General features: G+C 69.4%; 50 protein-coding genes (2 of these 50 cut by a window edge). 36 read left to right on the forward strand and 14 right to left on the reverse strand.

Features of this window, described 5'->3' with window-relative positions; translation table 11 throughout:
- A protein-coding gene (locus tag ACFOGJ_RS17740; protein WP_379902976.1) for a serine hydrolase domain-containing protein crosses the window boundary here: on the reverse strand, positions 1-150 show its start. 996 nt of this gene lie to the left of the window's left edge; the window shows 150 of its 1,146 coding nt (coding positions 1-150); it begins with the start codon at positions 148-150; the stop codon falls past the left edge of the window.
- A 205-nt stretch (positions 151-355) separates the two neighbouring features.
- Between ACFOGJ_RS17740 and ACFOGJ_RS17745 the strand changes: the two genes are divergently transcribed.
- The gene (locus ACFOGJ_RS17745) at positions 356-1,549 is read left to right on the forward strand and encodes a sensor histidine kinase (RefSeq protein ID WP_379902978.1); all 1,194 of its coding nucleotides are present in this window, start codon (positions 356-358) and stop codon (positions 1,547-1,549) included.
- A gap of 31 nt (positions 1,550-1,580) precedes the next feature.
- Here the strand turns inward: ACFOGJ_RS17745 and rnd are convergent, their stop codons facing one another.
- Positions 1,581-2,762: a ribonuclease D gene (gene rnd, locus ACFOGJ_RS17750; protein ID WP_379902980.1), complete on the reverse strand. Its 1,182-nt coding sequence runs from the start codon at positions 2,760-2,762 to the stop codon at positions 1,581-1,583.
- A gap of 167 nt (positions 2,763-2,929) precedes the next feature.
- On the opposite strand from rnd, the gene aspS reads away from it, so the two are divergent.
- The 8 genes from aspS (at position 2,930) to ACFOGJ_RS17790 (ending at position 15,779) form a co-directional block, all read left to right on the forward strand.
- A complete protein-coding gene (aspS, locus tag ACFOGJ_RS17755; protein WP_379903676.1) occupies positions 2,930-4,726 on the forward strand; it encodes an aspartate--tRNA ligase in 1,797 nt (598 codons plus the stop codon).
- A 97-nt stretch (positions 4,727-4,823) separates the two neighbouring features.
- Positions 4,824-5,318 carry a MarR family winged helix-turn-helix transcriptional regulator gene (locus ACFOGJ_RS17760; protein WP_379902982.1) on the forward strand — a complete coding sequence of 165 codons (495 nt, stop codon included), beginning with the start codon at positions 4,824-4,826 and terminating at the stop codon, positions 5,316-5,318.
- A gap of 79 nt (positions 5,319-5,397) precedes the next feature.
- A complete protein-coding gene (locus ACFOGJ_RS17765; protein WP_379902984.1) occupies positions 5,398-7,947 on the forward strand; it encodes a xanthine dehydrogenase family protein molybdopterin-binding subunit in 2,550 nt (849 codons plus the stop codon).
- 71 nt (positions 7,948-8,018) lie between these two features.
- Positions 8,019-8,975 (forward strand): alpha/beta hydrolase, encoded by a 957-nt coding sequence (locus tag ACFOGJ_RS17770; RefSeq protein ID WP_379902986.1) that lies wholly within the window; start codon positions 8,019-8,021, stop codon positions 8,973-8,975.
- 37 nt (positions 8,976-9,012) lie between these two features.
- A complete protein-coding gene (locus ACFOGJ_RS17775; RefSeq protein WP_379902988.1) occupies positions 9,013-11,535 on the forward strand; it encodes a beta strand repeat-containing protein in 2,523 nt (840 codons plus the stop codon).
- Positions 11,536-11,680: 145 nt separating this feature from the next.
- The gene (locus ACFOGJ_RS17780) at positions 11,681-14,767 is read left to right on the forward strand and encodes a beta strand repeat-containing protein (protein ID WP_379902989.1); all 3,087 of its coding nucleotides are present in this window, start codon (positions 11,681-11,683) and stop codon (positions 14,765-14,767) included.
- A gap of 119 nt (positions 14,768-14,886) precedes the next feature.
- The gene (locus ACFOGJ_RS17785; RefSeq protein WP_379902991.1) at positions 14,887-15,327 is read left to right on the forward strand and encodes a nuclear transport factor 2 family protein; all 441 of its coding nucleotides are present in this window, start codon (positions 14,887-14,889) and stop codon (positions 15,325-15,327) included.
- Positions 15,328-15,368: 41 nt separating this feature from the next.
- Complete coding sequence (locus ACFOGJ_RS17790) at positions 15,369-15,779, forward strand: RidA family protein (protein WP_379902993.1); 411 nt, start codon at positions 15,369-15,371, stop codon at positions 15,777-15,779.
- A 247-nt stretch (positions 15,780-16,026) separates the two neighbouring features.
- Here ACFOGJ_RS17790 and ACFOGJ_RS17795 read toward each other — a convergent pair whose 3' ends face one another.
- Together ACFOGJ_RS17795 and ACFOGJ_RS17800 are read right to left on the reverse strand one after the other, a co-directional pair.
- On the reverse strand, positions 16,027-17,049 hold the full coding sequence (locus ACFOGJ_RS17795; protein WP_379902995.1) for a 2-oxoacid:ferredoxin oxidoreductase subunit beta: 1,023 nt from the start codon (positions 17,047-17,049) through the stop codon (positions 16,027-16,029).
- 35 nt (positions 17,050-17,084) lie between these two features.
- Positions 17,085-18,968, reverse strand: coding sequence for a 2-oxoacid:acceptor oxidoreductase subunit alpha (locus ACFOGJ_RS17800; protein ID WP_379902997.1), 1,884 nt, complete (start codon positions 18,966-18,968; stop codon positions 17,085-17,087).
- A gap of 662 nt (positions 18,969-19,630) precedes the next feature.
- Between ACFOGJ_RS17800 and pncA the strand changes: the two genes are divergently transcribed.
- The 9 genes from pncA (at position 19,631) to ACFOGJ_RS17845 (ending at position 30,908) form a co-directional block, all read left to right on the forward strand.
- Positions 19,631-20,263 (forward strand): bifunctional nicotinamidase/pyrazinamidase, encoded by a 633-nt coding sequence (gene pncA, locus ACFOGJ_RS17805; protein ID WP_379902999.1) that lies wholly within the window; start codon positions 19,631-19,633, stop codon positions 20,261-20,263.
- Positions 20,264-20,424: 161 nt separating this feature from the next.
- Positions 20,425-21,468, forward strand: a complete 1,044-nt coding sequence (locus tag ACFOGJ_RS17810) for a PstS family phosphate ABC transporter substrate-binding protein (RefSeq protein ID WP_379903001.1) — start codon at positions 20,425-20,427, stop codon at positions 21,466-21,468.
- A 286-nt stretch (positions 21,469-21,754) separates the two neighbouring features.
- Entirely contained in the window at positions 21,755-23,134 is a 1,380-nt protein-coding gene (gene pstC, locus ACFOGJ_RS17815) for a phosphate ABC transporter permease subunit PstC (RefSeq protein ID WP_379903003.1), read from the forward strand.
- The gene (gene pstA / locus ACFOGJ_RS17820; protein ID WP_379903005.1) at positions 23,127-24,440 is read left to right on the forward strand and encodes a phosphate ABC transporter permease PstA; all 1,314 of its coding nucleotides are present in this window, start codon (positions 23,127-23,129) and stop codon (positions 24,438-24,440) included. Before pstC ends, pstA begins: the two co-directional genes overlap by 8 nt.
- Before the next feature lie 131 nt (positions 24,441-24,571).
- A complete protein-coding gene (pstB, locus tag ACFOGJ_RS17825) occupies positions 24,572-25,318 on the forward strand; it encodes a phosphate ABC transporter ATP-binding protein PstB (protein WP_379903678.1) in 747 nt (248 codons plus the stop codon).
- A gap of 65 nt (positions 25,319-25,383) precedes the next feature.
- Entirely contained in the window at positions 25,384-26,127 is a 744-nt protein-coding gene (gene phoU, locus ACFOGJ_RS17830; RefSeq protein ID WP_379903007.1) for a phosphate signaling complex protein PhoU, read from the forward strand.
- 37 nt (positions 26,128-26,164) lie between these two features.
- The gene (phoB, locus tag ACFOGJ_RS17835) at positions 26,165-26,854 is read left to right on the forward strand and encodes a phosphate regulon transcriptional regulator PhoB (RefSeq protein WP_379903009.1); all 690 of its coding nucleotides are present in this window, start codon (positions 26,165-26,167) and stop codon (positions 26,852-26,854) included.
- A gap of 137 nt (positions 26,855-26,991) precedes the next feature.
- Complete coding sequence (gene fumC / locus ACFOGJ_RS17840; RefSeq protein WP_379903011.1) at positions 26,992-28,389, forward strand: class II fumarate hydratase; 1,398 nt, start codon at positions 26,992-26,994, stop codon at positions 28,387-28,389.
- 50 nt (positions 28,390-28,439) lie between these two features.
- Positions 28,440-30,908 (forward strand): penicillin acylase family protein, encoded by a 2,469-nt coding sequence (locus tag ACFOGJ_RS17845; RefSeq protein ID WP_379903013.1) that lies wholly within the window; start codon positions 28,440-28,442, stop codon positions 30,906-30,908.
- A gap of 461 nt (positions 30,909-31,369) precedes the next feature.
- Here the strand turns inward: ACFOGJ_RS17845 and ACFOGJ_RS17850 are convergent, their stop codons facing one another.
- The 6 genes from ACFOGJ_RS17850 to ACFOGJ_RS17875 all read right to left on the reverse strand — a co-directional run bounded on the left by ACFOGJ_RS17850 (position 31,370) and on the right by ACFOGJ_RS17875 (position 38,049).
- Positions 31,370-32,110, reverse strand: coding sequence for an aldolase (locus ACFOGJ_RS17850; RefSeq protein WP_379903015.1), 741 nt, complete (start codon positions 32,108-32,110; stop codon positions 31,370-31,372).
- A gap of 59 nt (positions 32,111-32,169) precedes the next feature.
- Positions 32,170-33,063 (reverse strand): nuclear transport factor 2 family protein, encoded by an 894-nt coding sequence (locus tag ACFOGJ_RS17855; protein ID WP_379903017.1) that lies wholly within the window; start codon positions 33,061-33,063, stop codon positions 32,170-32,172.
- Between the two features lie 113 nt (positions 33,064-33,176).
- The gene (locus ACFOGJ_RS17860) at positions 33,177-34,196 is read right to left on the reverse strand and encodes a threonine ammonia-lyase (RefSeq protein ID WP_379903019.1); all 1,020 of its coding nucleotides are present in this window, start codon (positions 34,194-34,196) and stop codon (positions 33,177-33,179) included.
- Entirely contained in the window at positions 34,193-35,098 is a 906-nt protein-coding gene (locus ACFOGJ_RS17865) for an alpha/beta fold hydrolase (RefSeq protein WP_379903021.1), read from the reverse strand. Before ACFOGJ_RS17865 ends, ACFOGJ_RS17860 begins: the two co-directional genes overlap by 4 nt.
- Before the next feature lie 7 nt (positions 35,099-35,105).
- Positions 35,106-35,837, reverse strand: coding sequence for a haloacid dehalogenase type II (locus tag ACFOGJ_RS17870; protein ID WP_379903023.1), 732 nt, complete (start codon positions 35,835-35,837; stop codon positions 35,106-35,108).
- 55 nt (positions 35,838-35,892) lie between these two features.
- Positions 35,893-38,049, reverse strand: coding sequence for a lytic transglycosylase domain-containing protein (locus ACFOGJ_RS17875; protein ID WP_379903025.1), 2,157 nt, complete (start codon positions 38,047-38,049; stop codon positions 35,893-35,895).
- Positions 38,050-38,388: 339 nt separating this feature from the next.
- On the opposite strand from ACFOGJ_RS17875, the gene dapA reads away from it, so the two are divergent.
- Together dapA and smpB are read left to right on the forward strand one after the other, a co-directional pair.
- Positions 38,389-39,297 (forward strand): 4-hydroxy-tetrahydrodipicolinate synthase, encoded by a 909-nt coding sequence (gene dapA / locus ACFOGJ_RS17880; protein ID WP_379903027.1) that lies wholly within the window; start codon positions 38,389-38,391, stop codon positions 39,295-39,297.
- 67 nt (positions 39,298-39,364) lie between these two features.
- Positions 39,365-39,823 carry an SsrA-binding protein SmpB gene (gene smpB / locus ACFOGJ_RS17885; RefSeq protein ID WP_379903029.1) on the forward strand — a complete coding sequence of 153 codons (459 nt, stop codon included), beginning with the start codon at positions 39,365-39,367 and terminating at the stop codon, positions 39,821-39,823.
- Between the two features lie 6 nt (positions 39,824-39,829).
- Here the strand turns inward: smpB and ACFOGJ_RS17890 are convergent, their stop codons facing one another.
- Complete coding sequence (locus ACFOGJ_RS17890) at positions 39,830-40,303, reverse strand: PaaI family thioesterase (RefSeq protein ID WP_379903031.1); 474 nt, start codon at positions 40,301-40,303, stop codon at positions 39,830-39,832.
- Between the two features lie 125 nt (positions 40,304-40,428).
- Here ACFOGJ_RS17890 and ACFOGJ_RS17895 point away from each other — a divergent pair, with 125 nt between their 5' ends.
- Positions 40,429-41,058, forward strand: coding sequence for a TetR/AcrR family transcriptional regulator (locus tag ACFOGJ_RS17895; RefSeq protein ID WP_379903033.1), 630 nt, complete (start codon positions 40,429-40,431; stop codon positions 41,056-41,058).
- Positions 41,059-41,076: 18 nt separating this feature from the next.
- On the opposite strand, the gene ACFOGJ_RS17900 is transcribed toward ACFOGJ_RS17895, so the two are convergent.
- Entirely contained in the window at positions 41,077-41,751 is a 675-nt protein-coding gene (locus ACFOGJ_RS17900) for a uracil-DNA glycosylase (RefSeq protein WP_379903035.1), read from the reverse strand.
- Positions 41,752-41,782: 31 nt separating this feature from the next.
- On the reverse strand, positions 41,783-42,439 hold the full coding sequence (locus ACFOGJ_RS17905; protein ID WP_379903037.1) for a LabA-like NYN domain-containing protein: 657 nt from the start codon (positions 42,437-42,439) through the stop codon (positions 41,783-41,785).
- A gap of 304 nt (positions 42,440-42,743) precedes the next feature.
- Here ACFOGJ_RS17905 and rpoZ point away from each other — a divergent pair, with 304 nt between their 5' ends.
- The 11 genes from rpoZ to ACFOGJ_RS17960 all read left to right on the forward strand — a co-directional run bounded on the left by rpoZ (position 42,744) and on the right by ACFOGJ_RS17960 (position 52,449).
- Positions 42,744-43,130 carry a DNA-directed RNA polymerase subunit omega gene (rpoZ, locus tag ACFOGJ_RS17910; protein WP_379903039.1) on the forward strand — a complete coding sequence of 129 codons (387 nt, stop codon included), beginning with the start codon at positions 42,744-42,746 and terminating at the stop codon, positions 43,128-43,130.
- Positions 43,131-43,433: 303 nt separating this feature from the next.
- Complete coding sequence (locus tag ACFOGJ_RS17915) at positions 43,434-45,590, forward strand: RelA/SpoT family protein (protein ID WP_379903041.1); 2,157 nt, start codon at positions 43,434-43,436, stop codon at positions 45,588-45,590.
- Positions 45,591-45,644: 54 nt separating this feature from the next.
- A complete protein-coding gene (gene pyrE / locus ACFOGJ_RS17920) occupies positions 45,645-46,238 on the forward strand; it encodes an orotate phosphoribosyltransferase (RefSeq protein WP_379903043.1) in 594 nt (197 codons plus the stop codon).
- A 100-nt stretch (positions 46,239-46,338) separates the two neighbouring features.
- A complete protein-coding gene (locus ACFOGJ_RS17925; protein ID WP_379903045.1) occupies positions 46,339-47,097 on the forward strand; it encodes a pyridoxine 5'-phosphate synthase in 759 nt (252 codons plus the stop codon).
- Between the two features lie 13 nt (positions 47,098-47,110).
- Positions 47,111-47,533 carry a holo-ACP synthase gene (gene acpS / locus ACFOGJ_RS17930; protein WP_379903047.1) on the forward strand — a complete coding sequence of 141 codons (423 nt, stop codon included), beginning with the start codon at positions 47,111-47,113 and terminating at the stop codon, positions 47,531-47,533.
- 255 nt (positions 47,534-47,788) lie between these two features.
- Positions 47,789-48,592 carry a signal peptidase I gene (gene lepB / locus ACFOGJ_RS17935; protein ID WP_379903049.1) on the forward strand — a complete coding sequence of 268 codons (804 nt, stop codon included), beginning with the start codon at positions 47,789-47,791 and terminating at the stop codon, positions 48,590-48,592.
- Between the two features lie 46 nt (positions 48,593-48,638).
- Complete coding sequence (gene rnc, locus ACFOGJ_RS17940; RefSeq protein ID WP_379903051.1) at positions 48,639-49,388, forward strand: ribonuclease III; 750 nt, start codon at positions 48,639-48,641, stop codon at positions 49,386-49,388.
- On the forward strand, positions 49,385-50,389 hold the full coding sequence (gene era, locus ACFOGJ_RS17945; RefSeq protein WP_449288593.1) for a GTPase Era: 1,005 nt from the start codon (positions 49,385-49,387) through the stop codon (positions 50,387-50,389). The genes rnc and era overlap by 4 nt, the downstream gene beginning before the upstream one ends.
- Positions 50,390-50,534: 145 nt before the next feature.
- On the forward strand, positions 50,535-51,026 hold the full coding sequence (locus ACFOGJ_RS17950; RefSeq protein WP_379903053.1) for a PAS domain-containing protein: 492 nt from the start codon (positions 50,535-50,537) through the stop codon (positions 51,024-51,026).
- 12 nt (positions 51,027-51,038) lie between these two features.
- Positions 51,039-51,524: a PAS domain-containing protein gene (locus ACFOGJ_RS17955; RefSeq protein ID WP_379903055.1), complete on the forward strand. Its 486-nt coding sequence runs from the start codon at positions 51,039-51,041 to the stop codon at positions 51,522-51,524.
- 145 nt (positions 51,525-51,669) lie between these two features.
- Positions 51,670-52,449 (forward strand): MOSC domain-containing protein, encoded by a 780-nt coding sequence (locus ACFOGJ_RS17960; protein ID WP_379903057.1) that lies wholly within the window; start codon positions 51,670-51,672, stop codon positions 52,447-52,449.
- A 13-nt stretch (positions 52,450-52,462) separates the two neighbouring features.
- Here ACFOGJ_RS17960 and ruvX read toward each other — a convergent pair whose 3' ends face one another.
- Entirely contained in the window at positions 52,463-52,978 is a 516-nt protein-coding gene (gene ruvX, locus ACFOGJ_RS17965) for a Holliday junction resolvase RuvX (protein WP_379903059.1), read from the reverse strand.
- 198 nt (positions 52,979-53,176) lie between these two features.
- On the opposite strand from ruvX, the gene gatC reads away from it, so the two are divergent.
- The 4 genes in view from gatC to ACFOGJ_RS17985 are tightly spaced (at most 32 nt apart) and all read left to right on the forward strand, a layout consistent with a single transcriptional unit that may run on beyond the window.
- Positions 53,177-53,464, forward strand: coding sequence for an Asp-tRNA(Asn)/Glu-tRNA(Gln) amidotransferase subunit GatC (gene gatC, locus ACFOGJ_RS17970; RefSeq protein ID WP_379903060.1), 288 nt, complete (start codon positions 53,177-53,179; stop codon positions 53,462-53,464).
- Entirely contained in the window at positions 53,464-54,945 is a 1,482-nt protein-coding gene (gene gatA, locus ACFOGJ_RS17975) for an Asp-tRNA(Asn)/Glu-tRNA(Gln) amidotransferase subunit GatA (RefSeq protein WP_379903062.1), read from the forward strand. The genes gatC and gatA overlap by 1 nt, the downstream gene beginning before the upstream one ends.
- Before the next feature lie 16 nt (positions 54,946-54,961).
- Positions 54,962-56,431 (forward strand): Asp-tRNA(Asn)/Glu-tRNA(Gln) amidotransferase subunit GatB, encoded by a 1,470-nt coding sequence (gene gatB / locus ACFOGJ_RS17980; RefSeq protein WP_379903064.1) that lies wholly within the window; start codon positions 54,962-54,964, stop codon positions 56,429-56,431.
- A 32-nt stretch (positions 56,432-56,463) separates the two neighbouring features.
- On the forward strand, positions 56,464-56,825 hold the start of the coding sequence (locus tag ACFOGJ_RS17985) for a hypothetical protein (protein ID WP_379903066.1). It continues 1,225 nt past the right edge of the window; 362 of the gene's 1,587 nt are visible here — the first part of the coding sequence; it begins with the start codon at positions 56,464-56,466; its stop codon lies off the right edge, out of view.

Below are 56,825 nucleotides of genomic sequence, written 5' to 3' on the forward strand. Positions count from 1 at the left end.
TACCGTGTCCTCGGCCGCGGGGCGGCGGGGCGCGGCCTCGCCGGCGGCGCCGGAGAAGGTGGTGCCGGCGGCATTGCCGGTCATCGCGACAAGGAACGGCGCATCGCCGCGCGCCACGCAGCGTTCCAGCACCGACTGCAGTTCGGTCATGATGGTTCCTCCCCTTCGCACGGCCATCACTGCCGGCCGCTTGGGCCCCATCCTAGCCGGCTTCTGCAGCGATGGCACAACCGGAACGACAGGTCTGACCCGCACGCGCATCTGACTGGACGTGCACGCCGCAGCCATTTGCCATAGAGTGGTATCCGCTGCGCCAGTCGGGCGGCGTGCCGCCGGACAACGGAGAGGGTCTGACATGCAGATGGAAAGATTGAGGACCCGCGACGTCTTCGTGACCGAGGCGCTGGCGCGCCGGGAACCCAGCGATCCCGATTTCGTTCTCGACAACCTGGCCCTGCAGGACCTGGCTGCCCGCATGGTGGCGGACCCGGAAGCTGTCCTTTCGCACCTGGTGGACCTGGCCCTGGAGGCTACCGGCAGTGTGTCGGGCGGCATCAGCGTGTTCGAATCCGAACCGGCGCCCGGCCTCTTCCGCTGGCATAACCTGCGCGGCGAACTGGAGCGGTTCAGCGGATGCACCACGCCGCGCCACTACAGCCCTTGTGGCGTTTGCCTGGATGAAAGCCGGCCGGTGCTGGTCGAAAAGCCCGAGCGGGCCTATTCCTGGCTGGTCGAGGCCGGCGTCGGGCTGCCGGAGTGCCTTCTTGTGCCGCTGTTCGTGGGCGGAACGGAGCCGCTGGGCACATTGTGGGTGGTGTCGGAGGAGGTCGGCCATTTCGACCGGGGGCACACCAAGATCCTCAGCGATCTTGCCAGTTTCACCGGCATGGCGCTTCACATGCGCTGGTCGAGGGAACGGCTGGAGGCGGCGCTGGAAGAGCAGCGGTTGCTGATGCAGGAACTGTCGCATCGCGTGAAGAACAGCCTGCAGGTGGTCGGCGGGATATTGCGTCTCGATGCCAGGAACGCCGGCGCGGAGGCGGGCGAGCTGCTGCTGCGGGCGGCCGGGCGCGTGCAGTCGATTGCGACGATCCATGATCTGGCCTGCCGGTCGGACAGTTGCCAGAGCATCGAGCTTTCCGACTATTTCACCGCCCTGGCCGAGGCCCTGGAGGAATCCACTGCCGCGCAGGAAAGGGCGGTCCGGGTGAAGGTCCGGATGCCGCGGCTGATGCTGCCCTCCGACACGGCCATCGTTCTCGCCCTCATCGTGAACGAGACAGTGACCAACGCAGTCAAGCATGCGTTCGAGGGTCGGGACGGCGGCACCGTGCGGATTCTTGGGGAAGCGGCCGGCGGACGGTTGAAGCTGACGATCGCCGACAATGGCCGTGGCAAGGGAACAGCGGCACCGTCAGGTGGCCTGGGGTCGGGCCTCATCCAGCGGTTGGCGCTGCAGCTCGGTGCCGAGTTGAGCGAAGCGGACGGGCCGGAAGGGCATGCCGTGGTCCTGGATATGCCGGTTGCGGATCTGACATCGCTCGCTTGACCGGCATGCAGGGTCGGGCAGCCCGGCAGCTTCAATCCTCCAGCGGGATCACCCGCGGCCGGGCGCCGCCGACGGCGAGCGCCAGCTTGCCGGCCTTCAGCGCCAGCGCATCCTCGCCGAAGATCTCGCGGCGCCAGCCTGCCAGGGCGGCGACCTCCGCCGCGTCGTCGGCGGCGATCGCCTCCAGGTCGTCGGAGGTGGCGATCAGGCGCTGCGCCACGTCGTGCTCTTCCGCCTTCACGCGCAGCAGGACCCGCAGCAGTTCCACGATCGAGGCCGGCGGCTTCGCCTTGCGGGGCTGCCGGTCCTGCATCGGCCATTCGGATTTCGGCGTGTCGATGCCGCGCTTGATCGCGGCCATCAGCGCCTTGCCCATCGGGCCCTGGGCGAAGCCCCTGGGCATGCCGCGGATCCGCGACAGGCCGGCCTCGTCGGTCGGCGGGTGGCCGGCGATGTCCAGCAGCGCCTCGTCGCGCAGCAGCCGGTTGCGCGGGATGTCGCGCTCCTGCGCGGCGCGCTCCCGCCAGGCGGCGACCTCGCGCAGCACCGCCAGCGCGCGGGGCTTGGCGCCGCGGGTCTTCACCCGCAGCCAGGCATCCTCCGGCTGCATCGCATAGGTGCGCGGGTCGGTCAGGCGCCCCATCTCCTCCGCCAGCCAGGGGGTGCGGCCGTTCTCTTCCAGCTGCGCCTTCAGCGCCAGAAAGACCTGCCGCAGATGGGTGACGTCGCTCAGCGCATAGTGGATCTGCCGGTCGGTCAGCGGCCGTCGCGACCAGTCGGTGAAACGCGAGGACTTGTCGATCTCCGCCCCCGCCAGCTGAGCGACCAGCTTGTCGTAGGCGACCTGGTCGCCGAAGCCGCAGACCATGGCCGCGACCTGGCTGTCGAAAATCGGCGCCGGCAGCCGGCCGGACCGCTTGTAGAAGATCTCCAGGTCCTGCCGGGCGGCATGCAGCACCTTCACCATGCTGTCGTCGTGCAGCAGCTCGTCCAGCGGCGCCAGGTCGATGCCTTCCGCCAGCGGGTCGATCACGGCGCCGCTGCCCTCCGGCGCCTTGCCATCGTCATCGACCGGTCCGGCGACCTGCACCAGGCAGAGCTGCGGCCAGTAGGTGGACTCCCGCATGAACTCGGTGTCCAGGGTGATGTAGTCGGCGCCCTTCAGGCCCTCGCAGAAGGCGGCGAGCGTATCGGTGTCTGTGATCAATGGCATGCCGGCTCTTTAGCATGGGGCCGCGGATATTGCATGGGGGAGGGCGCGGGGCGGGCTGCTTGACTTCCGCCGGTCAAGGCTGGCATGTCAGCCGCGCTTTTCCCCCCACGATTGCCGGAGCCCCGGGCCCCAGCGGCCGGGCGATTGTCATGACCGAAACCAGCACCATGCACCCCTTCCGCTCCCATACCTGCGGCGCGCTGCGCAGCTCGGATGTCGGCACCTCCGTCCGCATCTCCGGCTGGGTGCATCGCAAGCGCGACCACGGCAACCTGCTGTTCGTCGACCTGCGGGACCATTACGGCATCACCCAGTGCGTGATCGAATCCGAGGCGGAGATCTTCCGCCAGCTGGAGACGATCCGGTCGGAGAGCGTGCTGCGCATCGACGGGCGGGTGGTGGCGCGCGAGCCGGAAACCGTGAACCCCAACCTGCCGACCGGCGAGGTGGAGATCCGGATCGAGGATATGGAGGTGCTGTCGGCGGCCGCCGAGCTGCCGATGCCGGTGTTCGGCGAGCATGACTATCCGGAAGATATCCGGCTGCGCTACCGCTTCCTGGATCTGCGGCGGGAGCAGCTGCACCGCAACATCGTGATGCGGTCGAAGATCATCTCCTCGTTGCGGAGGCGGATGGTCGACCAGGGCTTCGTGGAGTTCCAGACGCCGATCCTGACCGCCTCCAGCCCGGAAGGCGCGCGCGACTTCCTGGTGCCCAGCCGGATGCATCCGGGCAAGTTCTACGCCCTGCCGCAGGCGCCGCAGCAGTTCAAGCAGCTGATCATGGTGGCGGGCTTCGACCGCTACTTCCAGATCGCGCCCTGCTTCCGCGACGAGGATGCCCGCGCCGACCGCAGTCCGGGCGAGTTCTACCAGCTCGACATCGAGATGAGCTTCGTGGAGCAGGAGGACGTGTTCCGGGCCGTGGAGCCGGTGCTGCGCGGCGTGTTCGAGGAATTCGGACCGGCGGAGGGCCGCGAGGTCGCCCCGGGGCCGTTCCCCCGCATTCCCTTTGCCGAGGCGATGCTGAAATACGGCTCCGACAAGCCGGACCTGCGCAACCCGATCGAGATCGCCGACGTGACCGAGGCGTTCCGCGGTTCCGGCTTCGGCATCTTCGCCAAGGCGATCGAGGCCGGCTCGGTGGTGCGCGCGATCCCGGCGCCGGGCGCGGCGGCGAGCCATGCCCGCAGCTTCTTCGACAAGATGAACGATTGGGCGCGCCAGGAAGGCTGGCCGGGCCTGGGCTATATCCAGATGGTCGATGGCGGCGGCAAGGGGCCGATCGCGAAGAACCTGGACGATGCCCGGATCGCGCAGATCCGCGAGGCGGCGGGCCTGAAGGACGGCGACGGCGTGTTCTTCGCCTGCGACAAGCCGCTGAAGGCGGCGAAGCTGGCCGGCCTGGCCCGCACCCGGGTGGGCGAGGATCTGGACCTGATCGAGCAGGGCATCTACCGCTTCTGCTGGATCGTCGACTTTCCGATGTACGAATATGACGAGATCGAGAAGCAGGTGGTGTTCAGCCACAACCCCTTCTCGATGCCGCAGGGCGGCCTGGAGGCGCTGCAGAGCAAGGATCCGCTCGACATCCTGGCCTACCAGTACGACATCGTCTGCAATGGCGTGGAACTGTCCTCCGGCGCGATCCGGAACCACCGCCCCGACATCATGCTGGAGGCGTTCCGCATCGCCGGCTACGGCGCGGAGGAGGTCGAGGCCCGCTTCGGCGGCATGCTCAACGCCTTCCGCTACGGCGCCCCGCCGCATGGCGGCATCGCGCCCGGCGTCGACCGCATCGTCATGCTGATCCTGGACCAGCCGAACATCCGCGAAGTGATCCTGTTCCCGATGAACCAGCAGGCGCAGGACCTGATGATGCAGGCCCCCAGCGAGGTGCATGCCAAGCAGCTGCGCGAGCTGCACATCCGCACCGTGATGCCGGAAGCGAAGAAGCCCGGCTGACCTTCTGGCGAAACGCCCGGCCCAAAAAAGGCACGGCGGGGCCTGCCGGTCGCAGGCCCCGCCTTGTTTTCCGGCTCATATAGTGTATATGCACGATATGAGCGATGAAAAACGAACGGCCGGGAGCGGGGAGAATGCTGGCGATGTCGCACGGGAGGCGGCCGATGCCTGCTTCTGCCTGCGTGCGCGGCAGGCCGCCCGCCTGGTGACGCGGCGCTATGACGACGCCCTGCGGCCGGTCGGCCTGCGGATCACCCAGTTCACCATGCTGGCGGCGGTGACCGCAGCCGGGGGCAGTCTGTCCTTCAGCGCCCTGGCGGAGCGGCTGGGTATGGATCGCACCACCTTCAGCCGAAACGTGGCCCCGCTGCGGCGCCGCGGTCTGGTGGTGCTCCGCGACGACCTGCCGGGACGCGCCCGCAGCGTCGCCCTGACGGCGGAGGGCGCGGCGCTGTTCGCCCGGGCAGCGCCACTCTGGCGCCAGGCGCAGACCGAGCTGCGCGACCTCCTTGGCGATACCGACTGGCAGGCGCTGGGGCAGGGACTCGCCCGTGCAGGGGCCCGCATGTCAGAGGCGATGGATCCGGCCTGACCGAAGCCGGCCTGCCGGCTGTCCCCCTCTGTCTGTGCGCTATGACGTGTATATACACTTCATGAAGGAGGATGTCCGGATGAGACATGAGCGCGACTTGATGAAGCCGCTGGCGCCCCTGCCTGCCGGCCGTCCGGGCGATGAGTGGGCCATGGCGGCCGGGATCGGCGCACCGCTGCGGCGCCTCGAGGATGAGCGGCTGCTGCGCGGCAGGGGCAGCTTCACGGCCGACCTTGCCGCCGGCAGCGGCGCGCTCGCCATGGCGGTGGTGCGGTCGCCGCATGCCCATGCGGCGATCGAAGGCATCGACCCGGCGGCGGCCCTTCGCCTGCCCGGCATGGTCGGCGTGCTGACCGCAGCGGATCTCGACCGGCAGGGGATTGCCGACCTGCCCTGCGACTGGGTCCCGCCTGGCATGACCGCCGCCCCCCTGCACCCGGTGCTGGCGCGCGACCGGGTGCTCTATGCCGGGCAGCCGGTGGCGGCGGTGTTTGCCCGCTCTGCCGCCGCCGCGCTGGACGGCGCGGAAGCAATGGCGGTGCGCTACCGACCCTATCCCGTGCTGGCCGACCAGGAGGCGGCGCTGGCACCCGGTGCCGCGGCGCTGCACAGGGAGGCGCCGGGCAACCTGGCCTACCGTTTCTGGCGGGAGGGCGGCCGGCCCGCTGCGGCGATCGCTGCCGCGCCGGTGCAATTGCGCCGGCGCTATCGCAACAATCGCCTGGCGCCCGCGCCGATGGAGGGGCGGGCGGTGTTGTCGACCTACGATCCGGCGGCGCGGCGCCTGACCCATGTCACGGGCAGTCAGCTGCCGCATGTCCACGCCCGTGCCCTGGCAGACTGCCTCGGCCTGCCGATGCATCGGCTGGACCTCCGCGCGCCGGATGTCGGCGGCGGCTTCGGTGCCAAGCTCTGCTTCTATCCGGAGGATGTGCTGGCTGCCGTCGCAGCGATGCGCTTCGGCACGGCGATCCGCTGGGAGGAAAGTCGCAGCGAAGGCTTCCTCGCCACCACCCATGGCCGCGACCATCTGCAGGAGGTGGTGCTGGCCGCCGACCGCGACGGCCGCATCCGCGGCCTGCAGGCGCGGCTGACCGCGGACCTTGGCGCCTATGCGATCGGCATGGGGCCCGGGGTGCCGGCGATCAATGCCGGCCTCTCCGTCAGCGGCCCCTATCGCATCGACGACCTGTCGGTGGAGGTGGTCGGCGTCTACAGCAACCGGACGCCGACCGGACCCTATCGCGGCGCCGGCCATCCGGAGGCGACCTACCTGATCGAACGAGCGGTCGACGATCTGGCCGCGGAGCTCGGTCTCGATCCGGTCGAACTGCGGCGGCGCAACATGTTCCCGCCCCGGGCACTGCCGCGGCGTCTGCCGATCGGATTCGCCCTGGATGGCGGCGATTTCGCCGCCACAATGGACAGGGTCCTGGCGATGGGGCGGGACGCCGGCCTGGCGGCGCGCCGTGCCGCGGCCCCGGTCGGTCATGCCCGCGGCATCGGCCTGGCGGTCTATTCGGAACTGAGCGGTGCCGCGCCGTCGATGGGGAAGGGCGCCGTCGGCTTCCGCCGCGCCGGGCATGAGAGCGCCCGGCTGGTGATGCATCCGGACGGGCGGGTCACCCTGTTCTCGGGCACCCACAGCCAGGGCCAGGGACATGCCACCGCGCTGGCGCAGATCGCGGCTCAGGTGCTGCAGGTGCCGGAAGCCGACATCGCCGTGGTCCAGGGGGAGGCAGGGCGGATCCCGTTCGGCACCGGAACCTACAATTCGCGCAGCATGGCGGTCGGCGGAGCGGCGGTGCATCGCGCCGCGCGGCTGGTGCTGGCACGGGCCCGGCGGATCGCCGCAGGGCGTCTGGGCTGCCGGCCGCGCGACCTGGCATACCGGGACGGCCGCTTCATTGCTCCGTCGGGGCCGGCCGCCGTCCTGCGGCGCGGCGCGGCGGCACTGGGCCGGCGGGTCAAAGGGCAGGTGTTCCGCCGGCTGACCGGATTGGCCCTGCCGCCGGCCACCATGCCAGGGCCGGGCGCGGAGATTGCGATGGCAGAGGTGGCGCGGCTGGCGCATCTGGGGCACGACCTGCCGCTCGGCATGGCGCCGGGACTCGAAGCGGTGGCGAGCTTCGATCCGCGTGGCATGCCGGCGGCGAACGGCGCCCATCTGGCCCTGGTCGACGTGGACCTGGAGAGCGGGCAGGTGCGGCTGCTGGAGCATCTGGCCGCGGAGGATTGCGGCACCGTGATCAACCCGCTGCTGGCTGCCGGCCAGGTGCATGGCGGCATCGCGCAGGGCGCCGGGCAGGCGCTGATGGAGGCGATGGTCCATGATCCGGAGGGGCAGCCCTTGAGCGGGTCGTTCGGCGATTATGCAGTGCCGCGTGCCGCGGACCTGCCGGCCTTCGGGACCGGCCATGTCGTGACGCCCAGCCGGCTGAACCCGCTGGGGGCGCGCGGCATCGGCGAGGGCGGCGCGATCGGCGCCCCGCCGGCGATCGTCAACGCCGTGCTGGATGCGTTGCGGGCGCATGGCGTGACGGCGCTGGACATGCCGCTGTCCCCCGAACGCATCTGGCGCGCGCTGCAGGCCGCAGCGGACGGGGAGGCCGGCGCCGACGGCGAGTGATCCATGGCCTCCGGCGGTGCCTCCCGCGTAGAATGAGGGATCTCAACCCCGTTCGTTTCAGGGAGGACATCATGGGGGCGTTGGATCCGGGCGCGAAGCTTGTGCTGGACCTGGTGGAGAAGGCGCAGGCCGAGGGCGCGAAGCCGATCGACCAGCAGACGCCGGCGGAGGCACGGCAGACCTACGAGAACCAGCGCGGCCCCCTGACCCCGGAGCCGCCGGAGGTCGCCGCGGTCCGGGACTTCACCGTGCCCGGTCCGCGGGGCGAGATTCCGGTGCGGCTGTACCGGCCGGCCGGCAGCAGCGACGGCACCGCGTTGCCGGTGATCGTCTTCTACCATGGCGGCGGCTGGGTGATCGGCAGCCTCAACACCCATGACGTGGTCTGCCGCGGCCTGGCCAACCATTCCGGCTGCGCCGTGCTGTCGGTCGACTACAGGATGGGGCCGGAGGATCCCTTCCCGGCAGCGGGCGAGGACAGCTATGCGGTGCTGGAATGGCTCACCGTGGCGGGGGAGGGCCAGGGCCTGGATTCCACCCGGATCGGCGTTGCCGGCGACAGTGCCGGCGGCAATCTCTCCGCCGTGATGACCCTGATGGTGCGGGAGAAGAACGGCCCGCCGATCGCCTGGCAGGGTCTGATCTATCCGGCCACCGACATGCGCGGCGGCTACGAGTCGCGCAAGGCGTTCGGCGAGGGCTATCTGCTGACCCAGGCGGCGATGGACTATTTCGAGGGGCACTACCTGCAGGGGCCCGGACCGCGGACCGACTGGCGCGCCTCTCCCATCCTGGCAGACGACCTAGCCGGCCTGCCGCCGGCCACCATCGTCACCGCCGGCTTCGACCCGTTGCGCGACGAGGGCAGGGCCTATGCCGACCGGCTGCGCGATGCCGGCGTGCCGGTCACTTACAAGTGCTTCGACGGCCAGATCCACGGCTTCTTCACCATGGGCCGGGTGATCCCGGAGGCGGAAGCGGGGATCCGGCTTATCGCGGAAGGAGCCCGGGCCGTCCTGAAGCCGTGACAGCGGCCGGGCCCAGGCAGCCCCGCGGGGTGGCTCGATGACCACGGTCACCGTCACCGGCACGGCGGGCGCCGATGCCCTGGCCCTCACCGCCGGTCAGACGCAGGTCGTCTTCGACTGGCAGGGCGGGGCGGACAGCATCAGCTTCTCCTCCGGGGCCACCGATCTGCTGCACCTGGGGACGCCGACAGCCAATACCGTGATCGGCGGGGCGGGCGCCGACCTGGTCGCATTCACTGCCAATGCCACGGCCATGCTGGCGGCGCTGGAAAGCGTGATCGGCACCGCTTCCGCCGAGGCGATAACCCTGTCGGGCGACACCACCCTAATGGTGGCGTCGCTGGACAGCCTGATCGGCTCGGCCTCGGTCGAACGGATCACGGTCAGCGGCGATGCCAGCATCCTGGTTGGCGCCATCGACAGCATCACCGGCGCGGTGACATCAGACAACCTGACCGTCGCCCTGTCCGGCGCCGGCAGCACGACCATGGCCTGGATCGACCTGGTCATCGGCTCCGCCTCGGCGGAGCAGGTGACCCTGTCCGCCGCGACCTCGGTCACCGCGTCCGCGCTGGAGACGGTGCTCGGCTCTGCCTCGGCAGAGCGGCTGACCCTCAGCGGTGCCGCGACGACCATGGTGGCGGCGCTGGAGACCCTGCTGGGATCCGCCTCGGCCGAGCAGGTCACCCTGTCGGGCGCCGCGACCGCCACGGTGGCCTTGCTGGACACCCTGCTGGGCAGCGCCTCGGCCGAGGTCGTGACCGTCAGCGCCGGCGGCGCTCTGCGGGCGCAGGCGATCGACACCCTGGTCGGCAGCGCGTCCGCCGATGCCGTGACCCTGGGCGACGACCAGTCCGGCGGCCTGGTCAACCTGCTGACCGGCGCGGACAGCCTGGCGCTGAACAGCGCCTCCCTGGCGGGCTTCGACATCTCCGCCTTCAATGTGGAGACCCTGGTGGGCAGCGCCACCGGCGACCGGGTCACCCTGGGCGGCGCGGCGGGCGCGACGACCACCGTGGCCCTGGTCGAGACCCTGATCGGCAGCGGTACCGCCGATCTGGTGACCCTGAGCGCCGCCGCCACGATGACCGCGGCCAACATGGAGTCCCTGGTCGGCTCCGCCTCTGCCGAGCAGGTCACCCTCAGTGCGGCGCAGACGCTGGGGGTGGGCGGCATCGACACCCTGGTCGGCAGCGCCTCCCTGGAATGGGTGACGATGGCGTCCGGTGGCGGCACCCTGCGGGCATCCGCCCTGGACACCCTGGTCGGCACGGCCGGCGCGGCGGAGCATGTCACCCTGGGCGCCGCCCAGACCGCCGGCATCGTCAACCTGCTGGGCGGCAATGACCGGCTGCAGCTGGCCGATGCCGACACCACCCTCAGTGCCTACAACGTGGAGACGGTGACCGGCGGCACCGGCAGCGACTATGTCACCCTGGGCGGCGCGGTGGGCCAGACCGGCACCGCGTCAGCGCTGGAGACGCTGGTCGGCACGGCGAACGCCGATATCGTCACGGTCGGCAGTGCGCAGACCACGGGCCTGTTCAACCTGCTGGGCGGGGCCGATATCCTGAACCTGTCGGACGGCGTCAACATCGTCACCGCCTACAATGCGGAGACCGTCACCGGCGGCGCCAGTATCGACACCGTCAGCCTGGGCGGCGCCGGCAATACGACGGTTCAGGTCTCCGCGGTGGAAACCCTGATCGGGGTGGACGGGGCAGGGCGCTGGGTGGCCCTGTCGGGCGCCGCCACGGCGACCGCGTCCGCCATCGACACCCTGGTGGGCACCAGCGCCGACGACAGGCTGACCCTGGGCGCCGCCGCGACCGGCAGCATCGTCAACGCGCTTTCGGGCAGCGACAGCCTGACCCTGGCCGACGGCAGCAACGCGATTTCCGCCTACAATGTCGAGACGGTGACCGGCGGCAGCGGCGCGGACAATGTGATGCTGGGCGGCAATGCGGCGCAGACCGTCAGCGCCTCGGGCGTGGAGACCCTGGCCGGCTCCGCCCATGACGACACCCTCACCGTCACCGCGGGCAGCACCCGGGTGGTGGGCAATGCCGGCGCCGACACGGTCTCGCTGCAGAACGGCGCGGGCACGGAGGCGGTCGGCTATGCCGCCCAGACCGATGGCAGCGCCTTCGGCACCGCCAGCGGGGCGGACACCATCCTGAACTTCCAGTCCGGCACCGACAGCCTCACCGTGCCGTCGGGCAGCATCCTGGAAAGCGCGGTAGATGCCAGCGGCAACGGCAGCCTGTCCCTGGTGACCCGCGGCCAGGGCGCGGTGGTGCTGGGCAGCGACGAGATGGTCTATCTCAGCGCGACGGCGTCGACCGGCAGCCTCGCCTCCAGCAGCCTGACCGGCTTCCTGTCGGCGCTCGGAACCGTCAGCGGCACGGGCCGTGCGCTGGTGCTCGCCAATGACGGGGTCAATTCCGGCCTCTACTACCTGAACGACTTCGGCGGCGGCGGCATCGAGGCCGCCAATGTCCGCATGCTCGGCCTGTTCCAGAGCACCGTCCTGCAGAGCAGCGATGTCAGCCTGCCGTGAGGCCTTCCCGACCCTGAGCAGTGCCCGACCCGGAGATGCACCCGGCCCCGGGGATCTGCCCGCTCCGCCGGCACGACCGCTTGGCTTGGCATGCCGCATGACGCAATAGTTGCGCCCTGCAATCGGCAGGCATGACGGGGCGGCAATGACGACGGTTACCATTACCGATACCAGCGACGGCGACCTGATCGCGCTGACGGCGACGCAGACCCAGGCGATCTTCGACTACCAGGGCGGCGCCGACATCATCACCTTCCGCAATGTGCCGACGGAGATGCTGCACCTGGGCATGCCGACCGCGAACACGGTGGTCGGCGGCGCCTGCGCCGACACCCTGCTGCTGTCCAATGCCGCCGCCGTCACGGTCGGCCTGGTCGAGACGGTGATCGGCAGCTCCGCCAGCGACACGGTTTCGTTCTACCTGCCGGTCACCCATGCGGTGGTGAACCTGATGGGCAACGGCGACACCCTGCTCCTGACCGGCAGCGACAACAGCCTGACCGTCTACAACGTAGAGCGGATCTTCGGCGGGACAGGGGCCGATTCCGTCACCCTGGGAAGTTCGGAGGGCGGCGCGACGACGACGGTCGCCGGCATCGAGACGCTGCTCGGCAGCAGCGCCGCGGAGCATGTCACCCTCAGCGGGGCGCAGACCCTGACTGTCGCGGCCATCGACAGCCTGGTGGGCGGCATCGCCGGCGAGCGGATCGACCTCAGTGGCGATGGCGCCGTAACGGTGGCGGGCATCGACACGGTGGTGGGCGCGGCTTCCGCTACCCAGGCCCTGTCGCTTTCCGGTGGCGGCCGGGTGACGGTTGCCGCCGTCGACACGGTTCTGGGCTCGTCGGCGGGCGACCGGGTCGACCTGTCCGGCGGCGGCCTCGTCACCGTGGCGGGGCTGGAGACCGTGACCGGCACCGGCAGCGGCGTGCAGGTCGCCCTGTCCGGTGCGGGCAGCGTGACGGTGGCCGGGCTCGACAGCCTGGCCGGCAGTGGCGGCGGCGACTTCGTCACGGTCAGCGGCGCACCGACGATGACGGTCTCCGGCATCGAGACCCTGGTCGGCGGGAGTACCGGGCAGCACGATGCATCCGCATTCGAGCGGATCATGGTCAGCGGCGATGCGAGCATGACGGTCGCCCATATCGAGAGCCTGTTCGGCGCCGTCTCCGACAGCGTGACCGTGACCCTGTCGGCCGCCAGCACGCTGACCGTATCGGGCGTGGAGTCCGTGCTCGGTTCCGCCTCCACCGATCGCCTGATCATCACCGGCGCGGGCAACACGACGGCGGCGGGGATCGACATCCTCACCGGCGCCGGCACCGTCGACCAGGTCGCCCTGTCCGGCGACAACACCATGTCGGTCGCCAATGTCGAGACCTTGATCGGCTCGACCGCGACCGACCATGTGACGGTCAGCGGCGACGTGACGATGACGGTCAGCCAGATCGATTCCATTGTGGGCAGCTTCCGCTACGAATGGATCAACGCCACCGGTCCCGGCACCATGATCGCCCGCGACATCGACACCCTGGTCGCCGGCGGCGATCAGGCGGAGAACGTGACCCTGGCGGTCGCCCAGAACGGAGCGATCATCAACCTGCTGGCCGGCGCCGACCGGCTGCAGCTGGCAGACGGCAGCAACGCGGTCAGCGCCTTCAACATCGAGACGGTGACCGGCGGGACCGGCGCGGACGCCGTCAGCCTGGGCGGCGCCGGCGGCAATACCGTCCAGGTCGCCGCAGTGGAGACGCTCAGCGGCAATGCCGACCTGCAGTCCGTCACCCTCGGCGCCGCCGGAACCGTGACGGTCTCCGGGGTGGAGACGGTGACCGGCGCGGGGGGCGGGGACTGGGTGGCGCTCAGCGGCGGCGGCAGCCTGACGGCCAGTTCGGTGGCGACCCTGGTCGGCACCGCGGCCGCGGCCGACGCGGTCACCCTGGCCGCCGCGCAGAGCGGCAACATCGTGAACCTGCTCGGCGGCGGCGACAGCCTGGCCCTCGCCGCCGGTGGCAACAGCCTCAGCGCCTACAACGTGGCAAGCCTGAACGGCGGCGCCGGGGCGGACTGGGTCTGGATCGGCGGGGCGTCCGGGCAGAGCCTGACCGCGGCGGCAACGGAAACCCTGGTGGCGGGCGCGCAGGGCGATGCCGTGACCCTGGCGGCGGCCCAGACCGGCGCCATCGTGAACCTTCTGGGCGGCAGCGACAGCCTCGCCCTGGCGGATGGCGGCAACAGCCTCAGCGCCTTCAACGTGGAGAGCATCGCCGGCGGCGGCGCCGCCGATGCGGTATCGCTGGGTGGTGCCGGCGCGACGACCGCCACGGTGCAGGCTGTCGAGACCCTGCTCGGCATCGGCGGTGCCGGGCGCTGGGTGACCATCTCCGGCCCCTCGACGGTGACCGCCGGCGGCATCGACACCCTGGTGGGCAGCGGCGGCGACGACAGCTTCGAGATGGCTGCCGCTGCCAGCGGCGTCATCGTCAACGGCCTGGACGGTGCCGACAGCCTGACCCTGTCCAGCGGCTCCAACCTGCTCACCGTCTACAACATCGAAACCCTCTACGCCGGCGCCGGATCCGATAGAATCCAGCTGGCGGGCGCGACCGGCCAGACCGTGGCGCTGGAGGCCGTGGAGACCACCATCGGGACTGCGGCGGCGGACCAAGTGACGGTGCTGCACGGCCTGGCGCTCATCGAAGGTGCCGGCGGCGCCGACACCTTGGTCCTGACGGGCAATGGCGGCTTCGCCATTGCGGCCTATGGCGCGCAGTCCGATGGCGGCGGTTTCGGCAGCCCCACCGGCCATGACATGGTCACCGGCTTCGACACCGGTACCGTCTACAACGGCACCTACTATGCCGATGGCGACCGGCTGTGGGTCACTGCGGGCAGCAGCCTGGAGGCCGATCTCGACGCTGACGGCAACGGCACCCTGTCGATGACCAGCCGCGGGCAGGGCGCCGTCAACCTCAGCGCCGACGAAATGGTCTACCTGACCCAGGCCGTCGCCTCGGGGGGGCTGGAGAGCGCGGGCTTTGCCGACCTGCTGTCCGCCCTGGGCAGCATTGCCGGCACCGGAACCGCGCTGGTCCTTGCCAATGACGGCACCAGTTCCGGCCTCTACTACCTCGACGATTTCGGGACCGGCAGCGTCAGTGCCGGCAATATCCGGATGCTGGCGCTGTTCCAGAACGCCGTGCTGCAGGCCGCCGACATCTGGCCGGGCTGACCGGCCGTCGGCCCGCAAGCGGCTGCGCATTGCGGACGGGGCCCGGTCGCGGGCAGGCTGTCGGGTGACAGGCGGCATCCGAAGAAGATGCCGGCCGGTGATGCCTGAGGGAGGGCCCGATGTCCGTACAGCAGCTTGAGAATACCGAAGCCGTGAACCCGCGCACCATGGAGGAGGCGCGGGCCCTGGTGAAGCATGTGGAATCCCTGTTCATGCCCTGGAACGTGGAGGCGCTGGTCGCCGGCTTCACGCCGGACTGCGTGATCCGCTTCGGCGACCTGCCGGAATTCGGCGGCCACGACGCGCTGCGCCGCTTCTTCACCGCGCGCAGCGAACGCCAGCGCAACTACCGCCTGACCAAGACCCTGCGCGGCCTGATGGGCGATACCATCTGCAACAGCTGGGAAGGGGCGTGGGAGGATGCCGCCAGCGGCCAGGCGATGACCGGCTTCGGCTGCGAGATCTGGCAGATGCGGGGCGGCAGGATCGCGGTCTGGGAGGGGGCGTTCAACGCCGGGCCGGTCGGCGGTCAGGGCAGCATGCAGTCGCTTCTGACCTGATTTTCCGGCAGCCTGCTGCCGCTCAACGTGATGGAGGGGAAATGTCAGACATCGGATACGAAGCGATCCTGCCCGAGGGCTGGGAGCGGCCGCGCGGCTATTCCCATGCCGTCGTCGCCGGCGGCACCCGGGTGGTGAAGATCGCCGGGCAGATCGGCCGCGCGCCGGACCAGCGGCGGGTGGAGAGCGACGATTTCGGCACCCAGTGGCGGATCGCGATGGAGAATCTGGTCGCGGTGCTGCGCGCCGCGGGCGGCGAACCGCAGCAGCTGGTGATGCTGCGCGCCTATGTCACCGAGATGGCGGAGTTCAACGCCGCCGGCGCGGCGATCGGCGCGGCCTGGGGGGCGACCCTGGGGCGGCATTTCCCGGCGATGACCCTGGTGCAGGTGCAGGCCCTGATCGATCCGGCCGCCAAGGTCGAGATCGAGGGCGAGGCCGTGCTGCCGTAGCGCACTCCCGGAGCCGGCGGAAACCTCGTCGTTCTCGCGCTTGACCCGAGAACCCATTCCGCTGGCCGTACGGCAGCTTGAAGGCTGGCGGAATGGATCCCCGGCTCAAGGCCGGGGACGACGATCGTGAATATGTCGCCGCTTCCATCGTCTGCGGGGCGCTCCAGCCTGCGGCGAACGCTGGCGAAAGCGAAAGGGCGGCACCGCAGGTGCCGCCCTTTCATGTCTTCGGCCTCCGGCCGGGCCGTCAGACGGTCCAGGTATGGCCGGAATGCAGCAACTCGTTCAGGGTGGCGTTCGGCTTCTTCTCCATCGCCGAGGTCACCTGGCTGGTGACGGCCACCTCGTAGGTCGGTGCCGGGTCGTCGTAGAGGACGCCCATTGCGACCGGCATGTTCGGCGGCTCCATCTGCGCCAGCAGGGTGGCCAGCACCGGGTTGGTCTGGTCGTGGACCAGGATGTCATCCTCGGTGATGCCATCCTCGCCGATCACCACCGCCTCCAGGGTCAGGGTCTTGGGGTTCAGGCGGATACCCTTGTTCTTGTCCTTGCCGTAGATCAGCGGCTCGCCATGGGTGACCAGAAGCTGAGTCTCGTCGGCGGAGCCCTTCTCGGTGATCTGCCCGAACACGCCGTTATTGTAGACGATGCAGTTCTGCAGGATCTCCACGAAGCCGGTGCCCGGATGGGCATGGGCGCGCTTGAGCACCTCAGGCAGGTGCTTGGCGCCGACATCGTAGGAACGGCCGACGAAGCGTGCGCCCGTGCCCAGCGCGAAGGAGCAGGGATTGGTCGGCCGGTCCACCGAGCCCAGCGGCGTGGAAGGGGAGCGGGTGCCGAGCCGCGAGGTCGGCGAGTACTGCCCCTTGGTCAGGCCGTAGATCTCGTTGTTGAACAGCAGGAACTGCAGGTTCACGTTGCGGCGCAGGACATGCAGCAGGTGGTTGCCGCCGATCGACAGCGCGTCGCCGTCGCCAGACACCACCCAGACGTCGAGCTCGGGATTGGACAGCTTCAGCCCGGTCGCGAAGGCCGGCGCGCGGCCATGGATCGTGTGGAAGCCGTAGGTGTCCATGTAGTAGGGGAAGCGCGCCGCGCAGCCGATGCCGGAGATGAAGACCATGTTCTCCTTCGGCACGCCGAGTTCCGGCATGGTGCGCTGCACCGCCTTCAGGATCGCATAATCGCCGCAGCCCGGGCACCAGCGCACGTCCTGGTCGGTTGCGAAATCCTTCGCGGTCAGCTTGGTGTCGATCTTGGGAACGTTCATCTCGTTTCTCCCAGCTGATCTTTCGACGGTCGCCGTCAGGCGCCGGCGCCGAGCCGGGCGCGGATCGCGTCCTTCAGCTCGGAAATGGTGAACGGCTGGCCGGTCACCTTCGACAGGCTCTCGGCCGGAACCAGGTACTGCGACCGCAGCAGGGTGGCGAACTGCCCGGTATTCATCTCCGGCACAAGCACCTTGCCGGTGCCTTCCAGGATGCTGCCCAGGTTGCGCGGCAGCGGCCACAGGTAGCGGACATGGACATGGGCCACGTCCAGCCCCTCGTTGCGCAGCGCGACGACGGCCTGGCGGATCGGCCCGTAGGTGGAGCCCCAGCCGACGACGGTGAGCGCCGCACCGGGACCGCCCTCGGTGAACGCCTGCTCCGGCACGTCCTGGGCGATCCCGTTGATCTTGTCCGCCCGGACGTTCGTCATCTTCTGGTGGTTCGCCGGGTCGTAGGAGATATGGCCGGTCTCGTAGTCGCGCTCGATGCCACCGATGCGATGCTCCAGGCCCGGCGTACCGGGGATCGCCCAGTTGCGGGCCAGGGTCTCCGCGTCGCGGTGGAACGGGCTGAACCCTTCCGGGTCGGTCCGGAAGCTGACCGGGAACGGTTCGCGGTCGTTCATGTCCGGAATCAGCCATGGCTCGGCGGCATTGGCGATATAGCCGTCGGACAGCAGCATCACCGGGGTCATGTACTTGGTGGCGATGCGCACCGCCTCGATCGCGGCATCGAAGCAGTCGCCGGGGCCGTGCGCGGCGATCGCCGGCATCGGCGCATCGGCATTGCGGCCCCAGACGGCGAGGTAGAGGTCGGACTGCTCGGTCTTGGTCGGCAGGCCGGTGGAGGGGCCGCCGCGCTGGGTGTCGACCACCACCAGCGGCAGCTCCGCGCCGATCGCCAGGCCGATCGCCTCCGTCTTCAGGGCGATGCCGGGGCCGGAGGAGGCGGTGATGCCCATCGACCCGGCATAGGAGGCGCCGATCGCGGCGCAGGCGGCGGCGATCTCGTCCTCTGCCTGGAAGGTCACAACGCCGAACTGCTTCAACCCCGACAGGATGTGCAGCAGGGGCGAGGACGGCGTGATCGGGTAGGAGCAGAAGGTCATCTTCAGATGCGCCAGCTCGCAGCCCGCCACCAGGCCCCAGGCCAGTGCCTGGGCGCCGGTGATCAGCCGGTAGGTGCCGGGCTCAACCTCGCGCTTGGGCACGCGGTAGCCGCGCATCTCGCCCGACAGCTCCATCGTCTCGCCATAGGCATGGCCTGCCTTCAGCGCGGCGATGTTCGCCTCCGCCACCTCCGGCAGCTTGGCGAACTTCGCGGCCAGCCAGTCCAGGGTGGCCTGCGGGTCGCGGTCGTACATCCAGTAGACCAGCCCCAGCACCCACATGTTCTTGCAGCGCAGGGCGTCCTTCTGGCTCAGCCCCATCGGCCGCGCCACGTCGAGGACCCGCTGCGAGATGTCGATCTCCAGCACCTGGTAGCCGCCAAGGGTGCCATCGGCCCGCGGATCGCCGTCGAAGCCGGCCTGCCGCAGGTTGCGGTCGGTGAAGCTGCCGGAATCCAGCAGCACCAGCCCGCCCTTGCGCAGGCGCTTGATGTTGACCGCCAGCGCCGCCGGGTTCAGGGCGACCAGCACGTCGGGCGCATCGCCCGAGGTCTCGATGCTGGTGGCGCCGAAATTGATCTGGAAGGCGGAGACGCCGTAGGTGGTCCCGACCGGTGCCCGGATCTCTGCCGGGAAGTCGGGGAAGGTCGCCAGGTCGTTGCCGGCCAGGGCGGTCGCCTGGGAGAACTGGCTGCCGGTGAGCTGCATGCCGTCGCCGGAATCCCCGGCGAACCGCACCACGACGCTGTCGCGCTCCTCACGGGGCGCCGACGGGCGCTTCTGGTCTTCCTGAAGTAGCGGTGTGCTCATACCAAAATCCGTTTCTGGCCCCATCCTCGTCGCGCCCGGCATCCCCGGGGACGACCGGTTCGGCGCTCTGCCGGCGTGCACGCAGCAGGCCGTGTGTCCATCATCGCGGCCGGCGGCGGCAGGGCATTCTCGTTTTCGTCCGAAACCCGGGGCGGCTGGCCCCTCTGCCCGCTCCACCGCGCCGCAACCATACTGCCCTGCGCGCCCATCCTGCCGGCGCCGGAAAGGCGGGGCGAGGCGATGGACCGCGTAGGCGGCGCAGGGCATCGAGGCGCGGAGGGTAAGGTCAGGCAGACTTCGAACGGATGGCATTCCCCCTTGGATATCGGCCGAAACCAACCGGCCGACATCGTCCCGTCATACTACCACGCCGCGGGTGACGGCGAGGCACCAATCCTAGCGCCCCGTAGCCCTTGGACGCCGATCCTTGCGCCCTGTTCCAGGGCAATCCCTAATGGCGGGTCCAATATGGGGCACGACCCGGCCGGCGGAAATCCCACCCCGCGCAGGGCGGCCGAACGCAGGGTGCATGGCCGTTGGGGTGACCAGCGGCGCGCCCCCGGTTCCGCAATGCGGCCCAGACTGCGGACAGCACGGAATTTCATTAGCATACAAATGAAATCCACCAGTTGCAATGAGGATGGGGGAATGAGGCGATGGCAATGACGACACTCTCGAATCCGGGCGACACCGACATCCTGCTGGTGATCGACGTCCAGAACGACTTCTGCCCGGGCGGCAGCCTGGCGGTGCCGGACGGCGACTCCATCGTGCCGGGGATCAACGCGCTGGCGGCCCGCTTCGCCCATGTGGTGCTGACGCAGGACTGGCACCCGGCGGGACATTCCTCCTTCGCCAGCGCGCATGCAGGCGCCGCGCCCTTCTCCACCACCGCGATGCCCTATGGCGAGCAGATCCTCTGGCCGGACCATTGCGTCATCGGGACCCGCGGCGCGGCCTTCCATGCCGGGCTGGAGATCCCGCATGCCGAAATGGTGCTGCGCAAGGGATTCCGCCCCGCCATCGATTCCTACTCCGCCTTCTACGAGAACGACCGCACGACCCCCACCGGGCTTGCCGGATACCTGCGGGAGCGCGGCTTCACGCGGGTCTTCGGCACCGGCCTCGCGCTCGATGTCTGCGTCCGCTACTCGCTGGAGGATGCCCGCCGGCTGGGCTTCGACGCGGTCCTGGTGGAGGACCTGGCCCGGCCGATCGACACGCATGGCTCGCTGGCTGCGGCGATGCAGGCGTTCGCGGCCAGCGGCGTGACGCTCGTGCGCGCCGCCGCATGACGCGGCGATGGCTGGTTTCTGCGGCTTCCTGCGGGGTCGCGCGGGCTGTCATGAAAACGTCACATAATTGAAATCAACGAGTCATTCGCCCTCGGTAAGACAGGCCCGGTCCGGGCAGGCGACAGGCCTTCCCGTGGTGCCTCAAGGCCCAGTCAAGGAGGGTGACAGTGAGCAAAAGGTTTCTTACGGCGGCGCTGGCAGGCGCGGCCCTGACCGTCGTTGCGGCCGCCGGTGCGGCGCAGGCGGCCGACCAGATCAAGATCGTCGGTTCCTCGACGGTCTATCCGTTCTCCACCTCCGTGGCCGAGCGCTTCGCGGCCGCCACGAAGTTCCCGGCGCCGATCGTGGAATCGACTGGCACCGGCGGCGGCATGAAGCTGTTCTGCGCCGGCGTCTCCAGCGACACCCCGGACTTCACCAACGCCTCGCGGGCGATCAAGAAGTCCGAGTACGACAACTGCATGGCGAACGGCGTCGACAGCATCACCGAGATCAAGATCGGTTATGACGGCATCGTCTTCGCCAATTCCCGCGAAGCCGACCCGATGCCGGTGACCAAGGAGCAGATCTTCCTGGCCCTGGCGAAGACCGTGCCGGTCGACGGCAAGCTGCAGGATAATCCCTACAAGACCTGGAAGCAGATCGACGCCTCCCTGCCGGACGCGGAGATCCAGGTGCTCGGCCCGCCGCCGACCTCCGGCACCCGCGACGCCTTCGTCGAGCTGGTGATGGAAGAGGCCTGCGACGAGATCGCCGCCTACAAGGCGCTGGAAGGTGACAAGAAAGCGCACAAGGCCGCCTGCACCGCAATCCGCGAGGATGGCGCCTATATCGACGCCGGCGAGAACGACAACCTGATCGTCTCCAAGCTGGTTGCCAACCCGACGGCCTTCGGCATCTTCGGCTTCAGCTTCCTGGACCAGAACGCCTCCAAGATCCGCGGCGAGACGGTCGAGGGTGTCGAGCCGACCTTCGACAACATCGCCGACGGCAAGTACGGCGTGTCCCGCTCGCTGTTCGTCTACGTCAAGGACGCCCATGTCGGCCAGAAGCCGGGCATGAAGGAGTTCATCGACGAGTTCACCTCCGAGAAGGCCTGGGGCCCGGACGGCTATCTGGCGGAGAAGGGCCTGATCCCGCTGCCGGACGACGAGCGCAAGAAGCAGCGCGAGAACGCCATGTCGCTCGGCAAGCTGACCATGTGATCGACCCTTCGGGGTCGGGGCCGGATCCCTGTCGGGTCCGGCCCCTCAGTTCGGGAGGGGCCGCAGCCAACGGGTTGCGGCCCTTTCCAGCCGGTGCCCACGCATCCCCAGCGCCTGAAACAGGGTCGCGTCGGGATGAGGTCGGTGCCGGGCAGTCCGGTCGGGGGGGCCGGGCATTGGGTGACCGCAAGGCCGCCTGAAAGCGGTGGTCGCCTTCGCCAGGCCGGGCCCGATCTGCTACCAGGGCCCGGGTAACGTTGCGCGACACCATCACTCGGGGGAGACGATGGTCCTCGTCATCCTGATCGCCATTCTCGGTCTCGCCTACCTGGCCTTTCACTATGGCCGGCGCCGGGCGCTGGTCCGTCCCGAAGGCCTGCCGGCGAATTTCCATTCGCTGCCCAGCTATTACGGCTACTACACCATGCTCTGGGCGGCGGTGCCGCCGATCCTCGTGCTCTGCGGCTGGCTGATCATCGAGCCCGGCCTGCTGCGCGGGATGATCGAGCAGCAGCTGGCCGGCCAGCTCGACGAGAGTTCCGCCAGCATCGTCCTGGTGATGGAGGATGTCCGGCGCATGGCCTCCGGCGAGCGTGTGCTGCGCGAATACGGCCCGGGCATCCAGCAGGTCGTCGCCGATTATCGCGAGCTGCGCTACATCGCCTATGCCTGCGTGGTGGCGGTGATGGCGGCGGTCGCGGCGGCCGGCTTCCTGTTCGCGCGCACCCGGCTGGTGCCGCAGTTCCGCGCCCGCAACACCGTCGAGAAGGTGGTGATGGCGGCGATGATGTTCTCCGCCTGCGTCGCCATCCTGACCACCGTCGGCATCGTGCTGTCGCTGCTGTTCGAGGCGGTGCTGTTCTTCAACAAATATCCCTTCTTCGACTTCCTGTTCGGCCTGACCTGGAGCCCGCAGGCGGCGCTCCGCGCCGACCAGGTGGGGTCGGGCGAGGGGACCTTCGGCGCCATCCCGCTGCTGGCCGGCACGGCGATGATCAGCCTGATCGCGATGATCGTGGCAGTGCCGATCGGCCTGATGGCTGCGATCTACCTGGCGGAATATGCCAGCCCCCGGATGCGGGCGACCGCCAAGCCGATCCTGGAGATCCTGGCCGGCATCCCGACCGTGGTGTACGGCTTCTTCGCCGCGATCACGGTGGCGCCCCTGTTTTCCGATATCGGCTCCTGGGCCAGCATCCCGACCAGCCCGGACAGCGCCCTCGCCGCCGGCGTGGTGATGGGGATCATGATCATTCCCTTCATCTCCTCGCTGTCGGACGACGTGATCAACGCCGTGCCGCAGTCGATGCGCGACGGCTCCTACGCCTTGGGCGCCACCCAGTCGGAAACCATCCGCAAGGTGCTGATGCCGGCCGCCCTGCCGGGGATCATGGGCGCCGTCCTGCTGGCCGCCAGCCGCGCCATCGGCGAGACGATGATCGTGGTTATGGCCGCCGGCCTGGTCGCGAACCTGACCGCGAACCCGTTCGAGGCGGTGACCACGGTCACCGTGCAGATCGCGACCCTGCTGGTCGGCGACCAGGAGTTCGACAGCGCCAAGACCCTGTCGGTGTTCGCGCTGGGCCTGCTGCTGTTCATCGTGACCCTGATCCTGAACCTGATCGCGCTCCGGATCGTCCGCAAATATCGAGAGCAATATGAGTGAAGCAGCCCTGCACCTGCCGACGATCGCCGAGGTCGCGAAATCGGAAGCGGGACAGCGTCGCCTCCGCCGCCGCTATGCCGCGGAGCGTCGCTTCAAGTATTACGGCCTGGCCGGGATCGGCCTGGGGGTGCTGTTCCTGGCGGTGATGCTGGTGAACATCGTCTCCACCGGCTGGACTGCCTTCCTGCAGACCTACATCCAGATCGAGGTGACCTTCACCCCCGAGTTGGTGGACCCGTCCGGGGCCCGGACGGAAGACGCGCTGCGGCAGGGCGACTACTACACGCTGGCCCGCGACGCGCTGAAGCAGACCTTCCCGGAGGTGACGGGACGCAGCGAGCGCCGGCAGCTCAACGCCCTGATCTCCGTCGGGGCGGAACACCAGCTGCGGAACATGGTGATCGCCGACCCGTCGCTGATCGGTACCACCCAGCAGGTCTGGGTGCTGGCCTCCGACGATGTCGACATGTTCTGGAAGGGCTATATCGACCGCGACCTGCCGGAAGAGCAGCGCCGCGTGCCCGATGTCCAGATCGCGATGATCGACACCCTGGAATCCCGGGACGCGATCAAGCAGGAATTCAACTGGGCCTTCTTCACCAACGCCGACAGCCGCGAGCCGGAAATGGCGGGCATCGCCGCCGGCGTGGTCGGCTCCTTCCTGACCCTGCTGGTCACGCTGATCCTGTCCCTGCCGATCGGCGTCGCGACCGCGATCTACCTGGAGGAGTTCGCGCCGAAGAACTGGATCACCGACGCGATCGAGGTGAACATCAACAACCTCGCCGCGGTGCCGTCGATCATATTCGGCCTGCTGGGCCTGGCGGTGTTCCTGAACTTCTTCGGCCTGCCGCGCTCCGCGCCCCTGGTCGGCGGCATGGTGCTGGCACTGATGACCCTGCCGACGATCATCATCGCCTCCCGCGCGGCGCTGAAGTCGGTGCCGCCGTCGATCCGCGAGGCGGCTTTGGGCCTGGGCGCCTCGCGCCAGCAGGCGATGCTGCATCATGTCATGCCGCTGGCCCTGCCGGGCATCCTGACCGGCACCATCATCGGCATGGCGCAGGCGCTGGGCGAGACGGCGCCGCTCCTGATGATCGGCATGGTGGCCTTCGTGGCAGAGGTTCCGGGCGGCATCACCGATCCCTCCACCGCATTGCCTGTCCAGGTCTTCATGTGGGCCGGCAGCGCCGAGGCCGCCTATCAGGAGAAGACCTCGGCGGCGATCATGGTGCTGCTGATCTTCCTGATCATGATGAACGCGTTCGCCATCTGGCTGCGCAAGAAATTCGAACGGAGATGGTGACCATGGCCGAGCAGGCAGTCGAGAGCACCCCCCGGGTGCCGCGCAGCGAACTGAATGGCCGGGACCCGCATGCCCGGATCGAGGGACCGCATAACGCCGGCGGGCTGCTGACCGACGGCCGGGTGCCGCGGATGACCGCGCGGGAGCTGAACTTCTTCTATGGCGCAAAGCAGGCGCTGTACGACATCAACATCGACATTGCCGAGAAGGAGGTCACTGCCTTCATCGGCCCGTCGGGCTGTGGCAAGTCGACCTTCCTGCGCTGCCTCAACCGAATGAACGACTATATCGACATCGCCCGGGTCGACGGCACGATCAAGCTGGGCGACCAGGACATCTACGATCCCAGCCTGGACGTGGTGCAGCTGCGCGCGCTGGTCGGCATGGTGTTCCAGAAGCCGAACCCGTTCCCGAAGTCGATCTACGAGAACGTCGCCTACGGCCCGAAGATCCACGGCATGTGCCGCAACAAGGACGAGATGGACCAGGTGGTCCAGTCCAGCCTGGAGCGCGCCGGCCTTTGGAACGAGGTGAAGGACCGGCTGGATCAGCCGGGCACCGGCCTGTCCGGCGGCCAGCAGCAGCGCCTCTGCATCGCCCGCGCCATTGCGGTCAGCCCGGACGTGGTGCTGATGGACGAGCCCTGCAGCGCGCTGGACCCGATCGCGACCGCGAAGATCGAGGAGCTGATCGACGAGCTCCGCCAGAACTTCACCATCGTGATCGTCACCCATTCCATGCAGCAGGCCGCCCGCGTCTCGCAGCGCACCGCCTTCTTCCATCTGGGCGTGCTGGTGGAGTGCGGCGAGACCGAGCAGGTCTTCACCAACCCGCGGGAAGAGAAGACCCAGGCCTATATCACCGGCCGCTTCGGCTGAGCCGCGGCGCGATAGACCGCGCACCGCCGCCGCAGCACCGCCGCAGCCCGAGAACGGAGGCACCCATGGCGCCCGCCGCTGAACATACGGTCAAGTCCTACGACGCCGAATTGACCGCCCTGTCGACCACCATCGCGCAGATGGGCGGCCTGGCGGAGGCCCAGCTCTCTTCCGCGATCACCGCCATCGCCCGCCGCGACGTGGGGCTGGCCGGCAAGACGATCGAGGCCGATACCCGGGTCGACGCGCTGGAGCGCCAGGTGGAGGAGCAGTGCGTGCGCATGCTGGCACTGCGCCAGCCGATGGCCTCCGACCTGCGCCGCATCGTCTCCAGCTTGCGGATCTCCAACGACCTGGAGCGGGTGGCGGACTATGCCGCCAATATCGCCAAGCGCTCCATCGCGCTGAGCCAGGCGCCGGTGGCACGGCCCTCCTTTGCGATCCCGCGCATGGGCCATCTGGTGCAGGCGCAGATCAAGGACTGCCTGGACGCCTTCCTGCGGGAGGACGAGGAACTGGCGAGGCAGGTCATCGAGCGCGATGCGGAAGTCGACGAGATGTACAACTCGCTGTTCCGCGAACTGCTCACCTACATGATGGAGGATCCGCGCTGGATCACCCTGGGGGCGCATCTTCTGTTCATCGCCAAGAACATCGAGCGGATCGGCGATCATGCGACCAACATTGCCGAGCAGGTCTTCTATTCGGTGACCGGAGAGACCCTGGCGGACGATCGCGCGAAGGGCGACGAAACCCCCTATCTGACGCAGGAAGCGGTCGAGGAAGACAGCGCCGCGCAGACCCGCTAAGGCACCGCCCGTGAACATCGCAGCCCATGGAAGAGAGATGAAGCCCCGGGTACTGATCGTCGAGGACGAGGCGGCCCTGGTCGCCATGATCCGCTACAACCTGGAGAAGGAAGGCTATCGCTGCGACGAGGCCACCGACGGCAACGAGGCGATGATGAAGGTCGCCGAGGAGCGCCCCGATCTGGTGCTTCTGGACTGGATGCTGCCGCAGCTCTCCGGCCTCGAGGTCTGCCGCCAGCTGCGCCGCAACCCGGCGACCCGCAACGTGCCGATCATCATGCTGACCGCCCGCGGCGAGGAGAGCGACCGGGTGCGCGGCCTCGATGCCGGCGCCGACGACTATATCTCCAAGCCGTTCAGCCCCAGCGAGCTGACCGCCCGGATCCGCGCCGTGCTGCGCCGGATCCGCCCGGCCCTGACCGAGGAACTGCTGGTGTCCGGTGACATCACCATGGACCTGGCTGCCCATCGGGTGACCCGGAGCGGCCGCGAGGTGCGGCTGGGGCCCACGGAGTTCCGCCTGCTGCGCTATTTCATGGAACATCCGGGCCGGGTGCTGTCGCGCGACCAGCTGCTGGATGCCGTCTGGGGGCGGGACGTCTATGTCGAGCAGCGCACCGTCGACGTGCATATCCGCCGCCTGCGCAAGGCGCTGAACAGCCGCGAGGACAAGGACCTGATCCGCACCGTGCGCTCCGCCGGCTACGCACTGGAAAGCGCCGCCTGACCCTGCCGACCCAAGCATCTCTGGCGGTCCCCCTGCACCTGCACGCCCGCCTCGGCTAGACTGCGCCGCGCGCGGGATCGTGACCGCGCGAAGGGCGCCTGCGCAGGCAGCGCCCGGCACCACGGGGGAAGGTCCGGATGGCCGACAATATGCGCATCGAATCCGACAGCATGGGCGAGATCGAGGTGCCCGCCGACCGCTATTGGGGCGCGCAGACGCAACGGTCGCTGCACCATTTCTCGATCGGCAACGACATCATGCCGAAGGAGGTGATCACCGCCTTCGGCATCCTGAAGAAGGCCGCCGCCCTGACCAATGCGGAGCTGGGCAAGCTGCCGCAGGACAAGGCCGACCTGATCGTGAAGGCGGCCGAGGACGTGGTCGCCGGCAAGCTGGACGGCAATTTCCCGCTGCATGTCTGGATGACCGGCAGCGGCACCCAGTCGAACATGAACGTCAACGAGGTGATCGCCAACCGCGCCATCGAACTGGCCGGCGGCGTGCGCGGATCGAAGGACCCGGTGCACCCGAACGACCATGTGAACATGTCGCAGAGTTCCAACGACACCTTCCCGACGGCGATGCATATCGCCGCCGCGGTGGCGCTGGAGACCCGGCTGAAGCCGAAGCTGATCGTGCTGCGCGACGCGCTGCGGCGGAAGGAGGCGGAGTTCGCCCCGATCGTGAAGATCGGCCGCACCCATCTGCAGGACGCGGTGCCGCTGACCCTGGGGCAGGAATTCTCCGGCTATGTCGCGCAGCTTGAGGCGGACCTGCGCCGCATCGATGCGGTGATGCCCGACCTGCTGGAACTGGCGATCGGCGGCACCGCCGTCGGCACCGGACTGAACACCCACCCGAAGTTCGCGGCGACGGCATCCGCCCATATCGCCACCCTGACCGGGCTGCCCTTCGTGCCGGCGCCGAACAAGTTCGCTGCCCTGGCCGCGCACGACGCCATCGTCATGGCGTCGGGTGCCCTGCGCACCCTGGCCTGCTCCCTGATGAAGATCGCCAACGACATCCGCTGGCTCGCTTCCGGCCCGCGCTGCGGCATCGGCGAGCTGATCCTGCCGGAGAACGAGCCCGGCTCCTCGATCATGCCGGGCAAAGTCAATCCGACCCAGTCGGAGGCGATGACCATGGTCTGCGCCCAGGTGATGGGCTACGACGCCGCGATCGGCTTCGCCGGCAGCCAGGGCAATTTCGAGCTGAACGTCTTCAAGCCGCAGATGATCTTCAACCTGCTGCAGTCGGTGGCGATGCTGAGCGATTCCATGCAGAACTTCGCCGAATTCGCGGTCGAGGGGATGCGCGCCGACACCGACCGGATCGCCGACCTGCTGAGCCGTTCGCTGATGCTGGTCACCGCGCTGGCGCCGTCGATCGGCTACGACAATGCGGCGAAGGCGGCGCATCACGCCCATGTCCACGGCAGCACGTTGAAGGAGGCCTGCCTGGAACTGGGCCTGCTCTCGGCGGAGGAATTCGACCGCGCCGTGGTGCCGGAGAAGATGGCTCATCCGAACGCCTGATACCGGAGCGGCGCCCCCGCCGGGACCTGCACAGCAGTCGGAACCTCACCATGCGGCGAATGCGCAAGATCCTGTACTGGACCCTGGGGGGCATAGGCGCCCTGGCCGGCCTGCTTGTCGTCGTGGCGGTGGCCTACATTCTGTGGCTCAGCCAGTCGGTCCCGGTTCGCGGCGGCGGGGTCCAGGTCGGCGGCATCGCCCGGCCGGTCACCGTGCAGCGGGACATGCAGGACGTGCCCTATATCCGGGCCGGCGGCCAGGCGGATGCCTATTTCGCGCTGGGCTTCGTTCATGCGCAGGAACGGCTGTGGCAGATGGACATCTACCGGCGGATCGCCGCCGGCCGGATGGCGGAGGTGGTCGGCCCGCTTGCGGCCGATGCCGATGCCTTCATCCGCACCCTCGGGATCTATCGCCTGGCCAAGGCCGATGCGGCACAGATGCCCGAACAGCTGCGCATGCCGTTCGACTCCTATGCCGCCGGCGTGAATGCCTACCTGCAGCACCACAAGGGGCCCTGGCCGCCGGAATTCGGCCTGCTGTTCTACGAGCCGGAAACCTGGACCGCCGCCGACAGCCTGGCGATCGGCAAGCTGCTTGGCCTGATGCTGACCGGCAACTGGCAGCGCGAACTGACCCGCGCCGCGCTGATGAAGCGCCTGCCGCAGGAGGATGTCGACTTCCTGCTGCGGGAGCGCCATGACGACCCGCAGGAACGGCAGTCCGCCGCCCCCGGGGCCGACCGGCGCAGCGATGCGGGCGGTGCGATGCCGGGGCTGCCCGACCTGGCGCGGGCGGTGGCGGCACTGCCGGAGGCGATGCCGGGCTGGTTCCGGCTGCAGGGCGCCTCCGCCTCCTGGGTGGTCGACGGCAAGCATACCGAAAGCGGCCTGCCGATCCTGGCCAGCGACCCGCACCTGGCCTTCACCGCGCCGGGGATCTGGTACCTGGCCCGGCTGGCGGCGGACGGCGATCCCGCTGCCGCGGACCTGAACCGGCGCCCCCTGGCGCTGACCGGTGCCACCGCGCCCGGGCTTCCGTTCCATCTGCTGGGCCACAATGCGCATGTCGCCTGGGGTGCGACCACCGCCTATACCGATGCCGCCGACCTCTATTTCGAACGGCTGGATCCGGAGCAGGAGGGCCGCTACCTGACCCCGGACGGGGCGGAACGCTTCCAGAGCCGCGACGAGGTGGTGAAGGTCCGCTTCGGCGATGACCGCAGCCTGAAGGTGCGGCAGAGCCGCCACGGGCCGGTCATTTCCGACGTGCAGGCGAAGGCGCGGGCGCTGGCCGGCGACAGCCATGCCGTGGCCCTGCGCCATCCGACCCTGTTCCCGGCGGACAGCTCCCCGCTGGCGCTCTACCGGATGCAGTTCGCGACCAACGTGGCGGAGTTTCGCGATGCGCTCCGACTGCTGGTCTCGCCGATGCAGAACTTCCTGTTCGCCGATACCGAAGGCGGCATCGGCCATGTCAGCGCCGGCTGGCTGCCGGCGCGCGACGCCGGAACGGGCAAGCTGCCGCAGTCGGGCGCGGAGGCGGCAGCACCGCCGGGCCAGGTGCCGTTCGAGGCCCTGCCGCAGTCGATGAACCCGGCTGGGGGGCGGATTGTCAATGCGAACAACAGCATGGAGACGCCGGGCGACGCCTACGATTTCGGCGACGATTACGACCTGCGCTACCGTGCCGACCGGGTTGCGCAGATGCTGGAGGCGGACCCACTGCACGACGTCGCGGACAGCACCGCGATGCAGACCGACACCCTGTCGCTGATGGCGCGCGAGCTGCGGCCGCTGCTGCTGCAGAAGCTGGCGGAGGCGAAGCCCGACGACCCGGACGCCGCCAGGGCGCTGGACCTGCTGCATGGCTGGGACGACCGGATGAGCGCGAACTCCGCCGCGCCGCTGATCTTCACCGCCTGGCTGCGGGAGTTGAACCGGCACCTGTTCGCCGACGAACTCGGCCCGGACTTCGACAGCTGGTGGGACCTGCACCCGGTGCAGGCGGCCCGCGTGCTGTCGCGCGAGATGCACTGGTGCGACGACAAGACGACGGAGCAGCAGGAGGCCTGCGCCGAGCAATGCGCGGAATCCTTCGACGCCGCGCTGGAAAGCCTGCGGGCGGAATATGGCGACGACATTTCCGACTGGCGCTGGAGCCGGGCGCACCGGGTGAAGTTCCAGCACCCGCTGTTCGGCTTCGTCCCCTTCCTGGACGAGGTCCTGCACACCAGTGCGCCGGCCGAGGGCGGCAGCTACACGCTGGACCGGGGCGGCATGAACATCTCCGGCAGCGACCCCTTCGCCAAGATCCACGGCGCCGCCTATCGCGCCGTCTACGACATGGCCGACCTGGACAGGTCGCTGTACAGCGTCGTGCCGGGCCAGTCGGGCAATCCCTTCGACGCCGATTTCTCCGACAAGGTCGACGGCTGGATCGACGACCGCTACTTCCCGATCCCGGCGGAGATTCCAGTGGGCGAGGTCCAGCACGACATGACCCTGGAGCCACGCTGAGGGGGCCTTGGTCTCAGGGGCCTTTCCTGACGCGCCCCACCACGGCACGCAGTCTTTCTCGGTGACGTGCCTTGCCGTCGTCGTCCTTGGGCTCGACCCAAGGACCGTGACGATACCGCGAAGCTGCGCGGCCGCACGGTCCCGTCGCGGTCCTCGGGTCAGGCCCTACGCGATTCACATATCTCTTCTCTTCGACGCGCCTCCCTGCTGCCGTCGCCCTCGGGCTCGACCCGAGGGGCATGACGGGACAGGGACGCTGCGCAGCTTCGCCGTCTTGCCATGATCCTCGGCTCAGTGGCCGAGGATGACGGCAAAAAGGTAGGACCGCAGGGCTGATCTGGCTCCGCTGACGAGATGTGTGAATCGCGTAGGGTCAGGCCCGAGGACGACGGCAACCGGGGAGGACGGCAGGGCCTGCCAAGTGCGCCGGTGGGCGAGTGAATGCCGTCGGGCTGTCGCCGCTACTCCAGCGCCCGCCAGCCGGCCGAATCCCGGTCCAGCAGCCGCTTGAGCGCGGCGAAGTGCAGGTCGGACTGTTCCCGCACCGCGGCGATGTCGGCGGCGGTGCGGGCCGCGACCGCCTCGTCGACCTGCCGCAGCCGGCCGCCGGTGGAGCGCGCCAGGACCTGGTGCATGCAGGCGCGCTCCAGGTAGTAGAGGTCGTCGAAGGCATGCGCCATGGTCGGTCCGCAGACGATCACCCCGTGGCTGGCGAGGAACAGCACGTCGCCATCGCCCAGCGCAGCCGCCATGCGGTCGCCCTCCGCGCCGTCGAAGGCGACGCCCTGATAATCGTCGTCATAGGCGGTGCGGCCATAGAAGCGCAGGCTGTTCTGGTCCGACCAGGCCAGCCGGCCGCCCTCCAGCAGGGTCAGGGCGGTGCCGTAGGGCATGTGGGTGTGCAGCACGCAGGTCGCGTCGGCCCGCGCCCGGTGGATGCCGGAATGGATGCAGGCGGCGGTGATCTCCACCGGGTGGCGGCCTTCCAGCCGCTTGCCCTGCATGTCGGCCACCACCATGTCGCCGGCGGTGACCTCGTCCCAGTGCAGCCCCTGCGGGTTGATCAGGATGCGGTCGTCCGGCAGGGCGATGGAGAAATGGTTGCAGACGCCTTCGTGCAGGCCCAGGCGCGCGGCGGCGCGCAGGCCCGCGGCAAGATCCTCCCGCGCGAGGTCGAGATCGGCATAGGGATGGTTTCGCATACTCCGAGCTTCGGTCTTCCCGCGGCGGAACGCAAGGCGGAAGGGGCCACCGACGGGCGCTATCCCTTGATCACCGCCGCCCGGATCGCCGCGACCTCCGGCTTCGCCCGCTCCACCAGGCCCAGGGTGTCCATGTAGCTGCGGCTGTCCGTGATCCGGCCCCCGGCATCCAGCAGGTAGCGGTCGATCCGGTCCAGCGGCACGGCTTCGCCCATGAAGCGGCCGGTGCCGTGGAATTCGACGAACAGGACCCGGCCGTCCCCTGCGGGGGCCGACGCCCAGTCGACGGCCTGCACGGGCCCCGGCGACAGCAGCGCCCGCAGCCAGTCCCGGTAGGCGGGCAGGGCGCCGCGCGGCAGGGGCGCTGCCAGGCCGGGGCCCAGATGCCGGCCTTCGGGGGCGTAAAGCGCGGCCAGGGCGGCGGGTGCGCCGTTCCAGGCTTGGGCGAGGCGGTCGACCATGGCCGCATCGTCCGCTGGCGCTGCGGCCGCTCTCACCGGTATGTCGGCGGTGCCGGGAAAGGCGGGCAGGGCGGCGCCGTCCGGCAGGACTGGCCGGAACAGCTCCACCTGGTCGTAGAAACGCCGGCCGCGATGCACCAGCCCGTCCTTCAGGTGGACCCGGTAGAGCGCGCCCCAGTCCAGCGCCGCGCCGCCCAGGCTGCCGGTATTGCGCGCTTCGACGAAAACATGGGATCCCCGCACGGCATGCCGCAACGGGCGGATCAGCAGGTCGGGCACCTTCGCCAGCACCATGGCGATGGCGGCGCCGGTCTGCGCGGCGGGCAGGGGCTCGGCCATGCCGGAATCCTGCAGGCTGCCCTCCGGGTGAAACAGCGGCGCATAGCTCTCGGGCGAAGGCGCGGCGAAGAAGTGGAAGAACATCTGCAGCCAGCTCTCGGCCTGGGCTGCGGCCTCGTCTCGCTCGTCTGTCCGGTCGATCTGCTCGGCCATTGCGGGTCCCCTTGCTGGCGATGCCTGTCCGTGTTGCGGTGACCGCGATATCGCCCGGCCGCCGCTGCAGGCCAATTACCGGCCGGGTAATCGGCAGGCGGCGCGGCCCGCTCTCACCAGGGGGCGTTGGCGGTCAGCACCTCGGCGAACAGGGTGGGGTCCACATTGCCGCCGGAGATCACCGCGACGACGGTGTCGCCGCTGTCGCGATGCGCGGCGATGGCGGCCGCCACCGCGACCGCGCCGCCTGGCTCCGCCACCAGCTTCCAGGACTCGAAGGCGGTGGCCATGGCCTGCGCCACGGCCTCGTCCGTGACCAGGGAGACGCCGGCCAGGAGCCGTCGGTTCAGGGTGAAGGTCAATCTGCCGGGCTGTGGCGACAGCAGCGCGTCGCAGAAGGAGGGGCCGGCGTCGGGATGGCCGACCGGCTCGCCGGCTTCCATCGACAGGGCGGTATCGTCGAAGGCCGCCGGCTCCACCGCATGGATCGCCAGCTCCGGCAGCCAGTCGTGCAGCGCCAGGGCGCAGCCGGCAGTGAGCCCGCCGCCGCCGCAGGGGATGTAGACCGCATCGGGCGGGTCTTCTGCCAGGTCGGCGGCGATCTCCAGCCCCACGGTGCCCTGGCCGGCGATGGTGCCGGGATGATCGTAGGGCGGCACCACGGTCATGCCGCGGTCCTTGGCGATCGCCATGCCCAGCGCCTCGCGGTTGCCGGTGGCCCGGTCATATTCGACCACCTCGGCGCCCCAGGCCTCTGTATTGCGGCGCTTGATGCGGGGCGCGTCCGACGGCATCACGATCACCGCCGGGCAGCCATGTGCCGCCGCGGCCGCCGCGACCGCCTGGGCATGGTTGCCGGAGGACCAGGCCAGCACGCCGCGCGCCCGCACCTCCGGGTCCAGCCCGGCGACCACGTTCATCGCGCCGCGCTGCTTGAAGGCGCCGATCGGCTGCAGGCATTCCGCCTTCACCAGCAGGCGGAACCCCAGCCGGCGGTTCAGAAGCGGGTTCTCCAGGATCGGGGTATGCACCACCAGCCCGGCGATCCGCTCCGCCGCGGTCCGCACATCCTCGATGTTGGGCAGCCGCCCGCTGTCCTCTTCCTCGGTCGCCGCCGACGGACCGGCGGTCATCCGGCGCTGCCGGATTGGTGGCCGGTGTCGAGGCCGGCGAAGAAGCGGTCGATGGCGTCCAGCGCCGGCGCCTCGTTCAGGAGCGGGACATGGCCGCGGTTGGCCAGGACCACCGTTTCCAGCGGCAGGCCCTGTTCCTGGCGGCGGGTCTGCATCTGGGTCAGGGTCTCAGCCGACAGCACGTCGGACAGGGCGCCGCGGATCACCAGAACCGGCACATGGGCCAGGGCGTCGAACAGCGGCCAGAGGTTGGGCGAGCCGCCCTTCACGCTCTCGCGCACCGCATCGCCCAGCTTCAGATCGTAGTCCAGCTCGACCTGCCCGTCGGGCCGCTGGCGGTAGGTGCCTTCCGCCATCCACAGCCAGCCGGCATCGTCCAGGTCCGGATAGGCGGCGGTGTAGCTCTCCTTTTGCAGCGCGGCACCGGCGGCAAGATCGGAGAGCACGACCGGCTTGCCGACATAGTCGGCGATGCGGCCGGCGCCGCTGGCCGCGATCTCCGGCCCGATATCGTTCAGCACCACCCCGGCCAGGCTGGCCGGCTGGGCGGCGCCCAGGCCCATCGCGACCAGGCCGCCCAGCGAGGTGCCGACCACGCCGACCCTGTGCAGGCCGGCCACGGCCAGCAACTGCAGCACGTCGGCGACATAGGCCTGCGGGGTGTAGTTGCGCCAGTTCGGGTCGTAACCGCTCTGCCCGCGGCCGCGATAGTCCATCGCCAGCACGCGCCGGCCGTTTGCCGCCAGGTGCGGCGCCAGGTCCCGGAAATCCTTGCTGTTGCGGGTCAGGCCGGAGAGGCAGAGCGCCGGCACATGGGCACTGTCCGGATCGCCATAGTCGCGGACGAAGATCTCGACATCGTCCTGAGCGCGGAAGCGCAGCTCGCGGAAATCCTCACTCATCTTTCGTTCATCCTTCGGCCCCGACCACCTGCGGCAGGGGCGACAATGTCTGCAGGGTCACGTCCGGCCGGCCGGGCAGCCGCTCCCGGGCCTGGCCGAAGCGGTTGATCCAGACCACCTGGAAGCCGAAATGGCTCGCCGCATGGGCATCCCAGGCGTTGGATGACTGGAAGGAGATCTCCCCCGGCGCCACCTGCAGCCGGTCGCAGGCGAGCTGGTAGACGCGCGGGTCCGGCTTGAAGGTCTTCAGCTCGTCCACCGACAGGACGGCGTCCAGCCGGTCGCGGATGCCGGCATTGTCCACCGCCGCGTCCAGCATGTCGGGGGAGCCGTTGGACAGGATCGCGGTGCGCATCCCGGCCCGCTTCAGCCGGTCCAGCACGTCGGGCACTTCGGGATACGCGCTGAGCCGGAAATAGAGGTGCATCAGTTCGTCGCGCAGCGCCTGGTCCGAAATCCCGTGGCTGTCCATGGCATAGTCCAGCGCCTCGCCCGTGACCTGGGAGAAGGGCGCATAGGCCCCCTGCAGGCCGCGCAGCCAGGAATAGGTCAGCTGCTTCACCCGCCAGGTCTCCGCCAGCGCCTTCCAGCCGTCGCCCAGGATATCGGCGCGGGCCTCCGCCGCAGCCGCCACGTCGAACAGGGTGCCATAGGCGTCGAAGACGCATGCCTTGATCCCCGTCAGCCGGCCGGCGGCCCCGCCGCCATCCGTCTCCCCTGACGCTGCACCGCTGGCCATGGCCGCTCCTCCCTCGCGCTGTCGGATGCCGGCAAGCCTGCCGGGCGCGGGCAGACTAGCGGACCCGCAGATCGTCGGCCAACTGCAGGCGCGCCTCGCCCATCAGGGTGCGATAGACCTGCAGCCCCTCCAGGACCCGCTGGACATAGTTGCGCGTTTCCGAGAAGGGGATCTTCTCCACCCAGTCGATCACGTCGATCTCCTGGCTGCGCGGATCGCCATATTCCGCAATCCACTGCTGCACCCGGCCGGAGCCCGCATTGTAGGCGGCGATCGCCAGCACGTAATGGTCGTTCCAGCGGCGCAGCAGGTCCTTCATGTGGAAGGCGCCCAGCTGCGCGTTGTAGGCGCGGTCCCGGGTCAGCCGGCCGGTGTCGTAAGCCAGCTGCATGGCGCGTGCCACCTCCTTCGCGGTCGCCGGCATCAGCTGCATTATGCCGCGTGCCCCGGCATGGGAAACCGCGTCGGTGCGGAACTCGCTTTCCTGCCGGCTGATCGCATGGACCAGGGCCGGCTCCACGCCCCGCGAGGCGGAAACCAGGTCCTGCAGCACCGGATAGCCGCCGGTGACCTCGATATAGCCGTTCTGGCTGGCGGCCTTTGCCGCCCGCACCGACAGCTCGCTGCGACCGATCATCTCCGACAGGTGGACGACGAGGTTGTACTGCAGCGCGGTCTGCGCATCCTCCATCAGGCTGAGGACGAAGGGGCGGGCGCGCCAGTCCTGGTCCACATTGGACAGGGCCAGCACCACCTGCACCCGCCGGTCGCTGAAAAAGGCGCGCTCCTGCTCCGGCGAGATCCGCTGCGTGGCGGGGAGCTGCATCGGCCCGGCCTCGCCCAGGGCGATGCGGGCAAGCTGGCCGTAATAGGTGGTGGGATGCAGCGCGGCCTCGGCATACCACTGCCGGGCCCGCACATCCTCCCCCAGGGCCGCCGCGGCACGGGCCACCCAATAGGCGCCGCGCGCCTTGGAGATCGGGTAGTTCACTTTCTGGAACATCGGCAGGAAGTGGTTCACCGCCTTGGCCGGGTCCTTCAGGAAACGCAGCGCGATCCAGCCGGCCAGCCACTGCGCCTCGGCATAGCTGGCGCCGTCGGTCTGGCCATGCCGGGCCGCCAGGTCGTAGGCGGCCTTCGGGTCGCCGCGGTCCAGCGCGTCCCGCACCTCGGCCTCCCGCAGGCGCCACCAGCGGTTCTCCTGGCCCAGCTCGTCCGGCGGGCTCTCCAGGATCTCCCGCACGCCGTCCTCGTGGCCGTGCCGGCGCCGCCAGCGCAGGCGCTCATAGGTCAGGCCCGGATCCTTGCGCAGCAGCGGTGGCACCTGCGCGATCAGTTCGTTGACATTGCCGGCGTCGCGATAGAGCGCCATCCGCGCCTTCGCCAGGGCCTGGTAGCCGGGGTTCACGTAGCGCATCGTGCGGGTCGCCGCCGCGCTGTCGCGGTCCCAGAGCTGCCGGTCCAGCCGGGCGACATGATCGCCCTCGCGCAGGCGGCTGCCATGCACCTGCAGGATGCGCTGTTCGTCCTTGGCGTCGAACTCGCCCTCGCGCCAGCCGCGCCGCACCCACAGGGTGCCGTCATTGGTGCGGCCGGCGTCGATCAGGGCGGCACCGTAGTGGATCATGCCGATGCCGCTGACCGGCGGGTGCCGGTCAAACCAGGCGATCATCTGGCGCGGGTCGGTGCTGCCGTCGATCGCCTGCTCGGCGCGGGTGCGCAGGGTGATCTGCCAGGGCCATTCGGGATGAGCGTCGACGAAGGCGGCGATCTGCCCGAAGGTGGCGCCCGAATTCTCGCGGGTGAAGCGGTACCAGGTGACATAGTCGACCAGCGCCGCGCTGCCGGAGCGTTTGGCGGCCGCCAGGGCCTCCGCCCAGCGCCGCGCATCCACGGCGGCGAAGGCGGCGCGCGCTTCCAGCGGGTTCGGCCGGTCGCCGCTGATCCGGTTGCCGGCCGCCGTGTATTGCGCCGTGCGTGCGCGCAACGGCGCATCGGCGGGCCGCGGCCGCGGCGTCGGGGCGGTGGTCACCGGGACCGCCGCGCCAGGCATCTGGCCGTCCGCCAGCACGCCGGGGGCGGGCTGCGGAACGGCGGCCTGCGCCGGGCCGCCGAGAGCCGCCGGCAGGCCGGCTGCGAGCGCCAGGGCCAGCAGGCAGAGACGGCGGGCGGCTGCGGACAGGGAGGGAGCGGTCAGGTACGGGAACGTCATGTTCTCGGTCACCGAAGGGTTCAGGGGGACGGGCATCTGCCGGTCGGGGGCCATGGGCAATCCCGCGGCTTTCCGGAAGGGCGGATCCGGGCCGCCGGTTTGGGATCGCCGTGCCGCGGCGCGCCAGACGCTTTCATCCATGGCCTTTGGCTGCCATATGAAAGCCGGCGTCGCTGCGTGTCATCGCCATCATACATGATCCGCAACGGCGCCGCGCTCCGTCGCCGTGCGGGCACCGCTTGATGGCGGTCAACTTGCTGCGACGGCGGAGCGGGACTAGTCTCCCAGGATGCGACAAGCAGGCGCACAAGCCTGCAGGAACAGAACCGGATACCGGCTATGGCCACAGAATCATTGACCTTTCGGGGATCCATCACCGCCTTGATCACGCCGTTTCGCGACGGCAAGGTCGATTCGAAGGCCTTCCAGTCCTTCGTGGAATGGCAGATCGCGCAGGGCAGTCACGGACTGGTCCCCTGCGGCACGACCGGCGAATCGGCGACCCTGTCCCATGCCGAGCATCGCCATGTGGTCGAACTCTGCATCGAGGCCGCGGCCGGCCGGGTGCCGGTGATCGCCGGCGCCGGATCGAACAGCACGGTCGAGGCGGTGGACCTGGCGAAGCATGCGCAGGGTGCCGGCGCGGACGCCGTGCTGGTGGTGACACCCTACTACAACAAGCCGAACCAGGCCGGCCTCTATGCCCATTTCAAGGCCATCAACGACGCGATCGACCTGCCGATCTTCATCTACAACATCCCCGGCCGCAGCGTGATCGACATGTCGGTGGAGACCATGGCCCGGCTGGCGCAGCTGCCGAATATCCGCGGCGTGAAGGATGCCACGGCGGATCTGGCGCGCACCTCCAAGCAGCGCCTGGCCTGCGGGCCCGACTTCGTTCAGCTGTCGGGCGAGGACGGCACGGCGCTGGGCTTCAACGCGCATGGCGGGGTCGGCTGCATCTCGGTCACGGCCAATGTCGCCCCGGCGCTCTGCTCCGCCTTCCAGGAGGCGACCCTGGCCGGCGACTATAAGACGGCGCTTGCCCTGCAGGACCGCCTGATGCCGCTGCACACGGCTTTGTTCGTGGAGCCCAATCCGGCGCCCGCGAAGTACGCCGCCGCCCGGCTGGGCCTGTGCGCCCCCGACCTGCGCCTGCCGATGGTGCCGGTCAGTGCGGAGACCGCGGCGCGGCTCGACGCGGCGCTGGAAGCCGCCGGCCTGCTGTCGGCGGAGGCGGCGCAGTAGCTTGCCGCCTGACTTCAGGACCGCGTTGCAAGTCACTGTTTTCAAATCGAGTTTGTAAGGCACCCGCATGGCGGAACCCCGGCTCGTGGCGGAGAACCGCAAGGCCCGCCACGACTATTTCATCGACGAGACCTTCGAGGCGGGCCTGGTGCTGACCGGGACCGAGGTGAAGGCGCTGCGCGAGGGCCGCGCCAATATCGCGGAATCCTATGCCTCCGCCGAGGGCGACGAGTTCTGGCTGATCAATGCCCATTTCCCGGAATACCGGCAGGGCAACCGCTTCAACCATGAGCCCCGGCGCCGCCGGAAGCTGCTCTTGCACCGCAAGGAGATCAACAGGCTGACCGGCGCGATCCAGCAGGGCGGCATGACCGTCGTGCCGCTGCGGCTGTTCTTCAACAATCGCGGCATCGCGAAGCTGCAGCTGGGCCTGGCGCGCGGCAAGAAGCTGCACGACAAGCGCGCGACCGAGCGGGAGCGCGACTGGCAGCGGCAGAAGGCCCGCCTGCTGCGGGAGCACAGCTAGCCGGGTTCACGATCGGCTTCGCTGCTCCAGGGCGAAGCCGCGGCAGGTCGCCATTGCCACCGCCACCAGTCGGTGCGTCGTCGGGTCCCCGACCGGCCCGTCTTCCGCCTGGGCATAGACCCGGGCCTCCCCCAGGGACAGCCCCCTGCCGCTGCGGATCGACCGACCGACCGCCAGCAGCCGCACGCCGCAGGCGGGTTCCAGGTTGTGCACCTCGATGCCGGTGGTGGAGGCGGCCCAGCCGGCCGGCATGACGGTATTGGCAGCACTGACCGCGGCATAGTCGGCCAGGGTGCCGACGATGCCGCCCTGGACGTTGCGGCCGTCGAAGGTGATTTCCGGGCGGATCGCCATCTCAAGCAGCGACACCCCTTCGCCCAGACCCAGCACCTTCAGGGCCAGCAGGCGGGTCGCGGGCATCCGTTCGATGGCCAGGCGGATCTCGGGGCGGTGATCGTCGATCAGGTCGATGGCTTGCATGGCAGTTCCCGGAAGGGGGTGAGGGTGGATTAAAGATAACGATCATTATCTATACGCCGCAACGGCTATCGTCGTCCAGGTTCCGAGGGGGACTGGCGGATCCCGGCGGTGGAACGAGGAAGCTCATGCGTTATTCCCGAGAGCATAGTGAAGCCACGCGGAAGCGGATCCTGGGCGCGGCCGCCCGGCTGTACCGGGAGGGCGGCCTGGCGGGCACCGGGGTCGATGCGGTCGCGCAGGCGGCCGGCGTGACCTCCGGCGCGATCTATCGCGCCTTCGGCTCGAAGGAGAAGCTGTTCGAGGCCGTGGTGCAGGACGGGGTCGAGCGGCTCTCTGCCGGCATCGTGCAGCTCCGCCGGGCGCAGCCGGACGGCTGGCCGGCGGCCCTTGCCGGCTGGTATCTGGGCCCGCAGCATGTCGGATCGCCTGGGCAGGGCTGTCTGCTGCCGACCCTGACCCCGGATGTCGCGCGGGGCGGCGAGGCCGCGCGGATCCTGTTCCAGGAGGGCGCGCGGCGGGCGGCCGCGGCCGCGGACAGCGCCGGCCCTGCCGACGGCAGCGATGCGGGCGCGGCGGGCGGCAAGGCACCGGCGTCGGGCTGGGCGACCCTGTCGCTCCTGGCGGGGGCGGTGCTGCTGGCCAGGGCGGCCGGTCCGGGCCCTGTCCAGGACGAGATCCTGAGCTCGGCAGCTGCCGCGATGGAAGGCATGGCGCAGGAAGGGACAGGCGGCAGGGAGCGCCAGGGCGGCGGCTGAGCGCCCGCCCGTGCCGCGTTAGCGGCGGTCCGGCGCGTCGAGCCAGTCGCGGATCCCGGCAAACACGTCGTGAAACATCGCCTCCGTCAGGCGGCCGGTATTCGTGTTGTAGCGGGAGCAGTGATAGCTGTCGAAAAGCGCCGGGCCGCCCGAGGGCTCCCCGACATGCAGGTCATGGCGCGCGCCGTGCCGGAAGGGGTGGGCCGACAGCTTGCGCCCCAGCGCGGTGAGGGTGGAATCATGCGCCACCTTGCCCAGCGCCAGCACCGCGCGGGGGGCCGGCGCGGCGGTCAGTTCGGGCAGCAGGAACGGCCGGCAGGTCCGGATCTCCGCGCCGACCGGCTTGTTCTGCGGCGGCACGCAGCGGACCGCATTGGTGATCCGGCAGCCCCGCAGCTGCAGCCCGTCCCCGGCATGGGCCCCGTACCGGCCGGTGGCGAAGCCGAACTGCAGCAGGGTGGCGTAGAGCAGGTCGCCGGCATAATCCCCGGTGAAGGGGCGACCGGTCTGGTTCGCGCCCTTCAGGCCCGGTGCCAGGCCGACGATCAGCAAGCCGGCATCCGCCGGCCCGAAGGACGGGACCGGCGCATTGTGGAAGGCCGGGTAGAGCGCCCTGTTCGCCTGGCGGAAGTCGGCCAGACGGGGACAGGCGGGGCAGTCGGGCGGCGGCGCCGGGCGGATGGCGGACGGCATGGGTCAGCAGCCGGCGACGGCTGGGTGGCCGTCAGACCGGGCGATGGAACGCCCCGTGATCGTCGTAATCCTCTTCATAGCCGGGATCGTAGTCGTCATCGTCGTCGGGCGCCTGGTCCTCGACGGTCTGGCGGCGGGCCTGCGCCTGGGCGCGATGCGCGGGGTCGCGCTGGATCTTCGACATCAGGTCGGCCAGCTCGATGAACTCGTCGGCCTGCCGGCGCAGTTCGTCGGCCACCATCGGCGGCTGTGTGCGCACCGAGGAGACGATGCTGACCCGCACGCCCTTGCGCTGCACCGCCTCCACCAGGCGGCGGAAATCGCCGTCGCCGGAGAAGATGACGACATGTTCCAGATGCTCGGACATCTCCAGCACGTCGATCGCCAGCTCGATGTCCATATTGCCCTTGATCTTGCGCCGGCCCGAGGCGTCGGTGAATTCCTTCGTCGGCTTCGTCACCATGGTGAAGCCATTGTAGTCGAGCCAGTCGATCAGGGGACGGATCGGCGAATATTCCTGATCCTCGACGAGGGCCGTGTAATAGAATGCGCGGATAAGCCGCCCGCGTGACGAAAATTCTTCAAGAAGACGCTTGTAGTCTATGTCAGCGCCGAGGGAGCGGGCGGCGGAATAAAGGTTGGCGCCATCGATAAACAGCCCGATGCGCTCAGGATAATATTGAGACATTGTGATGATCCTTCAGACAGGCAAAAATTGTCACGCAATATATGACGCAATTATAGGTTTATCGGACCCTGTTCGACGGGCCATTCGTCGGCGGCACGTAATTGCTGAGTGATTCGGGCCGCAGCCAGCTGTTTTCTGTCTTCGCCCAAGACTTACATAGCGGGTGGCGGCCGATTGGCAAGCGGCTTTTGCCGGAAGCCGCCGTTTTCCGCGACCTTTCCCCGCAGCGCTTGAATTCGACGGGTCGAATGGATAGTTTCCGGCCCATCCCGTACCGGAACAAAATGCGAAATGGACCCCGTCTATGGCTCGCGTCACCGTTGAGGACTGCGTCACCCGCGTCCCGAACCGCTTCGAACTCGTCCTGCTGGCCGCGCAGCGCGCCCGCGCCGTTTCTGCCGGCGCGCCGCTGACCGTCGACCGCGACAACGACAAGAACCCCGTCGTCGCCCTGCGGGAGATCGCGGACCACACCGTCTCCACCGACGACCTGCGGCAGGGCCTGATCGGCTCCATGCAGAAGCATGTCGAGGTGGACGAGCCGGAAGAGGACAATATGGCCGCCCTGATGCAGGCCGGCGACTGGGCCGCCGTGGCGCAGGACGAAAGCGGCCGCACGTCCGGCCCGCCGACCGGCTCGCCCACCGCCGCATCGGCGCCGACCCCGCCCGGCGGCTACAGCGACGAGTGACCGAAGGGCCGCAAGGCCCTTCATGCCTGCCGGCCCCTCTTCCCTGTCGGGGCAGTCCCGTGGCGAGCCGGCAGCCGACATGAACTGAGCGTCCCGGCACCCGCCTGCGCGCAATGCATGCCTGCGCCCCGTGCGCAGTTATGGCCTGCCGAAACCGGCGCAACCTCCTATATACTTTTGAAGCGGTCCTGGGGCCGGACCGGCATGGATGCCGGTCCGGGGCGGGCCGCTTGCGTAGCGGGGCGCGCCGTGTCGTGGGGCAGGGGCGTCCTGCCGGACACCGCCAGCTGGAGGGCAGGGATCGTGTTGCGTCAGGTCGAACTCGTCGAAAAGGTCTGCGACTATGACGCGGATGCCGACGAGGATGTCCTGAACCGCGCCTATGTCTTCACGATGCGCGCGCATGGCACCCAGAAGCGGGCCTCCGGCGATCCCTATTTCTCCCACCCGGTGGAGGTGGCAGGCATCCTGGCCGACATGCGGCTGGACGGCGCCACCATCGTGACCGCGCTGCTGCACGACACCCTGGAGGATACCGCCGCCACGCCGGCGGAGATCGAGCAGCTGTTCGGCAGGGACATCCTGCAGCTGGTCGACGGCGTCACCAAGCTGTCGCGCATCGAGATGCAGTCCGACCGCTCACGCCAGGCGGAGAATTTCCGCAAGCTGCTGCTGGCCATGTCGGCCGACATCCGGGTACTGCTGGTGAAGCTGGCCGACCGGCTGCACAATATGCGGACCCTGAAATACATCCCGTCGGAGGAGAAGCGCCGCCGCATCGCGCGCGAGACGATGGAGATCTACGCGCCGCTGGCCGACCGGATCGGCATGCAGGAGATGAAGGCGGAACTGGAAGACCTCGCCTTTTCGGAGATGAACCCCGAGGGCCGCGAAAGCGTGCTTGCCCGCCTGAACTACCTGCGGGCCGAGGGCAGCGACACGGTGCGGCACGTCACGGAGGAATTGCAGAGGGTCCTGGACGAGGCCGGGATCGCCTGCAAGGTGGCCGGGCGGGAAAAGTCGCCGTTCAGCATCTGGCGCAAGATGCAGCAGAAGAACGTGGCGTTCGAGCAGCTGTCCGACGTCATCGCCTTCCGGGTCGTTGTCGACAATGTGCCGGACTGCTACGGCGCGCTCGGCGTCGTCCATTCTACCTGGCGGATGGTGCCGGGCCGCTTCAAGGACTTCATCTCGACGCCGAAGCCGAACCAGTACCAGAGCATCCACACCACGGTGATCGGCCCCAACAGCCAGCGGGTGGAGATCCAGATCCGGACCCGCGCCATGCACGAGGTGGCGGAGATCGGCGTGGCCGCCCACTGGTACTACAAGACGCCGTCGGACAAGGCGGACAAGAACAGCTATCGCTGGCTGCGCGAGCTTCTGGACATCCTGGAGAACGCCTCCGACCCGGAGGAATTCCTGGAGAACACCAAGCTCAACATGTTCCAGGATCAGGTCTTCTGCTTCACGCCGAAAGGGGACCTGATCGCCCTGCCGCGCGGGGCGACGCCGATCGACTTCGCCTATGCCGTCCATTCCGACGTCGGCAACCATACCGTGGGCGCCAAGATCAACGGCCGCATCCTGCCGCTGCGCACGGAACTGCAGAACGGCGACCAGATCGAGATCATCACCTCGCCCAAGGCGCAGCCCTCGCCGAACTGGGAGAACATCCTGGTCACCGGCAAGGCGCGCGCCAATGTGCGGCGCTTCATCCGCAACCAGCAGCGGTCCGAATATGCCAGCCTGGGCAAGGCGATCCTGCAGAAGGCGTTCCGCGAGGCCGGCCGCCGCTACACCGAGAAGCCGCTGGCGGCCAACCTCGAGCGCTTCCAGTGTGCGACGGTGGAGGACCTGCATGTCGCGATCGGCAACGGCACCGTGAATGCCGGCACCGTGACCGGCGTGCTGTTTCCGGCCGCCCGCAAGCGCAAGGAGCATGAGGGCGCGGAGGTGATCCCGCTGGAGCGCGCCCGCAGCCAGCAGGCGCGCCCGCGGGAGCGCGAGCAGCCGGTGCCGCTGCAGGGGCTGATTCCGGGCATGGCGGTGCATTATGCCGGCTGTTGCCACCCGCTGCCGGGCGACCGGATCGTCGGCATCGTGACCACCGGAAAGGGGGTCACCGTCCATACCCTGGACTGCGAGACCCTGGAGCAGTTCAGCCAGACGCCGGAGCGCTGGCTGCATGTCAGCTGGGCGGATGCCGGCAACGACGTCGACCATGTCGGCCGACTGGCGACGGTGGTGCGCAACGATGTCGGCTCGCTGTCGGCGCTGACCACGGTGATCGCCCGCCAGGGCGGCAACATCACCAACCTGAAGATCGTCAACCGCACGCAGGACCTGTTCGAGCTGCTGGTCGATATCGAGGTGCGCGACGTCACCCATCTGGGCGATATCATCGCCTCCCTGCGGACCGATCCGGCGATCTCCGCCGTGGAACGGTCGCGCGGTTGAGGCACTGGCAGCCAACGGGTGGCATCCCTCAGGCGCAGTCATTTAGGGGGAAGAATGGACAAGGAAGACGTGCTCCGTCACTACCGCGAAAGCGGCGCCCTGCTGGAGGGGCATTTCGTTCTGGCCTCCGGCCTGCACTCGCCGATGTACCTGCAGTCCGCCCGGGTGCTGATGCATCCGGAGCGCGCGGCGGCGCTCTGCGCCGAGCTGGCGCGGCGGCTGACGGAACGCTTCGGCGCGGACGGCATCGACCTGGTCTGCGCGCCGGCCACAGGCGGCATCGTCGTCGGCTACGAACTCGGCCGGCAGCTGGGCCGGCCCGCGATCTTCGCCGAGCGGGTGGGCGAGGGCTTCGCCCTGCGCCGCGGCTTCGCGATCGAGCCGGGCCAGCGGGTCGTGGTGGCGGAGGATGTGGTGACCACCGGCGGTTCCACCCGGCAATGCATGGACTGCATCCGCGACCATGGCGGGGTGCCGGTCGCCGCCGTCAGCCTGATCGACCGATCGGATGGCCGTGCCGATGTCGGCGTGCCGCTGATCGCGCTCTGCACCCTGTCGGTGCCGGCCTATCCGGCTGACGCCCTGCCGCCGGAGCTGGCGGCGATCCCCGCGAGCAAGCCGGGCAGCGGCGGCCTGCGGCCCAGCTAGGCCGTCCCGCACCCTCCGACGGCGGGGGAGGCTATCGCCGCCCCGCCGGCCGGCCTAAAGTGCCCGTCCGAACGTTTCCGCAGCCGGAGGCCCGACAGCCATGACCCAGCGCCTGCGTCTTGGGGTGAATATCGACCATGTCGCCACGATCCGGAATGCCCGCGGCGGCGTGCATCCCGACCCGGTGCGCGCTGCCGCGATGGCGGCGCAGGCGGGTGCCGACGGCATCACCGCCCACCTGCGGGAGGATCGCCGCCATATCTCCGACCGGGATATCGAGCGGCTGACGGCGGAGATCGAGCTGCCGCTGAACCTGGAGATGGCGGCGACCGAGGAGATGCTGGCCATCGCCCTGCGCCACCGGCCGCATGCCTGCTGCCTGGTGCCGGAGAAGCGCGAGGAGCGCACCACCGAGGGCGGCCTGGACGTCGCTGCGCATCACAGGCACCTGGAGCCGTATATCGCACGGCTGTCCGAGGCCGGCATCCGGGTCTCCCTGTTCATCGAGCCGAGCCGGGTGCAGCTGGCCGTGGCCAAGGCGATGGGCGCGCCGGTGGTGGAACTGCATACCGGCGCCTATTGCGACGCCGCGCCGGGCGCGGAGCGCGACCGTCATCTGGGCCGGATCCTGGACGCCGCCGCCGAGGCCGAGGCGCTGGGCCTGGAATGCCATGCCGGCCATGGCCTGGCCTTCGACACGGTGGCGCCGATCGCCGCCATTCCGACCGTGGCGGAACTGAATATCGGCCATTTCCTGGTGGGCGAGGCGATCTTCGGCGGACTGGATTCCACCATCAAGCGGATGCGCGCCCTGATGGACAAGGCCCGCGCCGACGCGGTCGGCGCCCGGTCCGCATGAGTGCGGCCCGCCCATGATCATCGGCATCGGCAGCGACATCATCGACATCCGCCGCATCGAGAAGACCCTGGAACGGTTCGGCGAGCGCTTCACCCAGCGCTGCTTCACCGAACTGGAGCGGCAGAAATGCGACCGCCGCTACCAGCGCGCCGCCTCCTATGCGCGACGCTATGCCGCCAAGGAGGCCTGCTCCAAGGCGCTGGGCACGGGCTTCCGGCGCAGCGTGTTCTGGCGCGACCTCGGCGTGGTGAACCTGCGCAGCGGCAAGCCGACCATGGCGCTGACCAACGGCGCCCTGCGCCGGCTGGAGGAGATCACCCCCGACGGCTATGTGGCGCGGCTCGACCTGACCATCACAGACGAGCCGCCGCAGGCGCAGGCGCTGGTCATCATTACCGCGGTGCCGGCCGAGCTTGCCGCGCGGCTGCCGCAATGACGATGACAGGGCCGGCAAGGGGGCCGGGCCGGCGCGTCCGGCAGGGGCGCGTCCGGCAGGGGCGCTGCGGGTGAGCGGCAGCGGCGGAATGGCGCAACGTATCGACGGCGCGGCCGGATTGGGCTATGCCCTGAGCGCGTCCCTGTGCAGCGCATCCTGTCGCGGTGCCCGTTGCGAGGGCGGCCGATTCCGGGTCGTCCGGCCGTTGCCGGAACCGGCCCGCGCCCGAACGTCCGGCGTAAACCCAGACCGAGCATGACAAAGAAACATACACAAGCGCAGCGCGGCTTTTTCGGCCGCAGCCTGGCGGCGGTCGGGCTGGCCGGCGATGGCGGCTTCGCGGAGACCCTGCGGACCGTGGTCTACGCGGTGCTGATCGCCCTGGGCATCCGCACCTTCGCCTTCGAGCCGTTCAACATCCCGTCGGAATCGATGCTGCCGAACCTGCTGGTCGGCGACTATCTGTTCGTGTCGAAATTCGCCTATGGCTACAGCCGCTACTCGCTGCCGTTCAGCCTGCCGCTGTTCGACGGGCGGATCCTGGCGTCGCAGCCGGACCGCGGCGACGTGGTGGTCTTCAAGCTGCCGCGCGACAATGCCACAGACTATATCAAGCGGATCATCGGCCTGCCGGGCGACCGTATCCAGGTGACCAACGGGCAGGTCATCCTGAACGGCACGCCGGTGCCGCGGAAGCAGATCGAGGATTTCACCTACCGCGATCCGGGCGGCAATATGCGGCGCATCCCGCAATATGTGGAGACCCTGCCCGGCGGCGTCAGCTATCGCGTGCTGGACGCCTATCCCCGCTCGATGAGCGACAATACCGACGTCTATGTCGTCCCCGATGGCCATTATTTCGCAATGGGGGACAATCGTGACAATTCGGTCGACAGCCGGGTCCCCAGCGACCGGGGGGTCGGATATGTGCCGTTCGATAACCTGGTGGGCGAGGCGGAGGTGCTGTTCTTCTCCGTCAATGGCAGCGGGTCGGTGTTCGAGCCCTGGACCTGGCCCACGGCGATCCGGTGGAACAGGCTTCTGACATTGGTCGATTGACCTCTCCCGGGCACAGCTGCGCCTTGCGCCGCGGGCCGTGCCGGGCATGAGCGACGTGCCGGACAGGACGGGTCCGTCATCGGCGGCCGCGCTGGCAGCGGATTTGGCGCCGGCGCTGGGCCACGGGTTCCGGGATCCGGGCCTGCTGCGGCGTGCCCTGACCCATGCGTCCTGCAACCAGGCGCCGCCTGCCGCCGCGGCGCGGCGCGGCGGCGCTGTTGGGCGTGCCGACTATGACCGGCTCGAGTTCCTGGGCGACCGGGTGCTGGCGCTGGTGATCACCGAGCGGCTGTTCGCACGCTACCCGGAGGCCGATGCGGGCGAGCTTGCACGTCGATTGAACGCGCTGGTGCGGCAGGAGAGCCTGGCCGGCGTGGCGCGTGCCGTGCCGCTGGGCCCGCATATCGCGATGAGCCCGGACATGCGTGAGGCCGGCGGGGCGGAGAATCCCTCGATCCTCGCCGATGTGTGCGAGGCGGTGATCGCGGCGCTGTATCTCGACGGCGGCATGGCCGCGGCGCGCGACTTCATCCTGCCGCGCTTCGAACCGCTGCTGGACCAGGCGCCGACCGACCGGAAGGATGCAAAGACCCGGCTGCAGGAATGGGCCGCCGGCCGCGGCCATCCGATGCCGGTCTACGAGGACCGGCGCAGCGGACCGGCCCATGCGCCGGTCTTTGCCGTCACCGTCCATATCCCCGGCCTGGCGCAGTCCGAAGCCGAAGGAGAGGGACGATCGAAACGCGCGGCGCAGCAGATGGCGGCGGCCGCGGCACTGAAGAGGCTGGACGCGTGAACGGCGACGGGACAGATCTGGACGGAACCGGCGGTGGTGGCGAAGGCGGCGACCGCGACCACGCGGCGGCAGGCGCGCCGAGATGCGGCCTGGTCGCCCTGCTCGGTGCGCCGAACGCGGGCAAGTCCACCCTGATGAACCGGATCGTGGGCAGCAAGGTCTCGATCGTCAGCCCGAAGGTGCAGACCACCCGCACCCGCATGATCGGCATCGCCGTGGCGGGCCCGGCACAGATCGTGTTCGTCGATACGCCGGGCATCTTCCGGCCGCGCCGGCGGCTGGACCAGGCGATGGTGCGGGCGGCCTGGGGCGGGGCGCGGGATGCCGACCTGGCGCTGCTGCTGGTCGACGCCGCCGGCGGCGTGACGGAGGAGGTGCGCCACATCGCGCGTCGCCTTAAGGAGCGTGGCGCGCGCGTGGTCGCGGTGCTCAACAAGGTGGACAAGGTGCGGCGGGAGGGCCTGCTGGCGCTGTCTGCGGCGGTGAACGACCTGCTGCCCTGCGAGCGCACCTTCATGATCTCCGCCCTCGACGGCAGCGGCGTGGCGGACCTGACGGCCTGGCTGTCGCAGGCCGTGCCGGAAGGACCCTGGCTCTATCCCGGCGACCAGGTCTCCGACGTCACGGAACGGGTGCTGGCCGCCGAGATCACGCGGGAGAAGCTGTTCCTGCGCCTGCACGAGGAACTGCCCTACGCCTCCACCGTGGAAACCGAGGCCTGGACCGAGCAGCCAGACGGGTCCCTGCGCATCGAGCAGGTGGTGTTCGTCGCGCGCGAGAGCCACCGCCCCATCGTCCTGGGCAAAGGCGGGCGCACCATCCGTGCCATCGGCAGCGCCGCGCGGCAGGAGCTGGAAGAGCTGTTCGGCACCAAGGTCCACCTGTTCCTGTTCGTGAAGGTCCGCGGCAACTGGGAGGACGACCCGGAGCGCTACAACGCCATGGGCCTGGAATTCCCGAAGACGAGGGGGGCCAGGCCGGGTCGCGGCAAGGGCTCGTGACGCGCTGCGGGATGACCGGCTACGCCATTTGATCTGGGGTGTGTCCTGGCGATTGGGCTATACTCGCAGCGACATGACCTGGCCGTCGCTGCCGGTGCCGCCGCGCCGGCCTGCCGACCGGCATTGCCGATGAACGGGGACGCCATTGGGCAGTGCGCAATTCGCATGGCGCGAGATCCGGAACCTGAACCTGACCGAGGTTCCGGATGGCTTCCCGGCTGATCCCGGGATCTGTGCACTGGTCGACCTTTGGCGCAGCAAGGGCGGCGAGGGCCGCTTGCCGGCCCGTAGCGACTTCAGCCATGCAGATCTTTTTCCCTGGATCGGCTTCGTCAGCCTTGTCGACGTGGAGCATGCACCGCGCCGCTTCCGCTGGCGCCTCGTCGGATCGATGATCGCGGAGAAGATGGGCCGCGACGCGACCGGATGCTGGTTCGACGACCTGTACGAGGGCCAGATGCTGGATAGCTATGTCGAATGCTATTCCAGGGCCACCGACAGGCGGCTGCCGGTCTACCTCCGCGGCGACCTGGAGTTCGTCGGCAAGGAGTTCATCCATTTCAATTCCGTGCACCTGCCCCTGGCCGAGGGCGATGCACCGGTGAACATGCTGCTGCTCTGTCTCCAGTTCGACTGAGCGGAGCCGACCGTGGCAGCGGCGCCGGAACGCTTCGACGCGATCGACATCCAGGAGGCCCCGGAGGGCTTTCCGGACCTGGCCGACCTCAACGGCCTGCTCGACCTGTGGCGGGAGAAGGCGGGCGGGAGCGGGCCGCCGTCACGGGCCGACTTCAAGCCGGCGGAGCTGCTTCCCTGGATGGGCCATGTCAGCCTGCTCGACGTGACGGAGGATCCGCGGCGCTTCCGCTGGCGGCTGATCGGCTCGCGCATCGTGGAATGGACCGGCCGCGACCGGACCGGCCAGTGGCTCGAGGAGATCTATGCCGGCCCGTCCCTCGACGCCTTCATGCGGCTGTACGAAAAGGTGGTGGCGCAGGGCGTGCCGCTGTTCTTCTCCGGCACCCTGCTTTTCGTGGGAAAGCAGCATGTCCGCTTCCGCGTTGTGGTGATGCCGCTGTCGGACGACGGCGCCCGGGTGAACATGCTGATGCTGTGCCTGCATTTCGACAGCTGATCGCTGCCGGCCCTGCGGCCATGCACTCTGGATCAAGTCCGACGCCGTCGCCGGCGCTATCACCATCGACGGCGGGCGGCGGCCCGACCGCCCCCTTGCGGGCCGTTTCCAGGCCCCCCTCCTTCCAGTGCAGCGGATCCCAGCCATGGCGCCACACCTGATCTCCATCACCCGTTTTGCCGTCAAGGGCCTGACCGGAGAGGCGCTGACGCAGGCGCCGCTGGAAGCGGGCCGGGGGCTGCAGGACGACCGCCGCTACGCCCTGGCCCTGGCGGAGACGCGGATCGATCCGGACAACCCGAAGCCGCTGCCCAAGACGATGTTCGTTGTGCTGATGCGCCACGCCCGTCTCGCCGCGCTGAGCAGCCGCTACGACCCCGCCAGCACCGAGCTGCAACTGTCCGCCGGCGGCAGCGACCTTGGCAGGGGGCGGCTCGACAGCGCGGCGGGACGTGCAGCGGTCGAGACGGCGATCGCCGGCTTCATGGGCGACGACCTGAAGGGGCCGCCGCGCCTGGTGGAGCAGGCGGGCCACCGCTTCACCGATGTCAGCGTCGTTTCGCCGGAGATGATGGAGGCTGTCTCGCTGATCAACCTCGCCTCGGTCCGCGCCTTCGAGGCGGATCTCGGCCGGCCGGTCGATCCGCGCCGTTTCCGCGGCAACCTGCTGGTGGATGGACTGGAACCCTGGGCGGAACTGGACTGGGTCGGCAAGCCGGTGCGCATCGGCGAAGTGACGTTCGAGGGCGTGCTGCGCACCCGGCGCTGCGCGGCGACGGAGGTCAACCCCGACACGGCCGAGCGGGACATCAAGTTGCCGACCGAATTGATGCGCCGCTACGGCCATGGCGATATGGGGGTCTATCTGAGCGTGACGGGGGGCGGCACGATCGCCGCCGGCGACAGCCTTACCCCGCCGGCCTGAGGCTCGGTCGCCGCTAGAGTCGCGCCGCCCCCAGCAGGTCCAACGCGCCCTGCAGGATGTAGGCGGCGGCCAGCTTGTCCACGACCTCTGCCCGGCGGGCGCGGGAGGCATCGGCCTCCAGCAGGGTGCGGGTGACGGCCATGGTGGACATCCGCTCGTCCCAGAACGCGTAGGGCAGGCCCATCGCCGCGTGCAGGTTGCGCGCCATCGCCCGCGCCGACTGGCAGCGCGGCCCCTCGCTGCCGTCCATGTTGATCGGCAGGCCGAAGATCAGGCCGCCGACCTCGCGCCCTTCGGCAATCGCCTGCAGGGCGGCCAGGTCGGCGGACGCCTTGCCCCGCTGCAGGGTCTCCAGCGGCGTGGCGATCCGGCGCCCGGCATCGGCGATGGCGATGCCGATGGTTTTCGAGCCCAGGTCCAGCGCCAGCAGGCGCTGCGTCGGCGGCACCGCCTCTGCCAGGGCGGGGATCGACGGCAGTTCGCCGGGCGGCGGTCCGTGGCGGGCGCCGCCCCTACGCCGCCGCGCCATGAGATCCGCTGGCCTGGCGCCCGCGGAGGCGCGCGCTCATCTTGTTCCCTGCGCTCATCTTGTTCCCTGCGCTCATCTTGTTCACTGGGGCTGCCCGGTGATACATCCTGCCTCTTCCATTTCCGGCATGGCCGGGTGCCGCCTGCTTGCGCGCGCGGGGCCCGTGCCGCTGCCGCCTTTCCCGCCGACGGGGGACCCATGTCGCTTGACGAAGCAACCGTGCGCAAGATCGCCCGGCTGGCGCGCATCCGCGTCGATGACGCCGCCCTGCCGGGCCTGCAGAAGGACCTCAACGATATCCTCTCCTGGGTGGAGCAGCTGAACGAGGTGGATACCGACGGCGTGCCGCCGCTGACCTCCGCGGTGGAGACCAGCCTGCGGCAGCGGCCGGACATCGTCACCGACGGCGGCATCCCCGACAAGGTGCTGGCGAATGCGCCGGATGCCACCGACGGTTTCTACACCGTGCCGAAGGTGGTCGAGTGATGGCCGGCGGGGCAGGGGAACTGGCGGGCAAGGGCATCGCCGCGCTGCGCGAGGAGCTGCAGGCGCGGCGGCTCTCCGCGCGGGAACTGGCCGAGGCGGCGATCGCGGCGATGGCAGCCGCGCGGCCGCTGAACGCCTTCATCACCGAGACGCCGGAACGGGCGCTGGCGCAGGCCGATGCCGCCGATGCCGCGCTGAAGGCCGGCACCGCCGGGCCGCTGGCGGGGATCCCGATCGCGGTAAAGGACGTCTATTGTACCGAGGGGGTGCGCACCACGGCGGCGAGCCATATCCTCGACGGTTTCGTGCCGCCCTACGAATCCACGGTGACGGCCAACCTGTTCGCCGCCGGCGCGGTGATGGTGGGCAAGACCAACCTGGACGAGTTCGCGATGGGCTCGTCGAACGAGAACAGCCATTTCGGCGCGGCGAAGAATCCCTGGCGGGCCGGCGATACCGACCTGGTGCCCGGCGGTTCCTCCGGCGGTTCGGCGGCGGCGGTCTCCGCCGGCGTGGTGCCGGGTGCGACCGGCACCGATACCGGCGGCTCGATCCGCCAGCCGGCGGCCTATTGCGGCATCACCGGGGTCAAGCCGACCTACGGCCGCTGTTCGCGCTGGGGCATCGTCGCCTATGCCTCCTCCCTTGACCAGGCGGGCCCGTTCGCGCGCGACGTGCGCGACGCGGCGATCCTGCTGGGCGGCATGGCGGGCTTCGACCCGAAAGATTCGACCAGCGTCGACCGGCCGGTGCCCGACTACGAGGCGACCCTGGACGCCGGCGTGAAGGGCCTGCGGATCGGCGTGCCGAAGGAGTATCGCATCGACGGCATGCCGGCTGAGATCGCCGCGCTGTGGGACAAGGGTGTCGCCTGGCTGCAGGAACAGGGGGCGGAGATCCACGAGGTCTCCCTGCCGCACACGAAATACGCACTGGCCGCCTACTACATCGTCGCGCCGGCGGAGGCCTCCTCCAACCTGGCGCGCTATGACGGGGTGCGCTACGGCCTGCGGGTGCCCGGCAAGGACCTGATCGAGATGTACGAGAAAACCCGCGCCGAGGGCTTCGGCGCGGAGGTGCAGCGGCGCATCCTGATCGGCACCTACGTGCTGTCGGCGGGCTATTACGATGCCTACTACCTGAAGGCGCAGAAGGTGCGCAGCCGGATCCGCCAGGACTTCACCGATGCCTTCGAGACGGTGGACGCGCTTCTGGCGCCGACGGCGCCCTCGGCCGCGTTCCCGATCGGCGCCAAGGTCGACGACCCGATCGCGATGTACCTGAACGACGTGTTCACCGTGCCGGCCAGCCTGTCGGGACTGCCCGCTTTGTCGCTGCCGGCGGGGCTGGATGCGGGCGGCCTGCCGCTCGGCCTGCAGGTGATCGGCAGGCCGTTCGACGAGCCGATGGTGCTGCGGATCGGCTGGGCGCTGGAACAGGCCGCCGCCTTCGACGCGCGGCCGGCGCCCTGGTGGGCATAGGAGAGGAGCAGGACGGATGGGGCATAATGCGGATGCGCCGCTGATCGAGGGCGCCACCGGTCCCTGGGAGATCGTGATCGGGCTGGAGGTGCATGCCCAGGTCACCTCCAAGGCGAAGCTGTTCTCCGGCGCGGCGACCGATTTCGGCGCCGAACCGAACAGCCAGGTCAGCCTGGTCGACGCGGCAATGCCCGGCATGCTGCCGGTGATCAATGCCTATTGCGTGGAGCAGGCGGTGCGCACCGGCCTGGGCCTGAAGGCGCAGATCAACCCCTATTCGGTGTTCGACCGGAAGAACTATTTCTACGCCGACCTGCCGCAGGGCTATCAGATCAGCCAGTTCAAGCACCCGATCGTGGGCGAGGGCAAGGTGCTGGTCGACCTGCCCGACGGGTCCAGCCGCGAGGTCGGCATCACCCGCCTGCACCTGGAGCAGGATGCTGGCAAGAGCATGCACGACCAGGCGCCGGATGCGACCTTCGTCGACCTGAACCGGTCCGGCGTCGCGCTGATGGAGATCGTGTCGGAGCCCGATATGCGCTCCGCGGAAGAGGCGGGCGCCTACCTGCGCAAGCTGCGTACCATCCTGCGCTATCTCGGCACCTGCGACGGCAATATGGAGCAGGGCTCGATGCGGGCTGATGTGAACGTGTCGGTGCGCCGCCCGGGGGAGGGCTACGGCACCCGCTGCGAGATCAAGAACGTGAACTCGATCCGCTTCGTCCAGCAGGCGATCGGCTACGAGGCGCGGCGCCAGATCGACATCCTGGAGGATGGCGGCACGATCGACCAGGAGACCCGGCTGTACGACGTGGCCAAAGGCGAGACGCGGACCATGCGCTCCAAGGAGGAGGCGCACGACTACCGCTATTTCCCCGATCCCGACCTGCTGCCGCTGGAGCTGGACCCGGCCTGGATCGAGGAGATCGCCAAGGACCTGCCGGAACTGCCGGACGAGAAGAAAGGCCGCTTCATGTCGTCCCTCGGCCTGTCGGCCTATGACGCCAGCGTCCTTGTCGCGGATGTGGAGACGGCCGCCTTCTACGAGAAGGTGGCGGCGGGCCGCGATCCGAAGATGGTGGCGAACTGGGTGACCGGCGACTTCTTCGCCGCCTGGAACAAGTCGGGCCGGGACCTGGACGATTTCGTCATCACGGCGGAGAAGCTGGGCGGGCTGATCGACCTGATCGCCGACAACACGATCTCCGGCCGCATCGCCAAGGAAGTGTTCGAGGCGATGGTGGAGAGCGGCCAGGACGCCGCCGCCATCGTGGAAGAGAAGGGCCTGCGCCAGGTCACTGACACCGGCGCCATCGCCGCCGAGGTCGACAAGGTGCTGGACGCCAACCAGGACAAGGTGGCGGAATACAGGTCGGGCAAGGACAAGCTGTTCGGCTTCTTCGTCGGCCAGGTGATGAAGGCCACCAAGGGCAAGGCCAATCCGCAGGCGGTGAATGAGATCCTGAAGGAGAAGCTGAACGGATAGGGGCGGCTGCGCGGCTGTGCCGGGCCCGGCGCATGGGTGACGGCGAAGGGCGGGGCTCGCAGGATCCTGCCGCTCCGCACCCGGCCGACCTGGTCCGTGACCCCGGGGCTGCTCACGAGCAGGCCCTGCAACGGCTGTCGGAGGGCCGTCTGGCGGAGGCGGAAAGCCTCTTCAGGGGCCTGCGCGAGGTGCTGGGCCCGGCCGGCCGGCTGGTCGTCGAGCAGAATCTGGCGGTCCTGGAATGGCGGCGCGGGAACTTTGCCGCGTCGTGGCGTTGGGTACGGTCGGTCATGACGCGGCGGCCCCGCCAGGGTGCCGACCTGGCACGGCGACTGGCATTCCACGCCCAGTTGTTCGGCGTGCATGACATTTTCTGGACCGCACTGGCGGCCTC

This window comes from Marinibaculum pumilum (assembly GCF_042646425.1).
Lineage (GTDB): Bacteria > Pseudomonadota > Alphaproteobacteria > Ferrovibrionales > Ferrovibrionaceae > Marinibaculum > Marinibaculum pumilum.

What these genes read in the sequence shown, in the direction of transcription:
- phoU (WP_379903007.1), top strand. Translation starts at nt 25,384, where the DNA reads ATGGCGCCCGCCGCTGAACATACGGTCAAGTCCTACGACGCCGAATTG.
- ACFOGJ_RS17875 (WP_379903025.1), bottom strand. Translation starts at nt 38,049, where the DNA reads ATGACGTTCCCGTACCTGACCGCTCCCTCCCTGTCCGCAGCCGCCCGC.
- pstB (WP_379903678.1), top strand. Translation starts at nt 24,572, where the DNA reads ATGACCGCGCGGGAGCTGAACTTCTTCTATGGCGCAAAGCAGGCGCTG.
- dapA (WP_379903027.1), top strand. Translation starts at nt 38,389, where the DNA reads ATGGCCACAGAATCATTGACCTTTCGGGGATCCATCACCGCCTTGATC.
- ACFOGJ_RS17960 (WP_379903057.1), top strand. Translation starts at nt 51,670, where the DNA reads ATGGCGCCACACCTGATCTCCATCACCCGTTTTGCCGTCAAGGGCCTG.
- rnc (WP_379903051.1), top strand. Translation starts at nt 48,639, where the DNA reads ATGAGCGACGTGCCGGACAGGACGGGTCCGTCATCGGCGGCCGCGCTG.
- ACFOGJ_RS17855 (WP_379903017.1), bottom strand. Translation starts at nt 33,063, where the DNA reads ATGGCCGAGCAGATCGACCGGACAGACGAGCGAGACGAGGCCGCAGCC.
- pncA (WP_379902999.1), top strand. Translation starts at nt 19,631, where the DNA reads ATGACGACACTCTCGAATCCGGGCGACACCGACATCCTGCTGGTGATC.
- gatB (WP_379903064.1), top strand. Translation starts at nt 54,962, where the DNA reads ATGGGGCATAATGCGGATGCGCCGCTGATCGAGGGCGCCACCGGTCCC.
- ACFOGJ_RS17895 (WP_379903033.1), top strand. Translation starts at nt 40,429, where the DNA reads ATGCGTTATTCCCGAGAGCATAGTGAAGCCACGCGGAAGCGGATCCTG.
- pstC (WP_379903003.1), top strand. Translation starts at nt 21,755, where the DNA reads ATGGTCCTCGTCATCCTGATCGCCATTCTCGGTCTCGCCTACCTGGCC.
- ACFOGJ_RS17850 (WP_379903015.1), bottom strand. Translation starts at nt 32,110, where the DNA reads ATGCGAAACCATCCCTATGCCGATCTCGACCTCGCGCGGGAGGATCTT.
- ACFOGJ_RS17780 (WP_379902989.1), top strand. Translation starts at nt 11,681, where the DNA reads ATGACGACGGTTACCATTACCGATACCAGCGACGGCGACCTGATCGCG.
- gatC (WP_379903060.1), top strand. Translation starts at nt 53,177, where the DNA reads ATGTCGCTTGACGAAGCAACCGTGCGCAAGATCGCCCGGCTGGCGCGC.
- ACFOGJ_RS17745 (WP_379902978.1), top strand. Translation starts at nt 356, where the DNA reads ATGCAGATGGAAAGATTGAGGACCCGCGACGTCTTCGTGACCGAGGCG.
- ACFOGJ_RS17890 (WP_379903031.1), bottom strand. Translation starts at nt 40,303, where the DNA reads ATGCAAGCCATCGACCTGATCGACGATCACCGCCCCGAGATCCGCCTG.
- fumC (WP_379903011.1), top strand. Translation starts at nt 26,992, where the DNA reads ATGGCCGACAATATGCGCATCGAATCCGACAGCATGGGCGAGATCGAG.
- ACFOGJ_RS17795 (WP_379902995.1), bottom strand. Translation starts at nt 17,049, where the DNA reads ATGAACGTTCCCAAGATCGACACCAAGCTGACCGCGAAGGATTTCGCA.
- ACFOGJ_RS17800 (WP_379902997.1), bottom strand. Translation starts at nt 18,968, where the DNA reads ATGAGCACACCGCTACTTCAGGAAGACCAGAAGCGCCCGTCGGCGCCC.
- ACFOGJ_RS17900 (WP_379903035.1), bottom strand. Translation starts at nt 41,751, where the DNA reads ATGCCGTCCGCCATCCGCCCGGCGCCGCCGCCCGACTGCCCCGCCTGT.
- ACFOGJ_RS17765 (WP_379902984.1), top strand. Translation starts at nt 5,398, where the DNA reads ATGAGACATGAGCGCGACTTGATGAAGCCGCTGGCGCCCCTGCCTGCC.
- acpS (WP_379903047.1), top strand. Translation starts at nt 47,111, where the DNA reads ATGATCATCGGCATCGGCAGCGACATCATCGACATCCGCCGCATCGAG.
- pstA (WP_379903005.1), top strand. Translation starts at nt 23,127, where the DNA reads ATGAGTGAAGCAGCCCTGCACCTGCCGACGATCGCCGAGGTCGCGAAA.
- pyrE (WP_379903043.1), top strand. Translation starts at nt 45,645, where the DNA reads ATGGACAAGGAAGACGTGCTCCGTCACTACCGCGAAAGCGGCGCCCTG.
- ACFOGJ_RS17845 (WP_379903013.1), top strand. Translation starts at nt 28,440, where the DNA reads ATGCGGCGAATGCGCAAGATCCTGTACTGGACCCTGGGGGGCATAGGC.
- gatA (WP_379903062.1), top strand. Translation starts at nt 53,464, where the DNA reads ATGGCCGGCGGGGCAGGGGAACTGGCGGGCAAGGGCATCGCCGCGCTG.
- ACFOGJ_RS17860 (WP_379903019.1), bottom strand. Translation starts at nt 34,196, where the DNA reads ATGACCGCCGGTCCGTCGGCGGCGACCGAGGAAGAGGACAGCGGGCGG.
- phoB (WP_379903009.1), top strand. Translation starts at nt 26,165, where the DNA reads ATGAAGCCCCGGGTACTGATCGTCGAGGACGAGGCGGCCCTGGTCGCC.
- ACFOGJ_RS17790 (WP_379902993.1), top strand. Translation starts at nt 15,369, where the DNA reads ATGTCAGACATCGGATACGAAGCGATCCTGCCCGAGGGCTGGGAGCGG.
- ACFOGJ_RS17775 (WP_379902988.1), top strand. Translation starts at nt 9,013, where the DNA reads ATGACCACGGTCACCGTCACCGGCACGGCGGGCGCCGATGCCCTGGCC.
- ACFOGJ_RS17770 (WP_379902986.1), top strand. Translation starts at nt 8,019, where the DNA reads ATGGGGGCGTTGGATCCGGGCGCGAAGCTTGTGCTGGACCTGGTGGAG.
- ACFOGJ_RS17785 (WP_379902991.1), top strand. Translation starts at nt 14,887, where the DNA reads ATGTCCGTACAGCAGCTTGAGAATACCGAAGCCGTGAACCCGCGCACC.
- ACFOGJ_RS17865 (WP_379903021.1), bottom strand. Translation starts at nt 35,098, where the DNA reads ATGAGTGAGGATTTCCGCGAGCTGCGCTTCCGCGCTCAGGACGATGTC.
- rnd (WP_379902980.1), bottom strand. Translation starts at nt 2,762, where the DNA reads ATGCCATTGATCACAGACACCGATACGCTCGCCGCCTTCTGCGAGGGC.
- lepB (WP_379903049.1), top strand. Translation starts at nt 47,789, where the DNA reads ATGACAAAGAAACATACACAAGCGCAGCGCGGCTTTTTCGGCCGCAGC.
- ACFOGJ_RS17760 (WP_379902982.1), top strand. Translation starts at nt 4,824, where the DNA reads ATGAGCGATGAAAAACGAACGGCCGGGAGCGGGGAGAATGCTGGCGAT.
- ACFOGJ_RS17925 (WP_379903045.1), top strand. Translation starts at nt 46,339, where the DNA reads ATGACCCAGCGCCTGCGTCTTGGGGTGAATATCGACCATGTCGCCACG.
- ACFOGJ_RS17870 (WP_379903023.1), bottom strand. Translation starts at nt 35,837, where the DNA reads ATGGCCAGCGGTGCAGCGTCAGGGGAGACGGATGGCGGCGGGGCCGCC.
- rpoZ (WP_379903039.1), top strand. Translation starts at nt 42,744, where the DNA reads ATGGCTCGCGTCACCGTTGAGGACTGCGTCACCCGCGTCCCGAACCGC.
- smpB (WP_379903029.1), top strand. Translation starts at nt 39,365, where the DNA reads ATGGCGGAACCCCGGCTCGTGGCGGAGAACCGCAAGGCCCGCCACGAC.
- ruvX (WP_379903059.1), bottom strand. Translation starts at nt 52,978, where the DNA reads ATGGCGCGGCGGCGTAGGGGCGGCGCCCGCCACGGACCGCCGCCCGGC.
- aspS (WP_379903676.1), top strand. Translation starts at nt 2,930, where the DNA reads ATGCACCCCTTCCGCTCCCATACCTGCGGCGCGCTGCGCAGCTCGGAT.
- ACFOGJ_RS17905 (WP_379903037.1), bottom strand. Translation starts at nt 42,439, where the DNA reads ATGTCTCAATATTATCCTGAGCGCATCGGGCTGTTTATCGATGGCGCC.